Origin of the sequence: Defluviitoga sp., assembly GCF_035349255.1 — a bacterium.
Taxonomy (GTDB): domain Bacteria; phylum Thermotogota; class Thermotogae; order Petrotogales; family Petrotogaceae; genus Defluviitoga.
Window position 1 is genome coordinate 1 of record NZ_DAOPSE010000013.1, and the last position, 46,589, is coordinate 46,589.

Genomic DNA, 46,589 nt, shown 5'->3' on the forward strand with positions numbered 1-46,589 from the left:
ACAGTATTTATTCTGCAAATAAATTTAACACCAAACCAACAGGTAATTCATTTGCATTTGCTGACAACCCAATCCCATCTATAGGTACCATTAATATGCATCTTATCTCTAATAAAACCAGAAAAGAAATCATGAACATACCAAACGCTCTTTATGTTACAAATATAATGGGTTTACACACTGCCGATCCAATTTCAGGTAGATTTTCTGTTCAAATAAGTGGAAGGGTCATAAAAGATGGAGAGTTTGTAGGCAGTTTTAGAGGAATGACTTTAGCTGGTACGTTACAAGAATTGTTAACCAATCTTGAATCAGTAGGTTCAGACTTTAAATATTTAGGAACTGTTGCTGGATCTACAACCTTAATAAGAGATTTGAGCGTGGGAGGAAAATAAAATAAAAAGGGCAAAAAGCCCTTTTTATTTACTGTTAATGTAGTAATGTTTATTTAGTCGCAAGTGATTGCTTTGCAATATTAACATATGTACTAAAAGTTTCAGGATCGTTAATAGCTAGTTCTGAAAGCATTTTTCTATTTATATTAACGTTTGCTAACTTTAAACCGTGAATAAACTCGTTATATTTTAAGCCTTGAGCTCGAGAGGCTGCGTTTATTCGTGTAATCCATAATTTTCTAAAATTACGTTTTTTCTCTTTTCTACCAATGTAGGAATATTGTCCCGATCTATAATATTGTTGTTTTGCTAGTTTGTATCTTCTACTTAAAGAACCTCTATAGCCTTTTGCTGCTTTCAAGTACATCTTTTTCTTTTTGTGAGCATTTTGAGACCTTTTAACTCTCATTCTATATTCACTCCCTTTTTCCACGAATTCAAATTTTTAGTTGATCTAACCTCTCAATCCTAAAGATTTTTCAACCTTTTTCTTTAAATTTTTTGGAACTTCTACTTCTTTAGTAAGTCTGTTCATATGTTTGCTACTCTTGGAACCGGTGTTATGGCCTACATTACTTCTATGTCTTAGTATCTTACCTGTTTTTGTTACTTTAAATCTCTTTTTGGCAGAACTCCTTGTTTTAATTTTAGCCATATAAAAATCCTCCTAAATTAAAATTGTCATCATAGTAAAAAGGAAAGATTAAATTAACTTAATAGTTTAATTGAATTTTGTATACTATTTTATTTTTTGGAATCTTTAAGAGGTTCTAAGATTATATCCATATCTTTACCGAGCAACTTTGGCCCACGCGCTACAGTTGCTATGTCTGAAGTTTGAGATATAACTCTATTTAGCAGCTCTATACCCTGATCTTTAAACATTATATCTCTACCTAAAAACATTACTACGACTCTTACTTTGTAACCTTCTTCTAAAAATTCTCTAATTTTCTTTAATTTAGTATTGAAATCATGATCATCGATTCTCAACCTAAATTTCATTTCTTTTATTACTTGTTTTTTTTGCTTTTTTTTAGCTTGCTTTTCCTTTTTTTCCTTTTCATAAAGATACTTTCCATAATCCATCATCCTAGCAACTGGTGGTTTAGCATTTGGTGCGACTAAAACCAGATCAAGGCCAGCTTCTTGAGCTAACTTCAAAGCTTCTTTTGTGCTTACTTCTCCAATTTTGTTACCATTTTGGTCAATTAATAAAACTTTTTTAACTTTTATCTCTTCATTTTTAGCGATTCTATCGCTTATACAGCATCACCATCCTTTTATTTTTACGCTTTTTCTAATTAGATTTTTTCCTTTTTACCATTTAATAAAAGGGGAGACGTTTTTGTCACCCCTTTTTCTAATACAATAAAATATTGCTTTTTTGCATTATAGCATTGAATTAATGATTTCTTATTTAGATTTCTTCAACCCCAGACGGCTTAGTTACCCGGGGTGGGAAGTATCTTTATGGGTGACTTCCTCTTTATTTAAATGGCTAATTTCACGATACGGTGGTGGGCCATGCGGGACTCGAACCCACGACCTACTGATTAAGAGTCAGCCGCTCTACCGACTGAGCTAATGGCCCTAGGTTTCAACCTATATTATACATTACAGCTATAAATTTGTCAAGGAGAATAACGAATATAGTTCAATTTAAGTGCTTCACCTTGACTTTCTATTTTTAAGCTACTCTACTCTATTTTCACATTCATTATGAAACTCATGATCATCAATGTTTAAATGGTTATGTTCTTTTTTGTAGTCAGTTACGTAATATCCATCACCTTTAAAAATCACAGAAACTCTGCTGAGCATTCTTTGAACGTCCCCGTTACATAGGTCACAATGAATTTCAGGATTTTCATTCATGGAGTGTAAAACAGTAAACTCGTGTCCACATTTTTTACATTTATATCTGTATAGTGGCAATGTTATCTTCCTCCTTCTACAATTTTTAGTGCAAAAATTATTTTTTAAATGATTAAATTCCCAAAGGAAATAATACAAAACTTTTATGAAATTAAATATAATAGGAGTGTTAAAATTTAATTATTTATCTATACTATCTGTTTCCAAATACCACAAATACAGATCTAGTTTTCCTACAGATTCATTAACTTTTTTAGCAAATAATTTAAGTTCGTTTTCTATTTTCAAATATTTACTTTTGCTCCAGCCTGGTTTAGGAATTTCTTCTATAAGTTGATAATTTTTCATAATTCTAAGAATATGTTTGTCTAAAATTGCAACATTTTCGACTCCAACATTTCTAAGAAAATGGCTTGCCTCTTTCCAACCTATGCCTTCAATATTCTTCACTAGAAAAGGTCTTGCTTCAGAAGAATCTTTTTGAATAACTCTTTTGAGATTGCCTATAATCCATCTATTTTCAACTATATATTTTGCCCTTGTATTTGGGAATCTGTGACCGACTTCTCTTAGTAAAGATACAAGTTGTTCTTCAGTATATTTTGCAAAACCATTTTTTGTTATTAATTTTTGAGCCTTAATTCCTCCTTTTGCTTTCCAATTTGCAGTTAAAATACAAAAACATAATTCACTGTATAAATCGAATTCGTCTCCTTCTTCGCCCAATTTTTTAAATTCTTGAAAACGCTTTTCTATTTCATTTTTTATGTCTTTTTTAATATTTTCAATTTCAAGTATTAAAGCTTCTTCTTTTTTTTGTGCTTCCATTTTCTATAACAAACACCCTTACATCTAAATTTTTTTTGCAGATTTTTGTTTAGAGTTATAAATTGTATAAAAACCAATCGAGGTTAAAATTATAAAAATTATTAATAAACTTAAAAATTCAGTTTGACTCAGTTTAGGAAAAGCTTCTAATAAAGAATTAGTTCCTACTCTGATGTCTGTATATCTTTCTAACAAATAAAGTGTATAGAACGATAAAATAAAAGCTCCGAACAACACAGAGAGAACTGAAAGAATTGCTTCAAAGTTTTTTGCAAAAATGATAGCGATGATAAGACCTAGTATTGAAAAGATGATCCAAGGAATATAAGAAGGTGGAAACGGTATACTTTCTAGCCATTCAATATTAGAAGAAATAATGAATGTTCCGATAGCATATCCGGCTAAACCACCTAGTAAAAAACCGCCTATGAAAAAACCCATTTTAAAAATTTGATAAAAAACAAATGCGAAAAGTATACTTATAATTAGATAAATAAAAAAAGAATAGTCATGAAAATTCTTGATAAAATCACTAATGAAAGAAATCTTTAACAAATATGGAATCAAAATAGAATATGAGGCATATAATCCAATCAGAAAAACAGAAATCTTCGAAGAAACTTTTGAGAAAAATAAGAGAAATATTGATATAGGCAAGATTATATATATAGAATTAGTAAGCAAATAGTAAAAATTAACAAAAACATTGTTAAAGTCAAAATTTGGAGCAAACATTTATTCATCCCTCCTTTAAGTTAACAGATTTTTTTATTATAAAATTAAGATCTTTTGTTTTATGCTTCCAGTAAATTGTATTTTCGAAGTCCACTACGTATTAAGACCATACAAGACCATACAGCCTTAAAAACTTTGTTTAAACCACTAATTAAAGATATTGGCTCCTAAGAAAAGGTAAAAATTAACTTTAAATCAGAAAACAAGTAGATAAAAGATTAAACTCCTTGTTATTTTAACACATACTAATCAAAATATTTTTAACAGTTTATGATATAATAAATTTATAAAAATTTAGAGTTTTTATTTATGGAGGTATATAGATGGGAATTCTTAAAATTCAGGTTGATGAAGAATTTATAAACAAGTTGATAGATAAAATGATAGAAGAAAAAACACAAATTCATGGTCTGAAAAATCTAAATGTTCAATTAAGAGAAGAGGAAATAAAATTTCAAATGGAATTAGAGTTGTTAAGTAAAAATGCTACTCTTGAATCCCATATTCAAATATTAGAAAAACCTGAAGATTTAGAGCATGGTAAATTGAGGCTCTCTTTAAGTGGCAATGATGGAGTTAGAAAGATACTTGAAGGTATTTTTTTTATGATTTCGGAATTTAGCGAAGCTTTTACTGCCAAAGATTATGAAATACTTATCGATTTTAGCAAAATGAAAATAAACCCAATAATAGATTCGATATTGAAATCCATAAGAATTTCTCGCTTAATTTTGCAGGATGGTAAATTTGAGCTGTTCTTAGAATTAATAAAATAGGAGATTTTTAAATGGGAGAATTTATTTTTGAACTAGACGAAGATATGGCCAAGGAATTACTTGAAAAGTTATTGGATAACAGTAAGTTTTCTTTTTTTAAAAAAATTTTTAAGCGTATTTCTTCTTTAAAATTTGATTCTGATAAAATATCTTTTGATATTTTTCTGTTTAGTTTCTATTTGAAGATAAAATCTTATCCCGAAACTATTTCAGGAGTTTATGTTTTTGAACATAATATTCCGTCTAGAATTTTAAAAGATCAAGATTTACCGGAATTTGTGGAAATCGATAACAAATTACTTCTTGTAAAAATTCCAGAAAATAATTTATTAAATAATATAAGGATAAAAGAATTTAAAATCGAAGAAGGTAATTTTCGAATAAAATTGGATGTTAAGAACTAAATTATTTATTCGGTAGGTATGCTATTATTGATCTAAACTTGCCTTCATTTTATTCTTTTTAAAATAGAAAATGAAGCAACGCGGAAGTATATAAATGCTTTATAAAACCAAAAATTTATAGTGAATATAAATATTAAAGAGAAAAACTTTTTCTAGAACTTTTAATTCTCTAAAAAAGATTTTATTTACATATGTTTTAGAAAACGCGTTTTTTGGGAATATGTTTCTGATTTAGAAGGATAACAGAAGAATGTTTTTATCTTTATTTTCTGGGTAAAAGTGCCGAAAATGTTAAGGAAATTAGTAGTTTTGTTAAGTAACAAGAGTTAGAGCAAAAAAGAATTTTCTTCAATTGCCTAAATTTAAAACCATTATAAGATGTACATTTTGTAATTTCTAAGAGGGCTATAAATTATTTATAGTGGGAGGTAATTTCTTATATGGAAATAGATGAAAACTTTTTGAACAAATTAGAAAAATTATCTAACATCAATTTAAAAGAACACGAAAAAGAATTAATAAAAAAAGATTTAAATGACTTATTAAAATACATAGAAATTTTAGAAAATATAGATACTAATGGAGTAGAAGAAATGATTACACCAATAAAAGCTAATAATTATTTTTTAAGGCAAGATGTGATAGAACCCTTTGAAAATGTTGAAGATATAATAAAAAATTTTCCTGAAAGTAAAGATAATCTCCTGAGGATCCCCGGTATCCATATATAGATAAATGAATTTAAAAGGGAAAAAATACGAAGATATTGCAATTAATTTTCTCACTAGGAAAGGCTATGACATAATTGCAAAAAATTTTTCCTGCAAAATGGGAGAAATAGACATAATTGCGCTTAGAAAAGGTGTTCTTCATTTTGTAGAAGTTAAAGGGGGAAAAGATACTTTTGGAGATCCAGCGTTCAGAGTTAATTCAAAGAAATTAGAAAAAATAATGGAAGTTGGAGATTTCTTTATTTCTAAAAATAAACAACTTTCTTTTGAGGAAGTCCAGATAGATGTTATTTCAGTAACTGACGAAGGAAAGATAAATTATTATCCTTCACAAAGATTATAGAAATAGATGGTGCCCCTGGAAGGAGTCGAACCTTCATTTGCGGATTAGGAATCCGCCGTTCTATCCGTTGAACTACAGGGGCTTCTCTTGATTATATCCGACCTTTATTATAACAAAATTTTCAATTAGTGTCAACAATTTTGATAATATATCAATAAAAGTAAGGGGATGAATTCTTGTGAATACCGACACAAAAGTTTTATTTGACAACGATGACCATAAGTTTATTTTTCTAGGGTCCGAAAGAAAAGACATAGAAAGTATACCTACAAATCAATTTTTAATTATTCATAAAAACGAAGGTGTATTACTTGATCCAGGTGGAGTTCATGTTTTTCCTAAAGTATTAGCAAATGTAGTTGAGTTTATTGATTTAGACAATATTAAATACGTGTTTTACACACATCAAGATCCCGATGTGTCATCTGGTATAAGTTTGTGGGATAGTGTATTAAATGCGCGTTTTTACATTTCAAAGCTTTGGGAAAGATTTTTACCTCATTTTGGCGTTTTTGATAATTCCAAAGTTGCTGTTGTAGAAGACAAAGGAGGAAGAATAAAGTTTAAGGATGGGGTCGAATTAAAAATAATACCAGCTCATTTTTTACATTCTACAGGAAATTTTAATCTGTATGATCCTGTCTCTAAAATTCTTTTTTCTGGTGATATAGGAGTTTCTGTATTTCCTAGAAATGAAGAAAAGCTTTATGTAGATAATTTTTCGAAACATGTTAAATATATTGAGGAATTTCATAAGAGATACATGATTTCAAATAAAGTATGTAAAAAATGGGTGAGAATAATTAGTAATTACGAAATAGAACAGATGGCTCCACAACATGGAGCTATATACAAAAAAAACGAATTTAAAGAGTTTATAAAATGGTTTGAGAATTTGCAATGTGGAATTGATTTAATAGATCAAATATATGGCTGGGATGAAAGAAAATGAACGATTCTGAAAGATATAAAAAAACAATAAATTTTTTATCTCAAAGTGTGTATCATGAAAATCTTTTGGTATCCTTTATTAATAGATTAGAAGAAGTGTTAGGAGAAAGATTTAAGAAATCCAGCAAATCCACAAAGATCGTAGGGGAAAATCTTATAGATTCAATAAATAGTATAAAAAAGTCCTCTGAAACGTTGGAAAAAACCGTTAACGATGGAAATAAAGAAATTGAAACTATATCAAAGAAAAATCAAGAAATAGTAACAAGATTAAACGTTATTGGTGAAGATTTCGATGAATTAGAAAAGAAGGTTGAAAAATCCTTAAAAACTGTTAGTAATATTATAGGAAGTTTTAAAGAAATAAATGAACTAACAAGTATCATAAAAAATGTAGCAAAGCAAACTAATATCTTGTCTATAAACGCGTCTATTGAAGCTGCTCGAGCCGGAGAACAGGGAAGGGGATTTGCTGTAGTTGCGGAAGAAATAAAAAAGCTTTCTTCAGAAACTAATAACACCTCCGACAAAATTTCACTCAAAGTTGATAAAATAGAAAAAGAGATAGAGGAAGTAAAAGTTGTTATAAATAATTTAAACACTATCTTTGAAATGATTACAATATCTATTGAAGATGCAATGAAAATACTCAACGAAAATTTAATTTTTATGAAAAAAATGACACAAGATTTATTAATAGAAAAGGAAAAGTTAAAATTTAACGTTGAAAACTTAGAAAATTCAAAAAAAGAGATTAATAAACTTATGGTTGATATAAATTCTCTTCAAAAGGTCTTGCAAGCTATTCTTGAAATGCAAAACAAAATTAAAGAAATTAAAATTTAAATATTTTAATTAAAGTTAGAAAGGAAGTTTATTCTATGATTACAGTTGTTGGTGGAGGGCCGGCAGGATTGATGGCTTCAATAATTGCCTCATGGAATGGTGCAAATGTACGAATAATTGAAAGAAAAGGAAAATTAGGGAAAAAATTATTGGCAGCTAGTAACGGTAGAGGAAACATTTCCAATCTAGATTTAGACGAAACACATTACTTTAGCAGCGATATCTCTTTTGTCAAAAAGGTATTTCAGAGGTTTGGAATTTTTCAAACTTTGAGCGTTTTTGAAGAAATAGGCGTGATGGTTAAAAATCTCAATTCAAAATTGTTTCCATATACCGAAAGGTCCAAGGATATCTGGAATTGTTTTATGTATGAATTGGGAAACAACTGTGTAGAAGTTGTCCTTAACCATCAAATAAATGAAATTATTTATTCAAACAAAACATTTTATTTGAAAAGCGATTACACAACTTTTGAATCTGATAAAATTATAATCGCTACTGGTGGAATATCTTCTCCCCAATTTGGGTCAAATGGAAGTATATTCCAATCTCTTCACTCCTTAGGTCATAGCTTAATTGAGTTGAGACCAGGTTTAGTTCCTATTAAAATAAATAATTATTTTTCTAAAGACAATTTAGGGGCTAAGTTAACAGGAAGCGTTGTTTTAGAAAATGAGTATGGAATAGAAATTTCTAAAAGATACTTTGGGGAAGTTCTTTTTAAAAATGAACTCCTTACAGGAATTCCAATTTTTCAAATCAGTAATTTTGTTCATAAATATTTAGATAAAAACATTCCAGTATATATTCGTATTGATTCTTTTCCTTCTTACACTGAAAAACAATTGGAAGAAATATTGTTAAAAAAAATTAATTTAAGACCTAAACGACCAATTTCGTTACTTTTAACGACTATGATCGATGAAAAGTTAATACCTCCTTTTTTACAAAGTGTTGAAATTAAAGATTTCTTATCTCCATGCAGTTCCCTGAGGCTGAAAGATATAACGATTATTGCACATAGATTAAAAAACTGGAAATTTGAAATTACAGGGACTGCAGATTGGAAACTTTCGCAGGTTAGTTTGGGAGGTATTGACACCAGTGAGATACAATCATTTACGTTAGAATCAAAAATAGTGCCAGGAATGTATTTTGCAGGAGAAGTAATAGATGTGGCAGGAGAAAGTGGAGGCTACAATTTACAGTGGGCATGGTCAACAGGATATATTTCGGGAGAAAGCGCCTCTTAAAATTAGGATGACAGCTTAAAAAATATAAATTCTAAAAGTGGAATGATCTCAACCATTCCACTTTATACATTTTGAAACAAATTGTTGATTACATCTTTTACTGAAGTAATTTTATCTATTTTATAACCGTATTTTCCAACAAAAACAAATCCTTCGTCTAAATTTCCCTTTGCAGCATTTAAAAGAGCTTGAGCTATACAATAAGGAGCATCGACAAAATTACAAGTTTTAATGCAATGAAAATTACAAATAAAAGGTTTTCTCTCGCCTTTTTCAACCTCTTCTAAGAATTTATTTTTGATAGCTCGCCCTGGAAGGCCAACAGGGCTATCAATAATTATTATATCTTCTTCTTTTGAATTAATAAGTGCTTCTTTAAATTTAATATCAGCATCACATTCATCTGTCGCAATAAAAAGCGTGCCAACTTGTATGCCACTAGCGCCCAATGAAAACATTTTTTTAACTTTTTCAGGAGAATCAATTCCTCCAGCAGCAATTACGGGTATTTCCTTTCCATGTTCCTTTTTCAGTTCTTCAGTATAATTAACTACCTGGGGAATAGTGTTTTCTAATTGAACTTCTTCTTTGTCCAAATCTTCTTTTTTATATCCTAAATGTCCTCCTGCATCTGGGCCCTCAACAATTATTGCGTCAGGAAGATATTTATAACGTTGCCACCATTTCTTGACGATTATCTGAGTAGCTTTTAAAGAAGATACGATGGGTACTAACTTGGTTTTTGAGTCTTTTTCAAGGAAAGAGGGTAAATTTAAAGGCAAACCTGCTCCAGAGATTATCAAGTCAATTTTTTCTTTTATAGCAGTTGTTACCAATTCTGCATAATCACTTAAAGCTACCATTATGTTAACACCAATTATCCCTTTTGTTTTTTCTCTTGTTTTTCTTATAATTTTTTTCAAAGCTTCTATATTTGCTTCCTTCACATTTTTTACTCTATCATTTTCAAGTAAGCCAATCCCCGCAGTTCCAATTATACCGATTGCACCTTCATTTGCAACAGCTGATGTCAAATTGTCTAAAGATATACCTACGGACATTCCCCCTTGAATTAATGGATATTTAGGTGTGAGTCCATCGATGTTCAATGTTTTTATAAAAACCAACTCCTTCTTCTAATTTTTCAAAATTAAATATTATTAATTATACCATATTTGTATTTGATGTTTTAATAATTAATAATTAGCAAACGAGACTTATATTTTTTAATGAAAAGAGCAAAAAATTGATACTTATGATATAATATATACCCGAATGAAAACTAAAAGGAGAGTCTTTTAGTATGGAAGATTCATATAAAAATAAAAATTCTGTCGAAGAATTTTCGATATATAATTTGCAAGCGAGAGAAAAAAAAGCAATCAGAGCATCACTCATAAGCATGATTGTAAATGCAGTGCTTTCTTTTTTCAAAATCTTTATAGCAATTGTTACAGGAAGTATTGCTATTTTAGCTGATGGAATTGATACGACAACAGATATAATAACTTCTCTTCTCACATTAATAGCATCAAAAATATCTAGTAAACCGGCAGATGAAAGTCATCCATTTGGTCATGAACCTGCTGAAACTATAGTAACAAAAGTCCTGTCTTTAGTTATAATTTATGCAGGGGCACAAGTTTTAAAAAATGCGATTCAAAGTCTTGTTTTGGGGAAACATATAATAGAAAGTGCTCAATTGGTTTTATGGATTTCGTTGATTTCCATGGGAACTAAATACCTCCTTTATAAATACAAATATTCAGTTGGAGAAAAAATAAGAAGTTCTTCGTTAGTTGCTGATGCTTTAAACATGAGAAATGATATATTAACATCGTTATCAGTTTTTATAGGAATGGTTTTTTATTTATTATTTGACATTACTTGGGTCGATCCATTGGTAGCCATTATGGTTTCTTTGTTTATATTTAAAGTGGGTGTTCAAATGTTTATTGAAACATCGGGTGAGTTTATGGGAAGTTCACGTGAACTAGGTGAAATTTATACGAATATTTTAGAAGCAACTAAGAAATTTGATCACGTTTTTAATCCTCATAAAATTAGAGTTAGAAAATCTGGATATGTTTACTTTGTAGAAATGCACATAGAAGTTGATGAAAAAATGACAATTAAAGAGGCTAACGATATAGCTTCTAAGCTTGAGAAGGAATTGAAGAGAATAAATCCTTATATAAAAGATGTGATAATACATGTGGAGCCTTTGGGGAACAAAGAAAAAGAAGGGTATGGCCTTGATGAAAAAAGTATTAAAAGAATTTTTGGTAATAAGTAAGTGGAGGTGTTTTTTTTGACAGGAGATTTTATGGATGAAGCGATTATAAAAGTAGAAGGTGGGAAAGGCGGAGATGGTGCTGTTAGTTTTAGAAGAGAAAAGCATGTAGAAAGAGGAGGTCCAGATGGTGGAGATGGTGGAAATGGTGGATCGGTTATTATTAAGTCAACAATAAACAAGAATACATTAATAGATTTTAGATATAAACGGGTATTTAGAGCGGGAAAAGGAGAAAATGGGAGAAATAAGAAAAGAACAGGAAAATCTGGAGAAAACCTTATTATAGAAGTTCCAGTAGGAACTTGCATTTACGATAAACAAACAGATGAATTAATAGCTGATTTAAAATTTCCTGAACAATATGTAATTGTAGCAGCTGGTGGAAAAGGTGGTAAGGGAAATGCACGATTTGCTACTTCTACTTTACAAGTGCCTAAAATATCGGAAAAAGGTGTGCTAGGAGAATCAAAAACTTTAAAGTTAGTTTTAAAGATACTAGCAGATGTAGGTTTGGTTGGGTATCCTAATGTTGGAAAATCTACTTTGATATCAAAAATCTCATCTGCTAAAGTAGAAATAGCTGATTATCCTTTTACTACGCTAAATCCAAATTTAGGAGTTGTAAAATATAAAGACGGAAACTCTTTTGTAGTTGCAGATATACCTGGCTTAATAGAAGGATCTCATGAAGGGAAAGGGTTAGGCGATCAATTTCTAAGACATATTGAAAGATGTGAGGCAATAGTTCATATTGTTGATATATCAGGACTTGAAAGAAATGACCCTGTTGGAGACTATTACGTTATAAGAAATGAATTGAAGAATTTTTCACCAATCCTTTCTAGAAAAAAAGAGATAATAGTAGCAAATAAAATAGATCTACTCGACAAGAGAGAGCTAGAAACTAGATTAAAAGACTTTCAACTAAGAACAGGTAAGAAAATTACCCCCATTTCTGCATATACTGGAGAAAATGTGGAAATCCTTTTAAATAAAATGTGGGATTTGATAAAAGAAGAAAAGTTGGAATATTTAAATTTACTTGCTAAAAAATTAAAAGCACAAGAAAAAACTAAAATAAAGATTGAACCTGTAAAATTTGAACCAGATCTTTACTTTAAAATGAGTGTTATAAAGTGGGAAGACGGAACATTTGAAATTATTGGAGATAGTATTGACAAATTATTATCTAGATATGATATATACCAAAGAGATTCGAGAATTTTGATTTTGAAAACACTTGAAAAGAATGGTTTAAATAAGCTGCTTTTGAATGCTGGTGTAAAAGAAGGAGACACGGTCTACATTGGCGATTTTGCTTTTGAATATATACCTTAAATTAAAAAATGGGGGGAAATATGGTTATTCTATTTGGAGGGAGCTTTAATCCTCCACATGTGGGCCATAGAATTGTGGCAGAGTTGGCTTATGATGAAATGAAACCTGAGGAATTTTTTATAATTCCCTCACCAAATCCACCGCACAAGATAACAACTTTTCTTGTCGATTTTGACAAGAGATATTCATGGTGTAAGAGAGTATTTTGGGAGGAATATTTTACCGTTAGTGATATTGAGGCAAAATTACCGGAACCCTCTTACACCGTTAATACTTTAAGTTATTTTTCGAATTATTACAGTGATATTTGGCTCTTAATAGGCGAAGATTCATTATATGATTTTAAAAAATGGTACAAGTGGCAAGAAATTTTATCGTTGGCATGTTTACTAGTTTATCCTCGGTATTTTGACGAAAAAGGTTTTAAAAGTTCAGACATAAAATTCGTAAGATTAGATTGCCCAATTATAGATATATCTTCTTCTTATATTAGAGAAAGAATTGAAAGACATAAAACGGTTAAGGGTTTTATAGATGACAGCATTTTAAAAGAAGTTGTTGCTGAGTATAGTAGTAGGTAAATAAGTTTAGCCATTGATTTGTTGCAAACTCTTAAACAGCTTCAAATTCATTCAGCAAGTTTTCGATTTCTTGCAATTCTTTGTTAATATTTTCCCACTCTATTTTTAATGCTTCATCATGTTCAAAAGGCCCCATATATTTTGCTATAGAATTTCTTTGTGCTTCTAAAATGTGTTTTCTTTTTAGCAATTCTTCTTTTCTTTTTTCTTTCATTTATCATCAACCTCCTCTTGATTAATTTAAATAATTACTTTAGAAATTTAAAACTAACGTTTTTTCTTTATTGACTAGACAGATATATTTAAGTTCTTTTTTTCACATAAAGTATTACAAATAAAATACCTGTGTAAATATTATACACATTTCTTTAAAATTTTCAAAACTTTAAAAAAGGAGAAAAAGTTATATAACTAACTTTTATTTCATCCTATAACTTCTAATTTGAGATTTTGGCTAAAAATCAAAATTTGATTTGCTCTAAAATTTTTATTTCTAAAATGCAGGCTTCTATTTCCATGTTTCGGATTTGTTTTTCTAAATCTGATACGAATTCTTCGTCTTTAATACTGGGTAGGTTGATTTTTATATTATAAATCCCTCCTAAAATAGCTGATTTTGCCATTATCGCAGCAATAGCAGCATCACTTAAGACTTGCTTATTTCCTATTTTGACAAGGATTTCTATTAATTCCATTACTTCTAGAGCGTTTTTTGCAATTTTCAAGGGAATCAAAGTAGCTTTTTTTGTACTTTCTTGAATTTTTTCCTCTCTAATTTTTTTTTCTTCATCAGTGTTACGCGGAAGTTTTAAAGAATCAATTACTTCACTAAAAGCTCGTGCATCTTCCTCCATTTCTTCTAGAAAAGTATCTCTATACTTTTCTAAAGTTTCATTTACCTTTTTTATTTCTTCTTCTACATCTTTATATTTTTTCTTTCCAATGGTGAGGTTTGACACCATGTTTCCTAAACTGGATGCCAAGGCTCCAGCCAACGCAGCAACGCTCCCCCCTCCTGGTGCTGGATCTTTAGAAGATAATTTCTCTAGGAATTCTCGGATTGTCATTTCTGATAACAATTGAACTTCCCCCTTTTAAAAGATTTTTGTGTACATTAAAATTCTAAAAATTTGATTTAACTTTTATTAAAAAACATGATTAATTAGAAATATTCTTAGATATAAATTTTAATCTTATATTTTACATTATAACAAAAAAGCAAAATGTTACTTATCTGAAGCACAATCAAATACAGGAGCATGCATTTATAATAATCTTTATTTTTAAAGAATAGGTACTTTTTTCCTTTGAAACCGTCAAAATTTTTTAAAATTAAATATTATTTTCCTAATTAAATTTTATCAAATTAAAATTTAATTTCAATCTTGCGCATAAGAAAGAAAATTCGTTATAATTAACTTTAACTGAGTATAAATATCGGTGAATTGAATCCTTCATGAATGATTTTTTTGAAAAAATATGATATGATAAAATTGGATGGTTTTTAAAGATATAGTCCAGCGTAACAACTTTTTTATTGTGGCATAGGTTAAAGAAAAGTTTTAACAATAATCAGACGGAGGTGACTAAGTAGGTATGTTTTGGGTTTTTGCAATAGTTCCAGTCATTGCTTTGATATTTGCTAGTATTAACTATAAACGTGTTTTGGCAATAGACGAAGGTACTCCTGAAATGAAAGAAATAGCAAGTGCAATTAGAGTCGGAGCAGACGCCTTCGTGAACTACGAAACAAGAGTTATTTTTATTTACGCCATTGTTATTGCAGTCATTTTGACAATTGTAGTAGAGTGGTACGTAGGAGTAGCATTTCTTATAGGTGCTTGTATGAGCACGTTGGCAGGACGTTTTGGTATGAACATGGCTACTCAAGCTAATGTCAGAGTAAGTAACACTGCTAGAACAGAAAAGGACATCGGAAAAGCTATGAAAGTAGCCTTTCAAGGTGGAAGTGTTTCGGGACTATCTGCGGCAGGATTTGGACTTTTAGGTTTGTTTATTATTTACTTTGTTTTTGGAAAATGGCTGAATCAACTTTCCTTGGAGAATTTAACTCTCAAGGTAAACTGGCTGGGAATAAGTTATATTCCTTTCACTATGTCCGTTTCAGGATATTCGCTCGGTTGCTCTATAGTAGCGATGTTTCATAGAGTAGGCGGAGGTATTTATACAAAAGCTGCAGATATGGGAGCCGACTTAGTTGGAAAAACTGAACTAGATTTGCCAGAAGATGACCCACGAAATCCAGCAACTATCGCAGACAACGTTGGAGACAACGTTGGGGACGTAGCAGGTCTTGGAGCGGATCTTTTAGAAAGTTTTGTTGGAGCTATAATTTCTGTAGTAATACTAATTTTATATTCTTTTTTTCTCCTTGGTTCAGATGTCTTCTCCTATGAATCTGCGTTAAAGCTAACTTTTTATCCAATATTTTTTGTGTCTCTGGGGTTAATTTCTTCTATTATAGGAATCTTATACATAGTAGTGAAAAAAGCTTCTGGAGATCCGCATAAAGAATTAAACACCTCTCTAATGATGTCAGCATTTTTAACAATAATAACAACGTTCTTTCTTACGATGTTCTACTTGAAAGATATACCAATTAAAGAACTTCAAATGATAGGGTTTAAAGCCGGAATTTATTCTCCTTGGATAGGTGCAATTATTGGCATATTGGATGGAATACTTATAGGTTTTGTTGCTGAGTATTATACAAACGAAAAATATAAGCCCACTAGAGAATTATCTGAATTTAGCAAAGGTGGTCCTGCTATTATCATAACAAAAGGATTGGCCCTTGGGATGCAAAGTGTGTTAGTTCCTGTTTTTTTGTTAATGTTAGGTATACTTCTATCTTTTGAATTTTCAGGATTATATGGTGTTGCTATGGCAGCAACAGGAATGCTTTCTTTCGTCGCAACTACTGTTTCTGTTGATTCTTATGGACCAATTGCAGATAATGCAGGTGGTATATGTGAGATGGCCAAATTGCCTCACGAGGTTAGAAAGATTACAGACGAGCTTGATGCTGTAGGTAACACTACAGCAGCTATAGGTAAAGGTTTTGCTATTGGTTCGGCAGCATTAGCAGCATTAGCACTTTTTGCTTCTTATATATATGCTCAAGCGAATGTAGCAGATGCAGGAATAGGTCACTTATTATCTATAATGATTTTAAATATAGTTGATTCAAGAACACTTGCAGGAGCGTTTTTTGGAGCAGCGTTACCTTTCTTTTTCAGTGCTTATCTGATAAATGCCGTCGTAAACTCAGCTAATCAAATAGTAGATGAAGTAAGAAGACAGTTTAGAGAGATTCCAGGATTAGCAGAAGGAGAAACCAAACCCGATTATGAAAACTGTGTAAAAATAAGCACCGAAGGTGCTTTAAGTCAAATGAAGGTTCCTGCCTTAATTTCGGTGTTAACTCCTATTATTGCCGGCTTTCTTTTGGGACCAGATTTTGTTGGAGGAATTCTAATTGGTACAACTCTTAGTGCTGTTATGCTTGCTGTATTTACCGCAAATTCTGGCGGCGCTTGGGATAATGCTAAAAAGAGAATCGAATCTGGGGAGATTGAAGGGGAGGGAAAAGGATCAGAAGCGCACAAAGCAGCAGTTGTCGGAGATACTGTGGGAGATCCGTTAAAAGATACTGTAGGTCCTTCTTTAGATATTTTAATAAAAATAATGGCAGTTACATCGGTCATTACAGTATCTATATTTAAGGTATATCATTTCTTTTAAAATTAAAATATAAAAATAAAAGCCGAGCGATTAATTTAAGCGCTCGGCTTTTTTAGTTATTATATTCTTAAACCTCCATCTATTCTTATTACTTGGCCTGTAATAAATGAGGAATCATCACTAGCTAAAAATAAAGCCAATTTTGCAACATCTTCTGGTTCACCAAGTCTTTTTAGGCAGGTATTTTCTATAACATAATCAATCAAATCTTCTTTTAAATCTTTTGTCATTCCTGTTCTAATGAAACCTGGTGCGATTGCGTTAACTCTGATATTTTCTCCTCTCATAGTCAACTCTTTAGCCCAGGATTTAGTCATCCCTATTATGCCGGCCTTAGCTGCAGAATAGTTTGTTTGTCCTATATTTCCTTCTATCCCAACTACACTTGCCATATTTATTATATTACCAGATTTTTGTTTTCTCATATATCTAGCAACAGTTTTAGTCATTATAAAAGTGCCTTTTAAGTTTACTTCTATGACCTTATCAAAATCTTCTTCTTTCATGATAACAAGAAAATTATCTCTAGCTATACCTGCATTATTAACTAAAATGTCTATTTTTTCGGATATTTCATATATTTCATTTACTATTTGTGTTACAAGTGTAGAGTTTGTAATGTCAGCTTTGTAATAAAAATATTTGTCTTCTGGGAAGTCTTTTTTTTCGCTGGGATCAATTAGGGGCAACTCTTCTGTTGCTAAAGCGAAAACTGTTGCACCTTCTTTTATAAAAAGTCTAGAGATTTCCTTGCCAATCCCACGTGAACCACCGGTTACAATTGTTACTTTTCCTTCCAACTTCAAAGGGTACACCCCCAACTATTTGTTTAAATGTTTACTAATTTGACGTTTCTATCTATCTGTTTAATGAATTTAGTTAATACCTGAGTAGGACCAATTTCGACAAATTCATCAACGCCGTTTCTAATGCACTCTTGCACGCACTCAATCCATCTTACAGGTGAAGTAATTTGTCTTATTACATTTTCTTTAATAACTTCTGGGTCAGTTTCAAATTTTGCGCTCACATTTTGAACTACAGGAATTTTTGTTTTATTAAAAGGTAATTTTTCTATTTTTCTTCTGAGTCGATCTTCGGCTTCTTTTAAAAACTTAGAATGAAAAGGTCCACTAACATTTAAAGGGACAACTTTTTTAGCTCCGCTTTCCTTCAACTTTTCCATTGATATCAAAAGTTCTTCCATTTCTCCACTTATCACAATTTGTGAAGGTGAATTGTAATTAGCAATTTGAACATTTGGATAATTTTTTAGAACTCTTTCAATTTCTGATACATCCATACCAATGATTGCAGCCATTCCACCTTTTCCGGGTTCTATAGCTTCGCTCATATACAGTCCTCTATAATACACAGCTTCAACAGCATCTTCAAAACTAATCACTTCAGCAGCCAGTATAGCTGTCCATTCTCCCAGAGAGTGTCCTGCAACAACATCAGGTGTAAGCCCTTTACTAAGGGCATACAAATATTTCATGTAACTTATAGTAAGTATTGCAACTTGAGCGTTTTGAGTCAAGGTAAGCTCTTTTTCATCATCACCAAAGATTATTTTTTTAATATCAACACCTATTCTATCTTTTACTTTATCGAAGTAAATATTGTATTCTGGTTTAAGCTCCAAAATATCTTTTCCCATACCTAAAAACTGTGAACCTTGACCAGTAAAGACAAAACAACGCATTTTTTCACCCCCAAATTCAGTGCTGTTCTAGGTAAAGAACTATTTCATCAATGACTTCTTTAACACTTTTAATTTCGTTTATGAGACCTGCTGATTGACCTGCCATAAAAGAACCGCTTTCTTCATCACCATATAAAAATGCTCTCTTTAAACTCCCTACAAGTGCTTCCTCAGCTTCTTCGGGGGAAGATGCTTCTAATTTTGCTATTTTTTTACCAAAAGGAGTTTTTATTATTCTCGCAGGATTTCCGAACTTTAAACCTGTTACTATCGTATCTCTTATTCCAGCTTCTAAAATTATCTTTTTATAATTTTCATGTGCTTCACATTCATGGGTAGCTATAAATCGGGTTCCCATTTGTATGGCTTCAGCTCCAAGGGCAAAAGCTGCTAACGCGCCCCTTCCTTCGGCTATCCCTCCTGCAGCAATTACTGGAACTGTTAACATGCTTGTTAGTTTTGGTATTAAAACCATCGTGGTTACATCTCCAATATGCCCACCACTTTCCATTCCTTCTCCTATTATTGCATCAACTCCAGCATTTTCTAACCTCAAAGCAAGGTTTTCTGAGGAAACTACCGCTAACGTTGTTATTCCGTTTTGTTTGAGTTTAGATATGTATTTAGTAGAATTTCCTGCCCCTAGAACAACTACGGGAACTTTTTCTTCAATTAACAGATCAATTACTTCTTCAATGTGAGGATTAAGCATGATGACATTAACTGCATATGGTTTATCGGTTAATTTTTTAATGGTATCTATTTGTTTTTTCAAAAGCGAAGGATCCATGTTCCCAGAACCGATTGTTCCAAGACCACCAGCGTTCGAGACAGCAACGGCTAATTTGGCTGTTCCGACCCATGCCATTCCTCCTTCTAAAATGGGGTATTTGATTTTTAAAAGTTTAGTAACTCTATTGTTTGATAAGTCCAATACAGCACCTCCAACTAACTTATTTTAATTCCAACCATAATTTCAGCCTGTGTGCAAATTTCATTTTCTACAAAAGCCGTTCCTTTTAATTTATAGATATTTGCCTTTTTTTGTAAAATTTTTAATTCATAAATCAATTTATCACCAGGTCTAACCTCTTTTTTGAATCTAGCCTTGTCTATTCCAGTGAATAAAGGTATGATATTGTTTTTCTCGATATTTTGTTTATTTAAAAGAAGCAAACCAGCTGTTTGAGCCATTCCTTCAATAATTAAAACCCCTGGCATAATGGGATAATTTGGAAAATGGCCTTGAAAAAATGGTTCATTTATACTTACATTTTTGAAAGCCTTTATATTGTCGTTATTTATTTCAATAATTCCATCAACTAGCAAAAAAGGATATCTATGTGGAAGTATTTTTAAAATTTCATCTATGCTCATCTTTTGTCTCACTCCCAAGTGGTTATTATTCCACCTGATTCAGGACCTAAATGCATTCCAATTATTATATCCATTGGTTCGAATATTATTTTTTCTCGTGGAATACCAAGTTTTACAACTTCATCCAACAAATCTCCACCAACTTTTAAACTTCCAGTGTGTACAACCGCAATATTTTTTAAGTCTCCATTTCCTTTTTCTTGCATAGCAGCTATTGATATTTCTTTAATAACTTTGTTATACCCTCTTACTCGTTTAATGGGAATTATTTCACCTTCTGCAAGCTGTAGTAATGGCTTAACATTTAGCATAGATCCCAAAAAAGCAGAAGCTTTGCCTATTCTTCCACCCTTCTGCAAATAATTCAAATCTCCTACAGTAAAATAAACGTTAACTTTTTCATGAAAATGCTCGGTAAAATCTATTAGTTCGTTGATTTCGTAATTTCCGGAATCTATTAGTTTTTTTAACTCTAACACAAGGAATCCTAATCCCCACGTAGTTTCATATCCTTCGACTACGTGGATTCTTTTTTCATCTACATTTTTAGCAGCTAATATCGCAGCATTATAAGTTCCACTTAACTTAGCTGGTATATGAACAGAAATCAACTCATCATATCTAGTTAACCATTCTTTGTAAACTATTTCAAAATCGTGGGTAGATGGTTGAGAGGTTGCGGGAATGTAGTCGCTTTTTTTCAAACTTTCATAAAAATCCTCTACGTCTATTTCTATTGCTTTCTTAAATTTATCTTGTTGCTTCACATAAAGGGATACACATCCAATATCCAGTTCCTTCAATGTTTTCAAATCGATGTCGCAGGTGTTATCTGTAACTATTCCTATTTTTTTAGACATAGTTATTCCTCCTTTAATATTTGACGAATATGATAGAGGCGTTATGTCCTCCAAAACCAAAAGAATTTTTCAAAACCGTGTTAATTTTAACACTTTTTAATTCTTTTGGTATGTTAAGATTTATCATTTCCTCGTCAGGTTCGTCTAAATTAGGCATCCCATGAATAAAGTTGTTTTGTGTTTCTAAGATAGCTGCAATTAATTCAATAGCTCCAGCTGCTCCCAAAGTATGACCTACCAAAGTTTTTGTAGATTGAATATACGCTTTTGTAATATCTTCACCAAAAATGGTTTTTAAAGCTCTAATTTCAGAAGCATCCCCCACTGGGGTACTCGTTGCATGACAATTTACCAAATCTATCTCTGAAGGATTTAGTCCAGCCATTTCCAAAGCTCTTTTCATAGCTCTAGCCGCTCCTTCTCCTTGTGGTTCAGACTGGCTTATATGATAAGCATCTCCGGTCATCCCAAAACCATCTATGTATCCATAGATTTTCGCACCGCGCGCTTTTGCATGCTCTTCGGATTCTAGAATTAAAATGCCTGCACCTTCACCCATAACAAAACCGTCCCTATTTTTGTCAAATGGACGAGAAGCTTTTTTTGGCTCATCATTTTTTTGTGAGAGAGCCATCATATTTGCAAATGCTGCAATTGGCATTGGATCAATAACTGCTTCTGAGCCTCCTGTTACACAAACATCAATTTCTCCATCTCTTATTAACATAACAGAAGTTATTAAAGAATGGATTGATGAAGCGCAGGCACTGACAGTAGAAAAATTGGGACCTTTTAATCCATAATGTATAGCGACAACTCCGCTTGCCATATCTGCTATCATCATTGGGATTAAAAAGGGACTGACAAATTTAGGTCCTTTTTCATGCATTACCAAAAATTCTCTATATAGAGTTTTAAATCCTCCTATTCCTGAACCAATTACAACACCCGCATTTTCTCTCCATTTTTGTTCTTCATATAAACCCGCGTCCTTTATAGCTTCATCAGCAGCCGCTATAGCTAATTGTAAAAATCTATCATATCTTTTCGCAGTTCTTTTGTCAAGGTATTGTTCAGGATCGAAATCCTTAATTTCTGCTCCAATTTTAACTTTTTGATCAGAAGTATCAAATTGCGTGATGTAGTCTATTCCTATTTTCATTTCTTTTAGAGCATCTACAAATTCGTTAGAATTTTTTGCAATTGAATTTACTGTTCCAATTCCAGTTACAACAACCTTTGGCATAATCTACCTCCTATGTGTTAGAAGTTTTTGGCGCGGATAACATACGTTGAGTAACTTCTATGTAGTATTCAAATATTTGATTTGCATCTAAACCTGTCCATTTTTTATATAAATCTTTTCTAAGACTAACCTGTTGAACTAATCCCGTTATTTCGGCCCACAACACAATAGCTATTTTTTTAGTATCCAGATTACTATCAATTGTACCGTCATTTTTTCCCTCTTCAATAGAAGAAACTAGTAAATTAAATATTTCCTCACTCTTTTCGTAGGCTTTTTTAACATGTGGGTCTGATTCGTCGAATTTTGTTTCTTGAGTTTCGTAATCCAAAATTAATTTGTAGTAATTTTCATAATCAACGCTAAAATTTACATACGTTTTTCCCATAGAAACAACTTTTTCAAAACCACTTTTACAAATACTAATTCCTTCAATTATCATATCTTTTAAAGTTTGAAGAGCACGCTCAACAGAAGTAAAATAAAGATCTTTCTTACTTGAAAAATACAAGTACAAAGTTCCTTTAGCTAGTTTTGCTTTTTTGGCTATTTCAGTCATAGTTGTATCCTGATAACCTTTTTGTATAAATAGTTTTTCTGCTGCGTCCATTATTAAGTTTTTCTTTTTTTCTTTTTTCTTTTTATTATTGTTTTTCTTATCATTCATTATTATTCACCCTTACAAAGCAAAAAATGACCAACGGTCATTATTCTTTCTTGAAATTATATCATAAATAAAAGAATATATCAAGTTTTATAAAAAAATCTCATAGTCAATTTTAAATGGTGAATTAAGACTCATTTAAATTAAATTTATAATAAGCAGCGTCATATATAAACAACTGTGCTATAATTGCTTTACGAGGAAATTTTGCTAAATTGTAAATAGGTTTTTCAGAAGCGGGAAACTTTTAAAAAATTAAGATTATCAATTTAAAGAGGACTAAATAAAAAAAATGTTGCTCTATTTTTTAAAACATAGAGTTATATGTTCGTATTCAGAGAAGTCTACTTAAAGGGTTCAAAGTTACGAGGCGCTAACTCAAACAAAATGCAAATCATATAATAAGCTTTAAATATGGTTTTTAGAATATGTATAGGTTTACCTAAAATCTTAAATCTTGGGAGGACAAAAATGGAATTGGGCGAAAAATTCGAAGAACTATATAATACAATGAAACAATTGAGAGGTCCAAATGGATGTGAATGGGATAAAGTTCAAACGCATGAGAGTTTAAAATCGTATGTAATAGAAGAAGCTTATGAATTAGTAGAAGCAATTGATGAGAAGGACAGCTCAAAAATAAAGGAAGAACTAGGGGATATTTTGTTACAAGTTGTTTTTCATTCGATAATAGCTGAAGAAAATAATCAATTTTCAACATTTGAAGTGATCGATAATTTGATTCAAAAGTTGATAAGAAGGCATCCACATGTTTTTGGAAGTGAAAAATCATATTCATATGCACGATGGGAAGAAATCAAGGCAAAGGAAAAAGGAGAGAAAAAATATAGTAGGATAGGAAAAATGAATAAAGCTTTACCAGCCTTGTCTTTAGCAAGACGCGTGCAAGAAAATGCGGCCACTGTAGGCTTTGATTGGACCGATATAAATGATGTATGGAATAAAGTTGAAGAAGAGTTTAGAGAACTTAAAGAAGCAAAAAACGACGAAGAGATACTAGAAGAATTTGGTGATTTGTTGTTTGCTCTAGTAAATTTGGCTAGATTTTTGAACATCGATGCTGAATATTCATTGAGAAAAGCTACCGAAAAGTTTGTGAGACGGTTTCAGCAAATGGAGGAAAAAATAGAAAGTCTTGGAGAGGACTTTGAGTCCCTAAATTTACAAGAATTAGATAACTTTTGGAATGTAGTGAAAAAAGAGGAACAATAATTTTAAAAAATTTCTCATCATTTTTGCTTTTTGTTAATTCCTTGTGTTATAATTAATTTAACAAAAGGTAAATTGGCAGAAGCTGAAATGTCTTCTGCCTCCTTTTATTTGAGAAGAAAGAAAATATAAAACTTCATATAAGAAGTTTTTGTAATCTAAAAAGAGGTGAATTGTGGTGGAAATTGGCTTATTTGGACTCGCCTTATCAGGAAAAACTACCATATTTAAACTTTTAACTAATGCAGATATTGATGAAAGTTATAAAAGAGAGGCGGTAAAAAGAACTGCTCAAATTAAAGATAAAAGGGTAGACGAACTTGCGAAAATTTACAAACCCAAAAGGGTAGTGTATGCTACTTTAGATTTTCTAGATATACCAAGTTTTGATTACAAAGGCGATCCTAAAGAAAAATCAAGGATTTTTCAAATGATTCAAAATGTAGACGCTTTATTGATGGTATTGAGGGCGTTTAATAATCTTTCTGTTCCCTGGCCAGAGGGTGCTGATAATCCAATGAAACAATTGGAAATTTTAGAAACAGAATTAATTATTCGTGATTTAGAAATTGTTGAAAACAGATTAATTAGATTGGAAACCCAAAAAAAGAAGGGAAAAGTTTCTTTTTTAGAAGAAAAAGAAGAAGCATTATTAAATAGAGTAAAAGGAAGTCTAGAAGAAGGAATTTTTGCATCCAAAATCGGGTTAAGTGAAGAAGAACAAAAATTAGTAGGTTCATTAGCTTTATTTACTTTGAAACCAACGATAGTTTGTGTTAATGTCGATGATAATCAACTATTGACAAAGAAATATGAGAACAAAGAAAAAGTTTTAGAAGAATGTGAAAAACAATTTTTTGCCTACATAGAATTAGATGGGAAAATGGAAGTAGAGATAAATGAATTAGAAGACGAAAAAGATAGAGAGCTATTCCTGAAGGAATTATCTATTGAGGAACCCGGTATTGAAAGATTAGCAAAAATAGTTTATAATCATGTGGGGCTTATTTCATTTTTTACTGTTATAGAGAATGAAGTAAGGGCATGGACAGTAAAAAAAGGTATTACAATGAAAGAAGCAGCAGGTAAAATACATACTGATTTTGAAAAAAATTTTATCAGAGCAGAAGTCATGAAATTTGAAGATTTGGTTAGATATGGAAGTGAAGATAAATTAAAAGAGAAAGGTCTATGGAAACTAGCAGGGAAAGATGAGATTGTTGAAGATGGATACATATTAACTATAAGAGCTAACGCTTAAAAAAGAGAGGTGGAAATATGATTCTTGTTACAGGTGGAGGAGGTTACATAGGATCTCATCTTGTTAAAAAATTAAAAGAAGATGGAAAAGAAGTGGTGGTATTTGATAATTTTGAGAGGGGCCATAAATGGGCTGTAAAAGATTTAGATGTAGTTGAAGGGGATTTAAGAAATAAAGAAGATATAAAAAAAGTATTTAATAATTACAATATAGATGAAGTTTACCATTTTGCAGCATATTCTCTCGTTGGAGAGTCTATGGAAAATCCGATGAAATACTTTAAAGGTAATGTTTGTGGTACTTTAAATTTAATAGAGGCTATGATAGAATATAATGTAAGATATATTGTATTCTCTTCCAGTGCAGCAGTTTATGGTAATCCTGAAAAGATACCAATAACTGAGGACCAACCCAAAAATCCTACAAGTGTTTATGGTCAATCTAAACTAATGATAGAAGAAATTTTGGAATGGTTCTCCAGACTAAATAAGATAAGATATGTAGCGTTACGTTATTTTAATGCGGCAGGCGCTTATTATGATGGTAGTATTGGTGAAGCACATGATCCTGAAACTCACTTGATTCCAATAGTGCTTCAAACAGCGGTGGGAAAAAGAGAAAAAGTTTTTATATACGGTAATGATTATCCCACAAAGGATGGAACGCCTGTAAGAGATTATATCCACGTTATGGATTTGATAGATGCTCACATTAAGGCTATGGAATGGATGAAATCTGAAGATGAGTCAGAAGTATTTAATTTGGGGAATGGTAAAGGATTTACTGTATTGGAAGTGCTAGAAACAGCTAAAAAAGTAACTTCGAAAGATATTGATTTTGAAATTACTTCACGAAGACCTGGGGACCCTGCTGTATTAGTAGCTTCATGTGAAAGGGCCAAAAAAGTTTTAGGGTGGACTCCTAAAAGTTCAGATTTAGAAAAGATTATTTTAGACGCTTGGAGATGGCATAAAAAATTTGAGCAGCATAAAAACTTTTAATAATATTTCTAAAATTTATTTGACAGTAAATAGGAGGATAAGGCATGCCAAAAGAAATAGACGAAATCAAAAAGTTTATTAGAGATATACCAGATTTCCCTGAGAAAGGTGTTATTTTTAAAGATATTACACCACTTTTAAAAAATCCAAAAATTTTTCGATTCTCACTAGATAAAATATCTGATTTAATAGATAAATGGGATTTTGATTGCATAGTTTCTCCCGAGTCAAGAGGGTTCATTTTTGCTGCACCGCTTGCCTATAAAATGGAAAAAGAGTTTGTCCCAATAAGAAAACCTGGAAAACTGCCTTATAAAACTTACTCAATTTCTTATGAATTAGAATATGGAAGAGCAACGTTAGAAATGCATGTTGACGCCATAGATAAAGGAGAAAAAGTAATAATAGTTGATGATGTTTTAGCAACTGGAGGAACCACTGAAGCCATCAGAAAACTAGTGGAGCAGGCTGGTGGGATAGTTGTTGGAGTTGCATGTTTGGCTGAGCTTACTTACTTAAACCCAAGACAAACTTTAAAAGATCTTGAAATAGCTAGTGTGATTAAATATTAGATAAAGACATGTAATCAAAAAACGTAACATATCGCAAAAATGATGATATAATAAATAAACAAAAAATTTTAAAAAGGAATTTTCTACGATAAAAATTTTAATTTATTGTGGATGAGTAGATTATAGGGTAGATTTATCATGCTTTACTTTATGCCACTTTATTAAAACATCAAACATGCAAATATAATTTAGATTCGAAGAAGTTTGAAGTCAAGGATATTTGACAAAAGCATAAAAATAGTAATATGTGCTAAATAAGTTAAAAAATTTTTAAAGTATCTAAAACAGGCATACACGGGAGGTGCACAAAAATGAAAGGTATAAAGTTTGACTTTTCAAATGTTTTTCAGCCAAATATAGAAAATGGTCTGAGTGAAGAAGAAATTAACCAGTACTCGGATAAAATAGAAGAAATTGTGGAAAGAATTTTAAAAGAGAATCCAGGATTTTTGAATTTACCTTTTACTAGGGTATATATAGACAGGGTCTTAGATCTCAAAAATTGGGTTCAAAGTTTTGAAAGTGTGGTAGTTTTAGGAATTGGAGGTTCTGCCTTAGGTAACCAAGCTTTGCAGGTAGCGCTTAATCCACTCAATTATAATGTGTTACCGCGAGAGATACGAAAAACTCCAAAAATATTTATAATAGACAATGTTGATCCTGATTTTGTTGCTTCAAATTTGGATCAAATAGATCCAAGAACAACGCTTTTTAATGTGATCTCAAAATCTGGTACTACAGCAGAAGCTATGGCTAACTATCTGGTAGCCCGTGGAATAGTTGAATGTTATGGTTTAGATCCCAAATCTCATTTTTTATTTACCACAGATCCAGAAAAAGGTGTTTTAAAGAAGATAGCGGAAAGAGAAGGAATTAGGACTTTAGAGATTCCACCTCATATTGGAGGTAGATTCAGTGTATTAACTCCAGTAGGTTTGCTTTCAGCTTTGGCAAGTGGTATAGACATAATCGATTTATATAATGGCGCAAAAGATATGCATAAAAAGGTAACTAATCCTAATATTTGGGAAAATCCTGCAGCATTAAATGCTTTAATTCATTATTTGTATTATCAAAGAGGCTATAATATATCTGTTATGATGGCTTATTCAAATAAACTCTACCTTTTAGCTGATTGGTATCGACAATTGTGGGCAGAAAGTTTAGGAAAGAAATATAATCTTAAGGGTGATGTAGTCAATGTAGGTCAAACACCTATTAAAGCGTTAGGAGCAACTGATCAGCATTCTCAAGTTCAACTTTATAACGAAGGACCTTATGATAAAATAATAACCTTTCTTCAATTAGAAAATTTTCAAAGAAACATAATTATTCCAAAAATTCATGAAGAATTTTCAGAATTGTCTTATTTAGGTGGCAAATCTCTTTCAACTCTTTTAAATGCAGAACTTAAGGCAACAGAATACGCACTTACTGAGAATAACAGGCCTAATTTAAAAGTTATTTTTCCTCAAACAAACCCATATAATATTGGTCAATTTTTCTTTGCATACGAATTTCAAACAGTTGTGATGGGAATGCTTTTGGAGATAAATCCTTATGATCAGCCTGGAGTTGAGTTAGGAAAAACAGTTACTTTTGCTTTGATGAATAGGATGGGATATGAAGATGTGAGAGAAAATGTTGAAAAACAAATTAAAAACAAAAAACAGGTGATCATCTAAAATATGGTTATCGGAATAACAGGACCTGCAGGCTCAGGTAAAAGTACTGTTTGTGAGTTAATTAAAAAAAAGCTTTCAAATGTCAAAATTATAGACGTAGACAGAGTTGGACATGAGGTCCTAACCTTTTTTTCTGTTAAAAATAAGATAAAAGAGAATTTTGGTGAGGGAGTATTTGATGAGAAAGGTGAAGTATCAAGAAAAAAGTTAGGTGAAGTTGTGTTTTCGAATCCAAAAAAGTTAGAAGAGTTGAATTCAATAGTTCATCCCAAAATTTTTAACCAAGTTGAAAAAGAAATAAAGAAGTTGTCAGATAAAAATGATATAATTATTTTAGATGCAGCCTTACTATATAAAATAGGATTGCATTGTCTATGTGACAAAATTATATATGTAGATGCTCCAGAGGATCTAAGAATAGAGAGGCTTCATAACGATAGAGGGTTACCTTTAAAGAAAGCAAAAAATATCATAATCTCACAACAAAATCTTGATTTTGGTCCTTATGACTTTAAAATAAATAATAAAAGCAAACTTGATGAGTTGGAACAAGAAATTGAAAAGATTTTAAAAGATTTACTGAGAGAATAAAATTTCTTTTACACATAAATGAAATTAGAGGTATATATATGTTTCAAAGCACAAACTCTAAATTTATAGGAGGTGTGTCTGTTGAAAAAAGTCGTATTAACGTTGGTTATTTTATCTATGTGTGTTTTTGGTATTTCTCAAGTAAAGATTGAGTTCTGGCACGCTATGGGAGCTCAACTTGGAGAGACTTTGAACTCGTTAGTAGAAACATTTAATAAAGAAAATCCTGATATTCAAGTTATCCCCATTTATGTAGGAAACTATAGTGCTTTAAACCAAAAACTTCTTTCCACTATTACAGCTTACAGTCAAGGAAGCAAAACAGATCTTCCCGCTATTTCTCAAGCATACGCTAACTGGACAGCGAAATATTTATTTTCAGGCGTAGTTGAACCACTTAATGGATACATAGAAAATGATCCAGAGATGAAGGATGCCTGGGATAATCAGGTTTTTCCTGTATTAAAGGAAATTGTTACTTGGGGAGAGACAGTCTATGGAATACCTTTTAATAAATCTGTGTATACATATTATTACAACACAGATCTTTTCGATTTATTCGGTTTGGAACCCCCAAAGACTATAGAAGAACTATGGTCGGTATCCGAAACTTTAACTTTAGACATAGATTTTGATGGAACAATAGATATTTATGGATTGGGAGTAAGAAATTTTATAGACGATCTCCAAATATTTTTATATGCTCACAATGTGACATTTCTAGAATATGTGGGAGAAGGAAAATATAAGATAATTTTAGATGAGCAAAAAACAAAAGAAGTATTAAAATTAATAAAAGACCTTAAAGATTCAGGTTATGCTTTCTTCCAAAATGCTCATTTAGACCAACCTTTTGGAGCAGGAGAAATTGCTGCGTATATGGGCACAGTTGCTGGATTAACTTACGCTGAACAATCTTCTCGAGGGAAACATGGGGTTTCTTGGGCACCACTTCCCTCTGTTGATGGAGTTCCTCGCTCACCAATTGCAGGTACCGATTTAGTAATGTTTAGTTGGGTAACTCAAGAGCAGAAAGATGCGGCTTGGAGATTTCTTAAATTTTTAGTGGATCCGGTTAATGTTGTATATTGGTCTATTAACACTGGATATGTTCCAATTAGAAGAGATGTTGTGAATGTTGCGCAATGGAAGGCTTATACTGCTAACGATGTAAAGCCAACTATAGCTCTCAATGAGTTAGAAACTGCTATTCCTGATCCAAAACCAGCTGCGTGGGATGAAATAAGAAGTAATATTAGTACATTATTTGCAAATTTCTTAAATGATTTTGCTACAATAGATGAAACATATGACTCTATTGTAAACGTTATGGAAACATTACTCACAGAAACAGGGGAGTTAGCTCAATAGATTCATTATAAAGAATTGAATAAAAACTTGGGCTGTAATGTACATAACAGCCCAAGTTTTTTACTGGTGGAGTTGATGGGATTCGAACCCACGGCCTTTGCCTTGCGAAGGCAACGCGCTCCCGCTGCGCTACAACCCCACAAAAAAGTATATATTGCCACACAAATGATTTTAATATTACCCTATTTCAAAATGCTCTTTTAATACTCCATCCCTTATAAATAATATTCTATCAGCCTTTTTAGCAATATTAAGGTCATGAGTGACAATTACAAGGGTTGTACCATTTTCTTCTCTAATTTGTTCTAAGAGGTCGATAATTTTTTCGCCTGTTTCTGAATCAAGGTTTCCTGTCGGTTCATCGGCCCAGATCACTTCAGGAGAATGTACTATAGCTCTTCCTATCGCGACTCTCTGTTGTTCACCACCTGAAAGCTCATAAGGAAATCTATCAACTTTACTTTCTAACTTTAATTTTTTAAGAACTTCATATGCTTTCTCTTTTGCTTCCTTATTTTTGCTTCCTAGAATCAATAATGGTAATTCAACATTTTCTAGCACCGTTAAAACAGGGACTAAGTTAAAAAATTGGAAAACAAAACCCATATTTTTAGCTCTAAATGCTGTTCTTTCTTCTTCTTTCAAATTTTGAAAAGGGATGCCTTTGAAGTAAACCTCTCCTGCTGTTGGATAATCAATAGCTGCAAGACAATTTAATAAGGTAGTTTTCCCTGATCCAGATGGTCCTAAGATAGCTATAAATTCCCCTTTGTGAATAGTCAAAGAAACATTTTTTAAAGCCTCGACTTTAACGCGCTTATCATTATATATTTTATTCAAGTCAATTGCTTTTATTAGAACCGAATTTTCACTATACATCTATCTATTCAAGCTCCTTCATGCTTTCTGCAGGTGATATTTTTGATACCTGCCGAGCCGGTATCAATAAAGTGAAAAAGGAAATCAGATAAACTAATATAATTATGGCAACTACTTTTAAAATAGGAAAATAAAAATTAAAAGTTCCCATAAATTGGAATATTGCCAGAACAAGATCTTTAGAAACAAGGTATCCACAACTTAAACCTATAAGAGAACCAATTGAGACTATAGTAAAATTTTCAATCATGAAACCTTGGATGATATCTTTGGAATTAGCTCCAATAGCTATCAAAGTTCCGATTACACGACTACGAAGTTTACAAGATCTAAAAGAATATAAAGCTAACCCCGAAAAACCACTTATTAAGCCCAGGTATAACATACTAGTTGTTAAGGATATGATATTATCAACACCGTTAAAAACGCTATTAAGAATATCTTCTAAAAAGATCGGATAGTCAAAGTCAGACATGTAACTCTTGTTTAATTCGTTTATGTTGGAATTATTTGCGTTTCCAAGCAATATTTCAAGACTTTTAATATTTACAGGTATACTGTTTACATGAGCAACATATCTTATAGGTATTACTACATCTTTTAAATAGAAGTATCCAACAACATCATACATTCCTTTACTATTGCCACCTAATGGAAAAATAGAACTTAAAACACCGTTTACTTTGTCAGGAACTTCTTCATCATCTATAAACTTTCCGTAGATAATAGACCCGGGTTTTTTTAAATCCTCTCTCCATTGATTATTTTCCTCAAATGGTAGTTCAACAGTTTCAAGAAAAGAATCATCAACAAAAACTATCAATTCAGAATTTAAAAGCGCTACATTGACCCTGGAAGGTCGGTTAATTCCATCATGTACTAGAATATCTTGAGTATCATTTCCATTCTTAAAGGGGTTTGAAACGACGACAAAATTATAGCCAAATAATCCCTCATTTGTATATGAGTCAACAAATTTTACCAAATTTGAAGGTACAGAAGCAATAACTATTATACCAAAAATAACAGTTCCAAACATTAGTGATAACAACAATACTCGTAGAGGAAATCTCTCAACATATGAAAACCCTAAGAGATATGGCAAAGATTTTTTTGCGGAAAAAGATTTTGATAATTTTTTTAATATGGGAATTATCGAAGTAAAAAATAAAATGGAACTAACTACAAGTAATGCAATTCTTTGAAAAATAAAATTAAATGAAAACGAATTTTTTGCCACATCAAATATTGTTTTACTAAGAATTATAAATAAAATAGACAAACTGACATTCAAATAAGGATTTTTTAGCCAAATAATGAATCCTAATGAAATACAAATTAATCCTAAAATCGCAAATTCTTTAAATAAAATGGTTATTAAAATGCCAATTAGAATCAAGATAAAGCACAACCATCCAACAGAAGAATGAGGATTATATTCTTCTATATCTTTTCTTAATGAGTCGATAGGCGAACTAAGTGTTATTTCAAGTCCTTTTTTTATAAATATAATAAGAGGGATAATTATACCTATCATGAAACCAATAAAAATTGTTTTCGGACTTATAACAAAAGGTGGTAAGGTGAAACCGGATCTGGAATCATAAGGTATGCTATTTGCTATCAAAACTAATTTTTTTAACAGTTGTTTACCAATTTGTCCCCCTAATATGCATCCGATTATAGAGGAAAAACCAAAATAAAAGATAGTTTGAAGAAAAAAGATAAACATAACTTTAGTTCTTTTTAGTCCTAGAATTCTCAATATTCCAACATTTTTTTCTTGTTCGTTTGCCAAACTATTTCCAAAAACAATTATTAATATTATACCTGATAAAAGTGCGAATGAGTTAAAAGCAAACATTATGTAACCTAGAGCTTCGTTCATAGGTGAATTCAGGAAGTTATCTTTTAAGAATACTATTTCTAAATTTGGAGGTAAGTTTAGTTCTTCGATGTTAAATTTTTCTGAATCTACAAAGTCTACATAAGCTTTGGAAGGGAAAATAAAGCTACCTGAGAAATCTTCAACACAGACGAATATAGATCCTGGATATTGACCCATGTCTCCTTTATAATTAAGAAAACCACTTTCTCCAATATAAGAAACTTCTAAATTTCTGCTTCCTCCACTCATATGAACAGTGACGATATCTTGTAAATTTAGGGCAAGCTTTTCTGCAGCGTCTTTTCCTACAACAACCTTACCAGGTTTTAAAACTACATTTTCATCTACAAACGAACTAAGATCTTCTTCATTGGTTGCTAGGATTAAAACTTCTAAAAATTTATTATCTTTTTCTAATCTTCCAAGGTTTTCCGAGACAGAAAGTACGTTTTTAGTGTACCTGCTTTCTTTTAGATTGTCTAAAGCCATTTGAGATACTGGAAACGAGAAAAACATATTTGAGTTATTGTTAACTATGTATGCGTCAACTTCTCCAAAATTTCTTTCTATTTGAGAATGTCTATAAGCTTGAATCGAATCATTGAGTGAAAGAGAGGAAACAGTTAAAAGAGATGGAATTATCGCACCAATAATCAATAAAATAGTAAGTTCCCATTTCTTAATGAAATTACGCAAGGCGAATTTCAAAGTAAACACAGAATCATCTCCTGAGATAATTAATTATACTACACTTTATTTTATCAAATTAATAGAAAAAATTCTACATATTAATAAAAAAAGTCACTTTTTGTATATTAAATATTTTTAAAGTAGAGTTTAATAGCAAAAGAAAAAAATAATAACTTTAAGTTAATCTGTAAATACTATGATATAATATTATTAGCAATTATTAGTTAAGAGTGATTTAACTCCGTTTTCCTTCATTAAATTAATTCTACATGACACATTTTTATATTAAACTTTATATATTTTAAAAAGTATTAAAAACTTAATAGGTAGGAGGAGAAAAAATGTCTGAAGTGAAAGAATTTCAAGCTGAAACGAAACAATTATTAAATTTGATGATTAACTCTATTTATACTCACAGAGATATTTTTCTTAGAGAAGTGATTTCGAATGCATCAGACGCACTTGATAAAATGAGACTTATTTCTTTAAAGGATCCGACTGTATTGGGTGAAGATAAAGAATTAGAAATTAGAATAGACGTAGATGAAGTTAATAATCGTTTAATTATAGAAGATAACGGAGTAGGAATGTCTTATGATGAAGTAATAGAAAACTTAGGTACTATTGCAAAATCTGGTACAAAAGCATTTCTAGAAAAATTAGAAGAGGCTGAAACAGAAAATGCTGTAATTAGTCTTATCGGGCAATTTGGTGTAGGTTTTTATTCTACATTTATGGTATCTGAAAAAGTAACGGTTGAAACAAGAAAATGGAACGAAGAAAAAGGTGTTAGGTGGGAGTCAGACGGAAGTGGAACTTATACAATTGAGGAATACGATAAAAAAGATAGAGGCACTAGAGTCATTTTAAAATTGAAAAAAGATTTAGATGAAAATGAGAACTATTTGGATCAATATAAAATTCAGGCCTTAGTCAAAAAATACTCAAATTATATAAAATATCCTATAAAAATGAAATGGGAAGAAGAAACAGAGGAAGGCATTATAAAAATAACCGATAAAATACTTAATTCTATGGTTCCTTTGTGGAGCAAAAATAAGGAAGAAATAACTATCCAAGAATATTATCAGTTTTATAAAGATAATTTTTATGATTGGAACGATCCTTTTGAAGTTATACACTTTAAAGCTGAAGGTACTTCTATACAATTCACAGCTTTATTATACATACCTTCAAAAATCCCGTTCGTCTTTTATACTAAAGAATATAAGAAAGGTCTAAAGCTATACTCCAGAAATGTGTTTATAATGGATAATTGCGAAGAGTTAGTTCCAGATTATTTTTCATTTGTTAGAGGTCTAGTTGATTCACCAGACTTTTCTTTAAACATATCGAGGGAAATACTTCAAAAAAGCAAACAATTAGAAATCATCAAAAAGAATATCGAAAAGAAAATTATCGATGCGCTAAAATCAAAACTTGAAAATGAAAGACAAAAATACCAAGAATTTTGGAAAGAATTTGGACCAGTTATGAAAGCAGGGCTATATCAAAATATTCATGAAAAATCCAAAATCCAGGATTTACTTTTATTTGAATCTTCTGTCTCTCAAGATATGATCACTCTTAAGGAGTATGTCCAAAGGATGAAAGCAGAGCAAGGGAATTATATATTATATGCTGTTGGGAAAGACAGAAAAACTATAGAGAGTTTACCTCAAATGGAAGCTTTTAGAGAAAAAGATTTTGAAATACTTTATTTAACAGATGAAATAGATGAGTTTTTAATAAAATTGTTGCACGATTACGAAGGAAAAGAGTTTAAATCTATTAGTAGCTCCGATGTAAAACTAGATAAAAACTTTAAAAAGAAAGAAAAAGAAAGTAAAAATCTCTTAAATAAAATAAAAGAACATTTAAACGATAAAGTTAAAGAAGTAAGATTGACAGATAAGTTAAAAGAATTTCCTGCATGTATAGTAAGTGCTGATGAAGTCATTTCTTTGAATATGGAAAAAACACTAAAAAACTTTGAGCAAATCCCATTCAAAACCGAAAAAATTCTGGAATTAAATCCTAACCATGAAATATTTCATATACTCGAAAATATTTATCAAAATAACCCAGAATCGGAAGAATTAAAAGAATATGCGGAGTTATTATACAATCAATCTTTATTGATTGAAGGTTTAGAAATCGAAGAAATAGACAAATTTGTAAAACTAATAAATAAGCTAATGATTGAAGCTAAAAAGTAAAAATAATAAAATATAGGCGCTTTGATCTAGCGCCTATATTTTTTCAAAATAAGAAATTCAACAATTGATAATCTTTTTTATTTTATTCTATTTCAATTTTTGGTAAATGTATATGTTAATAACTGCCCTTTCTAATGTACTTTAACAATCTTAAACTAATAAAAATTTTATATATCTTAATTTCTGCATCCTTTTACCCTAATTTGACTTAGTAACCAGCTTTTTTAACAGCTTTTACTACCGCTATGGTTATCAATACGGCAATTATTATTTCAGGAATACCGTTAGTTAAGCCTATCGCTAAAACCACTGCTCCAACGGCTGTTTTTTCTATTCCCATGGCTTCTGCTATTCTCCCAGCATACAGAAGGTACATCATACCTAAAACTCCTACAGTGTTGGTTAAAGTTCCTAAAGCAGCGCTTACTCCTATTGAGATAGTGTCTGCACTTTTTGAGATTGTATTACCTTTTTTGGAAGAAAATAAGTTAAAGACAAGTTTATATGAATAATAAGAAACAACACCTATCAATATTCTTGGCAACACTGAAACTAGGGGGTTTATAAAAGCAAATGATAAAATATTGGGTCTAAGAAGAGCCTGTATTATGCTTGATATTCCAAATATTAATCCAATAATTATTCCTGCAATAGGGCCTTCTAAAATTGCACCTATAATAACGGGTATATGCATAGTAGTAGCATTTGCAGGTGGAATAGGAATAAAACCTAAAGGAGTAAATCCTAATACAAAAGAAATAGCTGATAATAGTGATATGGTTACTAATCTCTTGTTTTTTGAATGCATTTTTCCCTCCATCCTAGTGTGTTTTAGTCCCTCGTAAAAGTAAAAAATTGATTTGATAGTTATTATAACATAGAAATAAAAATTTTATTAATAAACATAATTAAAATTAAGTGTTCGGTTTCAAAAGCTCGTCAAACCATTCCGAAATCTCTTTCAACCTTCTTATTCTATTTTTTGGTTTACCACTTCGACTTAGTTCATGATTTTCTCCCCTAAACAATACCAATTTTGCTTCCACATCATTGTATTTAAGCGAAGTGAACATTTGAAGCCCCTCAGCTAGCCAACATCTATAATCTTCTTCTGAATGTATGAACAATGTGGGAGTTTTAACCCTATCAGCATATTTCATGGGGGAGTGAAACCATAATTTTTCGTAGTTTGTCCAGGGAGTTGCTGCCTGTTGGTCTTCTACAAAATAATACCCAATATCTGTGGTTCCAAATTTTGAAATCCAATTAGCGATGCTTCTCTGAGAAGCAGCTGCTTTAAATCTATTTGTATGCCCGATTATCCAATTTGTCATGAAACCACCATAACTGCCTCCTGTAACTCCTAATCTATTCTCGTCAACAAAAGGAAACTTATCTAAAACGACATCAACGAAATCGATAATATCCTGATAATCTATAGTACCATACTTTCCTCTTATATCAGCAAATTCATCTCCTCTTCCATCGCTTCCTCGCGGATTGCAAAACATTACTACATATCCAATATTCGACCAATATTGCATTTCATGAAAAAAAACTTCTCCGCTATATACCGTTTTTGGACCACCATGTATGTCTAATATTGCAGGATATTTTTTGGTTTCATCAAAATCGATAGGTTTCATAATCCATCCTTCTATTTCTATGCCTTCTTTGGTATTAAAAGTAATTCTCTCTGGCCTTGATAAACTTTTTTCTTTGACAACCCATTCATTAAATGTAGTAACTTGCATTTCACTTTTATCTTTTAACTTATATAATTCTTGTAATTTGTTATCTCTCATACCAACAAAAACGATACTTGTACCAAATACATCAAAACCATCTACCGACCCATTTTTTGTTATCAACTTTTCTCTTTTTCCGTTTTCATCTATTCTGTTAATATATGAATTTCCATATTCAGTTGTCTCAAAATAAAAATAGTTTCCCTCAACTTTAAATTCTTGATTCGAACCATATCTGCAATCAGACCCAACTGAACTCCAAGTACTATAGTCAAAATCTGTATGAATCTGTTCTACTTCTTTAGTCATCATATTCATTACATAAAACTTAGGATTTTCATTTACTCCATATTTTTTCATGTTAGAACCCAAAAATATTATTTTGTCTTTCATAAAATCTGCATATGCATAACTAAAAGGGTCTTCATGAGTTAGCTTTTCTAATTGTCTATTGTAAATGTTGTATAAATATAAATCAGACCTAATTTCCAGTTTATCTTTAAATGAATTAGATATATATACAATATTGCTATTATCAGGACTTACTTTAAAAGCCTCAACATTTGTTAGTTCGTCAGTAATAGGTATTAACTTTTTCTCATCAAAAGAAAAAACGTATAACCTGTTTCTTTTCTTATTTGTAAATCCCTCTCCATTAGACCAGAAAGGGATTTCATCTAATATTTCGTAATCTTTTTCTTCTCTCAACTTTTCCAGTAATTTCTCTTTTTCTTCTGGAGAAGAACTTATCAAATCTTTTGTTTTTCTATCATAAATACCAGTTAAAACAAAATTCCCATCTTTAAGAGATTCTATTTTTGTAACCACTAAAGGAATTTCGAAATATTTTACTGCTTCCCCGCCATTTATATTTATTTTATAGTAGATTGTAAAAGGTTCACCTTTTTCTATTCTTTTTTTGTCTTTTTCTTCTCTTACAGTCGAAAACATTATATTATTTTCATCAAGCCAAGCAAAAGAGCTTTCTTGATTAAAACTAGTGAGTTTACTTATTTTATTGGTAGGAACATTATACAGCCAAATGTTAGATAAATATTTATTTTCATCAACATCCATCTCGTGAACCACAAAAGCCACATTTTCTCCATTGGGGGAAAATTTTGTACTTGATATAAACTTGTACCTAGTAAAATCATCTAAAGCCAATTGCTCCATTTTACTTCCTCCTTTAAATTGATGGGAAATTTTAGTTTGAAAAGCTAATTAATTTTTTATAATAGTATTATACATCAAGTATATCAAAATTCAATAATTTATCACTTAATAAATTACATGGAAGTTTTTTTATTTTTAATCTAGTAATAACAAAAATTTTTCTTTGATTGCATATATTTAACCTTTGTATATTATTATATAAAATAAAATTAATAATCTTAACATTTATTTTTTTATTTTTTTAGTGAAAATTAGCCAAATAAAGACAAAAAATTTGAAATTATTTATTGAATTCTTCTGAAAGCGCGTTTGTATAATAACCAGGAGGAGGGTATATATGTTTTTATCTAAAAGGGTTTTAAATACCCAAGCTTCACCTATCAGAAAATTAGTTCCCTATGCTGAGATGGCAAAGAAAGCAGGAAAGAAAGTATACCATTTAAATATTGGACAACCAGATATGGAACCTCCAAAAGCATTTTTTGAAGGCATAAAAAAGTATACACCAAGCATAATTTATTACAGTCATTCAGCTGGTTTGTATGAATTGAGAGAAGCATTTTCGAAGCATTATAAATCAAAGGGAATAGATTTCGAACCTGAGGATTTGGTAATAACAACCGGAGGTAGCGAAGCTGTTATTTTTGCAATTGCCTGTGTAGCAGATCCGGAAGATGAAATAATGGTGATAGAGCCGTTTTACGCAAATTATAGAGGATTTGCCGAAATGCTAAACGTTAGACTCTGTCCTGTGAGAGCTAATCCTAGAGATGGATATTCAATACCGGCATGGGACGAATTAGAAAAGGCTTATAACAAAAAGGTTAAGGCTATCATTTTTTCAAATCCCTCAAATCCTACTGGAACGGTTTATAGCTATGAAGAAATTAAAAGAATAGTAGACTTTGCAAAAGAAAAGAACATTTTTGTAATTTCTGATGAAGTATATAGTGGAATTATATTCGATGGAAAAAAACATGTTTCAATTATGAATTTTGAAGATCAAGAAAGATTCATCTTTCTTGACAGTATTTCGAAAGAGTATAACACTTGTGGAGCAAGAATAGGGGTTCTCGGAACAAAAAATAAAAGGTTCTTAGAAGAAGTTATGAAATTTGCACAATCAAGGTTATGTCCTCCCTTGATTGAACAGTGTGGAACGTTAGGTTTGTTATATGATTTAGAAAAAGACTACACCGATAATTTAATTATAGAATATCAAAATAGAAGAGATGTCGCATATAACGAAATAAAATGCATAGAAGGAGCCATTTTTCAAAAACCTAATGGTGCTTTTTACATGTCTATAGAATTACCTATAGACGATTCAGAAGAGTTCGTTAAGTGGACACTCACCGAATTTGACGTTGATGGGGAAACGGTAATGGTTGCACCGTTAACAGGATTTTATGCGACCCCAGGTGCAGGGAAAAAAGAAATAAGAATTGCATATGTTTTAAATACTCAAGAATTAAAAAAAGCTTGTAATATATTAAAAGAGGCTGTTTACTCCTATAATTATGCCTATAGCAAAGAAAAATAGAAGATAATAAAGGTATGCGTTACGCGTACCTTTATTATTTTTTTTCTTTTTTTGATTTATTATCTCTTGTAAAATAAAATACTAGTGCTAATCCTAAAAGGTTTGCAACGTAAACTACACTTAGTATCATGGACGAATACAAAACAATAGATAAAAATGTTAATACTGTTAAAAAAGTCAAAGAAAATCCTAAACTATATTTTTTCATCATAAGTGATCTTATGTAAAAAAATATTAATAAACCTACCAGAGCAATAAACAACAATATAAGAAGGAAAGTTACTAAATCAGAGAAGGTATGGTACTGAAAAAGTCTTCCTTTAGAATTTTCTAGATAAAATAAGTACAAAGAAACACCAGAGATCGCTATACTTCCTATAATTGCAATATTTCTTAGGAATCTTTTTAATTTGTCTATCGTTATTCCCCCTTTATATCAGAAGGTTCTCGCTTTGCTTCTGTTAAATCTTCTGGAGAAATCATCGAAATTCTGAATCTTTTGACAATATTTTCAATCAAAATAATAATGAGTAATAATATTAGCGATACTAAGAACCCATTAACGGTTCTGAGTAAACTTAAATATAACGGAGTGTGTATATGTAAAAACGTATCCAATATAGAAACTGGCAAGATAGATTTGAAAAAATCCCATATAAACGTTCTACCAGAAAGAGAAGGTGTGTAATAAAATAGATAAGAAATCAATTCCTTTGTTCTTGGCCTTGCAATCAGAACTTTTTCTAGAGAGTCTCTAACTTTTCTTTCAAAATTAGATACAATAGCCCAATTTGAACTCCTTATTATATAAATGAATCCAGCAAATGCGAGTAATATAACTAAAATTATATCAGTTTTTTGAAATTTTATATCTTTAATCTTTTTTAATGACTTTTTGAATTCTCCTTTTTTAAAACTAAAACCTGTATAATCTTTGAAAGCCTTAAATAAAACTAACAATGGCAATACAATTAACAAAATTTTAACTCCTCTAACGTTATTTAACTTGAATATAAATAAGTTATCGTAACCACTCATATAAACTAACATTCCGAACAGCAACGATGAAGACAATATTTTCAAAAGGTTTGCCTTTGATATTTTAAAAAAAATGATAACTGAAAAAAACGTTGCTGCAACAGTGAATGACCAGTTTTTCAGAAAAATAAAAAACAGAATATAAATCACAGAAAACAGTGGAATGTAGGTAAATAAATTTAATGAAATTAATCCAAAACCAAACCAATTAATTATAGGTGAAGGTAACATATAAGTTATTGATTCAATGCTTACAGGTGTGCCTAAATCTTGCTGAATTAAATACATCAGATTGAAAGACCTTTCATGTTCAGGAAGCATGAAGTATCGTATTTTCCGTTCTTTTAAAGCTCTATGAAACCTTTGAACTATCATTTGATCATCAAATTTATCTATTTCTGCAGCTTTAATATAATGCAAGTACCGCATTTTATTCAATATATGTTTATCAAGTTTATCTTTTATAGCAGTAAAATGTTTATCAAAATCGGAAAACTCAGACACTAAAATATAGTCATATTTTGATGAAAGATCTTTGAGAAAAATTTCATCTTTTTCATAGCCTTGCGTTTCGAAATCTTTTAAAATGGCATAATTTTTATACACATAGTAAGAATATCCGTTTGTATGTGCAACGATAATTTCATTCTCTAACGGCAGAAATGAATATGTTTTTGAATTATGCCAATCAACGTAATAAGAATATGCGAAAAAAAGTGCACAAAATATCGTTGAAATAAAAAAAACATATTTTCTTGTCTTTTTCATTTAGATCCCCCATTAGTTCTATTGTTTCTATTTTTTTTGTTTCAGTTTATTTAAGAGGTTTTGAAGATCTTGACTGAGTGGAGCGATGAATTCATAATGAGTTCCTTTATAATTGAAAGAGACTTTACTTGAATGAAGGAAAAACCTCTTTAAATTATAATTTTTTCTTAAAATTTTGTTTATTTTTCTATCACCATATGTATCGTCACCAGCAACCGGATAACCCAAGTTAGCAAACTGAATCCTTATTTGGTGCTTTCTTCCCGTTAGTAATTCAATTTCCACTAAAGTAAATATCCCATCTTTTGTTTTAAATTTGTCAACTACCGAGTACTTTAAATAAGCTTCTTTTTCATCTACAGGAGTTGATAATTTTCCTTTTTTGTCTTTCAATTCTCCAACTAACAATGCCAGATAATAATTTTGCGATTCTCTACTTTTTATTAAATTAGAAATTTCTCGTGCCGTTTGCTTGGATTTTGCAATAATCATGACGCCTGAAGTAAGTTTGTCTAATCTATGAACTAAGTGAGGCTCAAATTCACCTTTTGAATAGTACATAACCCCCTCAATTATTGTTGCCTTTTCTTCCTTACCACCAGGATGTACTGAAACTCTTGGAGGTTTGTTAATAACTAACAGTTCATTATCTTCATAAATTATCTCTAACTTCATAGGTCTAGGCTTTAACGTCGGAGTGACAGGCCTTTTGATATCTTCCAACTTTTCTTCATTTATTATTATTTCTACCGTATCTCCAATATTTAATAAATAATTATTTTTTTTGATTTTTTTACCATTAACTTTCACAAATCCTCTTCTGATTAAGCTGTAAATAGCACCTAATTTCAATTCAGGAAAATTTTTTCTTATAAACGTGTCTAGCCTTGAATAATAATTCTTTTCATCCACGAGTGTTTCTTTTTCCAAACTAACTTATTCCTCCTTAATGTAACCTTTGAAAAGAATAACCTAATAAAATCTAAAATTTGCATGTAATTATTTTTAGATGTAAATTTTTTAAAAAATACCTCTGGCATTTTTATTCTTATTAAAGGTTTATAATCTTTTTTATTATAACATCTTTTTGTGTACTTAAAAGAATTAATTAAATGAAAAGTCCACTTAATGTTTTGTGGACTTTTTTACTAGTATTAAGTTTAATAAAATTTTTCCGTCAAGATTTTCGAAAACTTTTCTAGTAGATTATATTCGTAAGCAAGTTGAAGTATAGTGTACCTATTTCTGATTTCTCTTGCATGTATAATGCTATCTGCAAAAACTTCTTTTGGAATACCTAAATCCTTTGGATTATAAACAGAACCTACTTTTTCATGGATAGAAATTATAAATTCAGGATCAGGAGGATTTATCTCTTTGGGGATTTTATTTTTCATTAATTGATAAATCATTGAAATAACTAAGGTAGCAGCTCCAACAGAGTTTCCATGCAATGGATGGGGTTGATTATTACTCAAAGCTGCCATTTCCCAATAATGTGCCAAATGGTGTTCTGCGCCAGAAGCAGGACGTGAATAACCTATGAAGCCGATAGCTATTCCGGAAATAATAAGAGCTTCAGTTAGTTGTCCTATAACTTTCCCGCTTCTTTTTTTAATTTCTTCTGCATTTTCTACACAATTTTCTCTAGCTTTTTCTACTAGATTTACGGTTGTTTGACAGTAATATTCATCGTTTAAAATTTTGGAAAGCTTCCAATCAGTCAAAGAGGTATATTTACCTAATATATCTCCAAAACCAGCATGAATCATTTCTAGGGGGGCTTCTTTCAATATGTCTGTATCTGCAATAATTGATTTAGGATAAATAGCTTCATAAGTAATTTTGAAGCCTTCTACAATAAGTGGTGAAACAGTAGAGGCATATCCATCCATCGAAGGGGCTGTAGCTATTATGACATAAGGTATATCTAATTTATAACTAATAAATCTACATATATCGTTTATGGTTCCTGAGCCTACTGCAAGGATTAGGGAAGTATTTTTTGGAATTTCTATTAATAATCTACCTATACTTTTCTCGTCAGGAACTAGATCATTTTTAGTCAGAAAAACATAAGAATTTAAGTTATATCCTTCTGTTTTTAATGTTATTTCTATTTTATCTCCGCAAACTTGATAAGTATTTTTATCAGCTACCAAAAAGATGTTTTTGCCTTTAAATTCTTTTAGGCCTTCGTTTAGATATCTTAATCCATTTTCTTTTACAACAATATTTTCTATAAGAACCTTATGAGTTTTTCCACATTCACAATCGAAATTAAAATTTACCATTTCATCAATGTTGAGCTTTAATATATCATTAATCACATTTTTCACCTAACTTTTTCCGGCTATACTGTTTCTTTCAATAAACTCGGCCTTTTCCACAACTCTTTCAGCCTTGCCGTTGTTGTTTTCTTCAATCATTTTTAAAAGCATTTGTGCGGCTTTCTCTCCAAATTTTTGTTTTGGATGCCTAAAAGTGGAGATTTCTAAAGCTTGTGCGAAATCAGCGTCATCAAATCCAATTATTGAAATATCTTTTGGAATTTCTAACCTTAATCTTTTTGCAGCCATGACAACTTGCATTGCAACAAGATCATTTGAACAAAATATTGCTGTTGGGGCAATATCTTTCGGAAGACTTAAAAGAGACATTATTAAGTTTATAGCTGTATCAGACGTCTCTAGGGCATGAAAAGGTAGTTCGTATAAAGTGTTCTTTTTATATTCTTTGGCTTTATCTATAAAACCATTTGCCCTTTCAACAGTAGCTTTATGAATAGCCTTATAAACAACAGCTAATCTTTTATGACCTAAAGACAATAATTTTTCTGCTGCAAAAGCGCCACACTCGTAATCATTCAAAACCAAAATTCCTGCTTTGGGAATGTCTAAATCGCTGTTAATAATCACCATAGGAATTTTCTCACTGATTTGGGTTAGGAGTTGGATATTTGCTTGTTTGGTAGCACTTACCACGGGGTCTACAATAAGACCTTGAACTCCATCATCCATCCACCTTTCTAATATCTCTTTTTCTATAATTGGATCGTTTTTTGCGTTTCCTATGAAAGATTTGTACTTTGTGTTTTTTAGTTGATCTTCTGCACCCATCACAATGAAGGGAAATATGTAATCTGTTAATGATTGAGTTAGTATTCCGATGTTTTCCTTGTTTTTCTTCACTGATTTTACGTAAGTACCACTACCTCTCTTTGAGACCAAGTATCCTTCATTTTCTAAATCTGATAAGGCTTTCCGAACTGTTTGTCGACTCACCGAGAAATATTCTGCTAATTTATTTTCTGACAGAATCTTATCTCCTTTTTTTAAATGTCCACTTCTCATCTGATCCAAAATGTATTCTTTGATTATCTCTTGTTTTGTTTTTTTCACTGCAGCTATTCCTCCATAATTTTTCTTTATCTATTATAAAATATATTAAATTATATTATATCATTTATTTTCTCAACCAAACATTCATAGGTCCTTCTTCTTTGTTTGCCCAAGAGAAATATGGAATTAAAAAGATTTCTACTTCCTTCGTTTCTAATTCCCCATTAATTAATTGTTCAAATCATGGCAATGATTTTTAAAAATTAGAAAATCTTTACTCCATTCTTTGTAAATACAGGTATTTTATCCAAAGGAGCATCAACTTCTATCCACTGACCACCTTCATATTCTTTCCCTTTTTCAAATTCTCTCCATTTAGCACCTTTTGGTAGATACACAGCCCTTTTCCTTTCTGATTCATGTACAACAGGAGCAACTAGAATATCGGGACCAAACATGTATTGGTCTCCCATCTCATAAGTCTCTTTGTCTTCTGGAAAATCAAAGAATAAAGGCCTCATTACTGGAACACCTGTTTCATGTGCTTTTTTCATATGTTTCATTATGTAAGGCTTCATCTTTTCTCTCAAAAATAATAATTCTTTTATTATTTCAT

At 31.0% G+C, this 46,589-nt stretch carries 46 protein-coding genes, 3 tRNA genes and 1 pseudogene; 21 read left to right on the top strand and 29 right to left on the bottom strand.

The window, feature by feature from the left end; all coding sequences use genetic code 11:
* Positions 1–395: metallopeptidase TldD-related protein (locus PKN74_RS04680; RefSeq protein WP_472309109.1), on the top strand; the 395-nt coding region annotated here is incomplete at its 5' end.
* Between the two features lie 49 nt (positions 396–444).
* On the opposite strand, the gene rplT is transcribed toward PKN74_RS04680, so the two are convergent.
* The 7 genes from rplT to PKN74_RS04715 all read right to left on the bottom strand — a co-directional run bounded on the left by rplT (position 445) and on the right by PKN74_RS04715 (position 3,836).
* Positions 445–804 (bottom strand): 50S ribosomal protein L20, encoded by a 360-nt coding sequence (rplT, locus tag PKN74_RS04685; protein ID WP_472309111.1) that lies wholly within the window; start codon positions 802–804, stop codon positions 445–447.
* 45 nt (positions 805–849) lie between these two features.
* Entirely contained in the window at positions 850–1,050 is a 201-nt protein-coding gene (gene rpmI, locus PKN74_RS04690; RefSeq protein WP_472309113.1) for a 50S ribosomal protein L35, read from the bottom strand.
* A gap of 89 nt (positions 1,051–1,139) precedes the next feature.
* Positions 1,140–1,661, bottom strand: a complete 522-nt coding sequence (infC, locus tag PKN74_RS04695; protein ID WP_472309193.1) for a translation initiation factor IF-3 — start codon at positions 1,659–1,661, stop codon at positions 1,140–1,142.
* Between the two features lie 252 nt (positions 1,662–1,913).
* Positions 1,914–1,989: transfer RNA gene (locus PKN74_RS04700), tRNA-Lys, on the bottom strand.
* 101 nt (positions 1,990–2,090) lie between these two features.
* A complete protein-coding gene (locus tag PKN74_RS04705) occupies positions 2,091–2,333 on the bottom strand; it encodes an FmdB family zinc ribbon protein (protein ID WP_472309115.1) in 243 nt (80 codons plus the stop codon).
* 120 nt (positions 2,334–2,453) lie between these two features.
* Positions 2,454–3,101: an N-glycosylase/DNA lyase gene (locus tag PKN74_RS04710; protein ID WP_472309117.1), complete on the bottom strand. Its 648-nt coding sequence runs from the start codon at positions 3,099–3,101 to the stop codon at positions 2,454–2,456.
* 24 nt (positions 3,102–3,125) lie between these two features.
* Positions 3,126–3,836, bottom strand: a complete 711-nt coding sequence (locus tag PKN74_RS04715) for a hypothetical protein (protein WP_472309119.1) — start codon at positions 3,834–3,836, stop codon at positions 3,126–3,128.
* A gap of 323 nt (positions 3,837–4,159) precedes the next feature.
* On the opposite strand from PKN74_RS04715, the gene PKN74_RS04720 reads away from it, so the two are divergent.
* The 4 genes from PKN74_RS04720 to PKN74_RS04735 all read left to right on the top strand — a co-directional run bounded on the left by PKN74_RS04720 (position 4,160) and on the right by PKN74_RS04735 (position 6,090).
* Complete coding sequence (locus PKN74_RS04720; protein WP_472309121.1) at positions 4,160–4,612, top strand: hypothetical protein; 453 nt, start codon at positions 4,160–4,162, stop codon at positions 4,610–4,612.
* Positions 4,613–4,623: 11 nt separating this feature from the next.
* On the top strand, positions 4,624–5,016 hold the full coding sequence (locus PKN74_RS04725) for a hypothetical protein (protein ID WP_472309123.1): 393 nt from the start codon (positions 4,624–4,626) through the stop codon (positions 5,014–5,016).
* A gap of 440 nt (positions 5,017–5,456) precedes the next feature.
* Entirely contained in the window at positions 5,457–5,747 is a 291-nt protein-coding gene (gene gatC / locus PKN74_RS04730; protein ID WP_472309125.1) for an Asp-tRNA(Asn)/Glu-tRNA(Gln) amidotransferase subunit GatC, read from the top strand.
* Positions 5,748–5,751: 4 nt separating this feature from the next.
* Positions 5,752–6,090 carry a YraN family protein gene (locus PKN74_RS04735; RefSeq protein WP_472309127.1) on the top strand — a complete coding sequence of 113 codons (339 nt, stop codon included), beginning with the start codon at positions 5,752–5,754 and terminating at the stop codon, positions 6,088–6,090.
* Between the two features lie 7 nt (positions 6,091–6,097).
* On the opposite strand, the gene PKN74_RS04740 is transcribed toward PKN74_RS04735, so the two are convergent.
* Positions 6,098–6,172, bottom strand: a tRNA-Arg gene (locus tag PKN74_RS04740).
* Positions 6,173–6,268: 96 nt separating this feature from the next.
* Between PKN74_RS04740 and PKN74_RS04745 the strand changes: the two genes are divergently transcribed.
* From PKN74_RS04745 to PKN74_RS04755, 3 genes are read left to right on the top strand one after another with little or no spacing between them, the layout of a single operon-like run.
* Entirely contained in the window at positions 6,269–7,042 is a 774-nt protein-coding gene (locus PKN74_RS04745) for an oxygen-binding di-iron domain-containing protein (protein ID WP_472309129.1), read from the top strand.
* Positions 7,039–7,887 carry a methyl-accepting chemotaxis protein gene (locus PKN74_RS04750; protein ID WP_472309131.1) on the top strand — a complete coding sequence of 283 codons (849 nt, stop codon included), beginning with the start codon at positions 7,039–7,041 and terminating at the stop codon, positions 7,885–7,887. Before PKN74_RS04745 ends, PKN74_RS04750 begins: the two co-directional genes overlap by 4 nt.
* Before the next feature lie 35 nt (positions 7,888–7,922).
* Positions 7,923–9,140 (top strand): BaiN/RdsA family NAD(P)/FAD-dependent oxidoreductase, encoded by a 1,218-nt coding sequence (locus PKN74_RS04755; RefSeq protein ID WP_472309133.1) that lies wholly within the window; start codon positions 7,923–7,925, stop codon positions 9,138–9,140.
* A gap of 62 nt (positions 9,141–9,202) precedes the next feature.
* Here PKN74_RS04755 and PKN74_RS04760 read toward each other — a convergent pair whose 3' ends face one another.
* Entirely contained in the window at positions 9,203–10,258 is a 1,056-nt protein-coding gene (locus PKN74_RS04760; RefSeq protein ID WP_472309195.1) for an NAD(P)H-dependent flavin oxidoreductase, read from the bottom strand.
* Between the two features lie 185 nt (positions 10,259–10,443).
* Here PKN74_RS04760 and PKN74_RS04765 point away from each other — a divergent pair, with 185 nt between their 5' ends.
* Genes PKN74_RS04765 through nadD form a run of 3 tightly spaced genes read left to right on the top strand, consistent with a single transcriptional unit; the run spans position 10,444 to position 13,355 of the window.
* Positions 10,444–11,436, top strand: coding sequence for a cation diffusion facilitator family transporter (locus PKN74_RS04765; RefSeq protein WP_472309135.1), 993 nt, complete (start codon positions 10,444–10,446; stop codon positions 11,434–11,436).
* A 30-nt stretch (positions 11,437–11,466) separates the two neighbouring features.
* Positions 11,467–12,774: a GTPase ObgE gene (gene obgE, locus PKN74_RS04770; protein WP_472309197.1), complete on the top strand. Its 1,308-nt coding sequence runs from the start codon at positions 11,467–11,469 to the stop codon at positions 12,772–12,774.
* Positions 12,775–12,794: 20 nt separating this feature from the next.
* Complete coding sequence (nadD, locus tag PKN74_RS04775; protein WP_472309137.1) at positions 12,795–13,355, top strand: nicotinate (nicotinamide) nucleotide adenylyltransferase; 561 nt, start codon at positions 12,795–12,797, stop codon at positions 13,353–13,355.
* Positions 13,356–13,386: 31 nt separating this feature from the next.
* On the opposite strand, the gene PKN74_RS04780 is transcribed toward nadD, so the two are convergent.
* Both PKN74_RS04780 and PKN74_RS04785 read right to left on the bottom strand, forming a co-directional pair.
* Positions 13,387–13,569, bottom strand: coding sequence for a hypothetical protein (locus PKN74_RS04780; RefSeq protein ID WP_472309139.1), 183 nt, complete (start codon positions 13,567–13,569; stop codon positions 13,387–13,389).
* Between the two features lie 247 nt (positions 13,570–13,816).
* Complete coding sequence (locus tag PKN74_RS04785) at positions 13,817–14,434, bottom strand: cyclodeaminase/cyclohydrolase family protein (RefSeq protein ID WP_472309141.1); 618 nt, start codon at positions 14,432–14,434, stop codon at positions 13,817–13,819.
* A gap of 517 nt (positions 14,435–14,951) precedes the next feature.
* Between PKN74_RS04785 and PKN74_RS04790 the strand changes: the two genes are divergently transcribed.
* The gene (locus tag PKN74_RS04790) at positions 14,952–17,120 is read left to right on the top strand and encodes a sodium-translocating pyrophosphatase (RefSeq protein ID WP_472309143.1); all 2,169 of its coding nucleotides are present in this window, start codon (positions 14,952–14,954) and stop codon (positions 17,118–17,120) included.
* A gap of 59 nt (positions 17,121–17,179) precedes the next feature.
* Here PKN74_RS04790 and PKN74_RS04795 read toward each other — a convergent pair whose 3' ends face one another.
* Genes PKN74_RS04795 through PKN74_RS04825 form a run of 7 tightly spaced genes read right to left on the bottom strand, consistent with a single transcriptional unit; the run spans position 17,180 to position 22,975 of the window.
* Complete coding sequence (locus PKN74_RS04795; RefSeq protein ID WP_472309145.1) at positions 17,180–17,926, bottom strand: beta-ketoacyl-ACP reductase; 747 nt, start codon at positions 17,924–17,926, stop codon at positions 17,180–17,182.
* Positions 17,927–17,949: 23 nt separating this feature from the next.
* Complete coding sequence (gene fabD, locus PKN74_RS04800) at positions 17,950–18,825, bottom strand: ACP S-malonyltransferase (protein ID WP_472309147.1); 876 nt, start codon at positions 18,823–18,825, stop codon at positions 17,950–17,952.
* A gap of 16 nt (positions 18,826–18,841) precedes the next feature.
* Complete coding sequence (locus tag PKN74_RS04805) at positions 18,842–19,759, bottom strand: nitronate monooxygenase (RefSeq protein ID WP_472309149.1); 918 nt, start codon at positions 19,757–19,759, stop codon at positions 18,842–18,844.
* Between the two features lie 14 nt (positions 19,760–19,773).
* Entirely contained in the window at positions 19,774–20,202 is a 429-nt protein-coding gene (gene fabZ / locus PKN74_RS04810; protein WP_472309151.1) for a 3-hydroxyacyl-ACP dehydratase FabZ, read from the bottom strand.
* Positions 20,203–20,210: 8 nt separating this feature from the next.
* Entirely contained in the window at positions 20,211–21,062 is an 852-nt protein-coding gene (locus PKN74_RS04815; protein WP_472309153.1) for a DegV family protein, read from the bottom strand.
* 13 nt (positions 21,063–21,075) lie between these two features.
* Positions 21,076–22,308, bottom strand: coding sequence for a beta-ketoacyl-ACP synthase II (fabF, locus tag PKN74_RS04820; RefSeq protein WP_472309155.1), 1,233 nt, complete (start codon positions 22,306–22,308; stop codon positions 21,076–21,078).
* A 10-nt stretch (positions 22,309–22,318) separates the two neighbouring features.
* On the bottom strand, positions 22,319–22,975 hold the full coding sequence (locus PKN74_RS04825; RefSeq protein ID WP_472309157.1) for a TetR/AcrR family transcriptional regulator: 657 nt from the start codon (positions 22,973–22,975) through the stop codon (positions 22,319–22,321).
* A 468-nt stretch (positions 22,976–23,443) separates the two neighbouring features.
* Here PKN74_RS04825 and mazG point away from each other — a divergent pair, with 468 nt between their 5' ends.
* The 7 genes from mazG (at position 23,444) to PKN74_RS04860 (ending at position 30,683) form a co-directional block, all read left to right on the top strand.
* Positions 23,444–24,205 carry a nucleoside triphosphate pyrophosphohydrolase gene (gene mazG, locus PKN74_RS04830; protein ID WP_472309159.1) on the top strand — a complete coding sequence of 254 codons (762 nt, stop codon included), beginning with the start codon at positions 23,444–23,446 and terminating at the stop codon, positions 24,203–24,205.
* 175 nt (positions 24,206–24,380) lie between these two features.
* On the top strand, positions 24,381–25,463 hold the full coding sequence (locus PKN74_RS04835; protein ID WP_472309161.1) for a DUF933 domain-containing protein: 1,083 nt from the start codon (positions 24,381–24,383) through the stop codon (positions 25,461–25,463).
* Between the two features lie 17 nt (positions 25,464–25,480).
* Entirely contained in the window at positions 25,481–26,464 is a 984-nt protein-coding gene (galE, locus tag PKN74_RS04840; RefSeq protein ID WP_472309163.1) for a UDP-glucose 4-epimerase GalE, read from the top strand.
* A gap of 44 nt (positions 26,465–26,508) precedes the next feature.
* The gene (locus tag PKN74_RS04845; RefSeq protein WP_472309165.1) at positions 26,509–27,036 is read left to right on the top strand and encodes an adenine phosphoribosyltransferase; all 528 of its coding nucleotides are present in this window, start codon (positions 26,509–26,511) and stop codon (positions 27,034–27,036) included.
* A 311-nt stretch (positions 27,037–27,347) separates the two neighbouring features.
* Positions 27,348–28,721 carry a glucose-6-phosphate isomerase gene (locus PKN74_RS04850; RefSeq protein ID WP_472309167.1) on the top strand — a complete coding sequence of 458 codons (1,374 nt, stop codon included), beginning with the start codon at positions 27,348–27,350 and terminating at the stop codon, positions 28,719–28,721.
* Between the two features lie 3 nt (positions 28,722–28,724).
* Entirely contained in the window at positions 28,725–29,312 is a 588-nt protein-coding gene (gene coaE / locus PKN74_RS04855) for a dephospho-CoA kinase (RefSeq protein ID WP_472309169.1), read from the top strand.
* A gap of 72 nt (positions 29,313–29,384) precedes the next feature.
* Entirely contained in the window at positions 29,385–30,683 is a 1,299-nt protein-coding gene (locus tag PKN74_RS04860; RefSeq protein WP_472309171.1) for an ABC transporter substrate-binding protein, read from the top strand.
* A gap of 64 nt (positions 30,684–30,747) precedes the next feature.
* Here the strand turns inward: PKN74_RS04860 and PKN74_RS04865 are convergent.
* From PKN74_RS04865 to PKN74_RS04875, 3 genes are all read right to left on the bottom strand, one after another.
* Positions 30,748–30,822: transfer RNA gene (locus PKN74_RS04865), tRNA-Ala, on the bottom strand.
* Between the two features lie 38 nt (positions 30,823–30,860).
* Entirely contained in the window at positions 30,861–31,562 is a 702-nt protein-coding gene (locus tag PKN74_RS04870; protein WP_472309173.1) for an ABC transporter ATP-binding protein, read from the bottom strand.
* A gap of 4 nt (positions 31,563–31,566) precedes the next feature.
* The gene (locus PKN74_RS04875) at positions 31,567–34,167 is read right to left on the bottom strand and encodes an ABC transporter permease (protein WP_472309175.1); all 2,601 of its coding nucleotides are present in this window, start codon (positions 34,165–34,167) and stop codon (positions 31,567–31,569) included.
* 314 nt (positions 34,168–34,481) lie between these two features.
* Here PKN74_RS04875 and htpG point away from each other — a divergent pair, with 314 nt between their 5' ends.
* Positions 34,482–36,359, top strand: coding sequence for a molecular chaperone HtpG (gene htpG, locus PKN74_RS04880; protein ID WP_472309177.1), 1,878 nt, complete (start codon positions 34,482–34,484; stop codon positions 36,357–36,359).
* A 208-nt stretch (positions 36,360–36,567) separates the two neighbouring features.
* Here htpG and PKN74_RS04885 read toward each other — a convergent pair whose 3' ends face one another.
* Together PKN74_RS04885 and PKN74_RS04890 are read right to left on the bottom strand one after the other, a co-directional pair.
* Positions 36,568–37,167, bottom strand: coding sequence for an ECF transporter S component (locus PKN74_RS04885; RefSeq protein WP_472309179.1), 600 nt, complete (start codon positions 37,165–37,167; stop codon positions 36,568–36,570).
* A 106-nt stretch (positions 37,168–37,273) separates the two neighbouring features.
* The gene (locus PKN74_RS04890) at positions 37,274–39,283 is read right to left on the bottom strand and encodes a S9 family peptidase (protein WP_472309181.1); all 2,010 of its coding nucleotides are present in this window, start codon (positions 39,281–39,283) and stop codon (positions 37,274–37,276) included.
* 337 nt (positions 39,284–39,620) lie between these two features.
* Here PKN74_RS04890 and PKN74_RS04895 point away from each other — a divergent pair, with 337 nt between their 5' ends.
* The gene (locus PKN74_RS04895; protein WP_472309183.1) at positions 39,621–40,826 is read left to right on the top strand and encodes a pyridoxal phosphate-dependent aminotransferase; all 1,206 of its coding nucleotides are present in this window, start codon (positions 39,621–39,623) and stop codon (positions 40,824–40,826) included.
* A 420-nt stretch (positions 40,827–41,246) separates the two neighbouring features.
* Here PKN74_RS04895 and PKN74_RS04900 read toward each other — a convergent pair whose 3' ends face one another.
* The 6 genes and pseudogenes from PKN74_RS04900 to PKN74_RS04925 all read right to left on the bottom strand — a co-directional run.
* On the bottom strand, positions 41,247–42,632 hold the full coding sequence (locus PKN74_RS04900; RefSeq protein ID WP_472309185.1) for a DUF5693 family protein: 1,386 nt from the start codon (positions 42,630–42,632) through the stop codon (positions 41,247–41,249).
* 27 nt (positions 42,633–42,659) lie between these two features.
* The gene (locus PKN74_RS04905; protein WP_472309187.1) at positions 42,660–43,562 is read right to left on the bottom strand and encodes an RluA family pseudouridine synthase; all 903 of its coding nucleotides are present in this window, start codon (positions 43,560–43,562) and stop codon (positions 42,660–42,662) included.
* Between the two features lie 230 nt (positions 43,563–43,792).
* The gene (locus tag PKN74_RS04910; RefSeq protein WP_472309189.1) at positions 43,793–44,971 is read right to left on the bottom strand and encodes a sn-glycerol-1-phosphate dehydrogenase; all 1,179 of its coding nucleotides are present in this window, start codon (positions 44,969–44,971) and stop codon (positions 43,793–43,795) included.
* Complete coding sequence (locus PKN74_RS04915; RefSeq protein ID WP_472309191.1) at positions 44,972–46,033, bottom strand: substrate-binding domain-containing protein; 1,062 nt, start codon at positions 46,031–46,033, stop codon at positions 44,972–44,974.
* Positions 46,034–46,097: 64 nt separating this feature from the next.
* A complete protein-coding gene (locus tag PKN74_RS04920) occupies positions 46,098–46,202 on the bottom strand; it encodes a hypothetical protein (protein ID WP_472309199.1) in 105 nt (34 codons plus the stop codon).
* Positions 46,203–46,236: 34 nt separating this feature from the next.
* Positions 46,237–46,589, bottom strand: a pseudogene (locus PKN74_RS04925) (glycoside hydrolase family 31 protein); the annotation flags it as partial.

What these genes read in the sequence shown, in the direction of transcription:
- PKN74_RS04725 (WP_472309123.1), top strand. Translation starts at nt 4,624, where the DNA reads ATGGGAGAATTTATTTTTGAACTAGACGAAGATATGGCCAAGGAATTA.
- PKN74_RS04755 (WP_472309133.1), top strand. Translation starts at nt 7,923, where the DNA reads ATGATTACAGTTGTTGGTGGAGGGCCGGCAGGATTGATGGCTTCAATA.
- PKN74_RS04850 (WP_472309167.1), top strand. Translation starts at nt 27,348, where the DNA reads ATGAAAGGTATAAAGTTTGACTTTTCAAATGTTTTTCAGCCAAATATA.
- PKN74_RS04895 (WP_472309183.1), top strand. Translation starts at nt 39,621, where the DNA reads ATGTTTTTATCTAAAAGGGTTTTAAATACCCAAGCTTCACCTATCAGA.
- PKN74_RS04720 (WP_472309121.1), top strand. Translation starts at nt 4,160, where the DNA reads ATGGGAATTCTTAAAATTCAGGTTGATGAAGAATTTATAAACAAGTTG.
- fabF (WP_472309155.1), bottom strand. Translation starts at nt 22,308, where the DNA reads ATGCCAAAGGTTGTTGTAACTGGAATTGGAACAGTAAATTCAATTGCA.
- PKN74_RS04715 (WP_472309119.1), bottom strand. Translation starts at nt 3,836, where the DNA reads ATGTTTGCTCCAAATTTTGACTTTAACAATGTTTTTGTTAATTTTTAC.
- rpmI (WP_472309113.1), bottom strand. Translation starts at nt 1,050, where the DNA reads ATGGCTAAAATTAAAACAAGGAGTTCTGCCAAAAAGAGATTTAAAGTA.
- mazG (WP_472309159.1), top strand. Translation starts at nt 23,444, where the DNA reads ATGGAATTGGGCGAAAAATTCGAAGAACTATATAATACAATGAAACAA.
- PKN74_RS04845 (WP_472309165.1), top strand. Translation starts at nt 26,509, where the DNA reads ATGCCAAAAGAAATAGACGAAATCAAAAAGTTTATTAGAGATATACCA.
- fabD (WP_472309147.1), bottom strand. Translation starts at nt 18,825, where the DNA reads ATGCGTTGTTTTGTCTTTACTGGTCAAGGTTCACAGTTTTTAGGTATG.
- PKN74_RS04870 (WP_472309173.1), bottom strand. Translation starts at nt 31,562, where the DNA reads ATGTATAGTGAAAATTCGGTTCTAATAAAAGCAATTGACTTGAATAAA.
- PKN74_RS04790 (WP_472309143.1), top strand. Translation starts at nt 14,952, where the DNA reads ATGTTTTGGGTTTTTGCAATAGTTCCAGTCATTGCTTTGATATTTGCT.
- PKN74_RS04780 (WP_472309139.1), bottom strand. Translation starts at nt 13,569, where the DNA reads ATGAAAGAAAAAAGAAAAGAAGAATTGCTAAAAAGAAAACACATTTTA.
- fabZ (WP_472309151.1), bottom strand. Translation starts at nt 20,202, where the DNA reads ATGAGCATAGATGAAATTTTAAAAATACTTCCACATAGATATCCTTTT.
- PKN74_RS04710 (WP_472309117.1), bottom strand. Translation starts at nt 3,101, where the DNA reads ATGGAAGCACAAAAAAAAGAAGAAGCTTTAATACTTGAAATTGAAAAT.
- PKN74_RS04765 (WP_472309135.1), top strand. Translation starts at nt 10,444, where the DNA reads ATGGAAGATTCATATAAAAATAAAAATTCTGTCGAAGAATTTTCGATA.
- htpG (WP_472309177.1), top strand. Translation starts at nt 34,482, where the DNA reads ATGTCTGAAGTGAAAGAATTTCAAGCTGAAACGAAACAATTATTAAAT.
- nadD (WP_472309137.1), top strand. Translation starts at nt 12,795, where the DNA reads ATGGTTATTCTATTTGGAGGGAGCTTTAATCCTCCACATGTGGGCCAT.
- PKN74_RS04885 (WP_472309179.1), bottom strand. Translation starts at nt 37,167, where the DNA reads ATGCATTCAAAAAACAAGAGATTAGTAACCATATCACTATTATCAGCT.
- PKN74_RS04900 (WP_472309185.1), bottom strand. Translation starts at nt 42,632, where the DNA reads ATGAAAAAGACAAGAAAATATGTTTTTTTTATTTCAACGATATTTTGT.
- PKN74_RS04890 (WP_472309181.1), bottom strand. Translation starts at nt 39,283, where the DNA reads ATGGAGCAATTGGCTTTAGATGATTTTACTAGGTACAAGTTTATATCA.
- PKN74_RS04815 (WP_472309153.1), bottom strand. Translation starts at nt 21,062, where the DNA reads ATGTCTAAAAAAATAGGAATAGTTACAGATAACACCTGCGACATCGAT.
- gatC (WP_472309125.1), top strand. Translation starts at nt 5,457, where the DNA reads ATGGAAATAGATGAAAACTTTTTGAACAAATTAGAAAAATTATCTAAC.
- rplT (WP_472309111.1), bottom strand. Translation starts at nt 804, where the DNA reads ATGAGAGTTAAAAGGTCTCAAAATGCTCACAAAAAGAAAAAGATGTAC.
- PKN74_RS04735 (WP_472309127.1), top strand. Translation starts at nt 5,752, where the DNA reads ATGAATTTAAAAGGGAAAAAATACGAAGATATTGCAATTAATTTTCTC.
- PKN74_RS04825 (WP_472309157.1), bottom strand. Translation starts at nt 22,975, where the DNA reads ATGAATGATAAGAAAAACAATAATAAAAAGAAAAAAGAAAAAAAGAAA.
- obgE (WP_472309197.1), top strand. Translation starts at nt 11,467, where the DNA reads ATGGATGAAGCGATTATAAAAGTAGAAGGTGGGAAAGGCGGAGATGGT.
- galE (WP_472309163.1), top strand. Translation starts at nt 25,481, where the DNA reads ATGATTCTTGTTACAGGTGGAGGAGGTTACATAGGATCTCATCTTGTT.
- coaE (WP_472309169.1), top strand. Translation starts at nt 28,725, where the DNA reads ATGGTTATCGGAATAACAGGACCTGCAGGCTCAGGTAAAAGTACTGTT.
- PKN74_RS04750 (WP_472309131.1), top strand. Translation starts at nt 7,039, where the DNA reads ATGAACGATTCTGAAAGATATAAAAAAACAATAAATTTTTTATCTCAA.